The organism is Fulvivirga sp. M361 (assembly GCF_007097395.1).
Classification (GTDB): domain Bacteria; phylum Bacteroidota; class Bacteroidia; order Cytophagales; family Cyclobacteriaceae; genus Fulvivirga.
The window spans coordinates 57,672-115,342 of the sequence record NZ_VKDC01000010.1; the positions used below are offsets into that span (position 1 = coordinate 57,672).

General features: G+C 42.6%; 39 protein-coding genes and 2 pseudogenes (2 of these 41 cut by a window edge). 17 read left to right on the plus strand and 24 right to left on the minus strand.

What is annotated here, in order from left to right; translation table 11 throughout:
• The 3 genes from FNH22_RS13640 to arfB form a co-directional block, all read left to right on the plus strand.
• On the plus strand, nucleotides 1-1,786 hold the 3' portion of the coding sequence (locus tag FNH22_RS13640) for an OmpA family protein (protein ID WP_143398957.1). The gene continues 272 nt to the left of window position 1, outside the view; the window shows 1,786 of its 2,058 coding nt (coding positions 273-2,058); its start codon lies beyond the left edge, outside the window; its stop codon occupies nucleotides 1,784-1,786.
• Between the two features lie 198 nt (nucleotides 1,787-1,984).
• A complete protein-coding gene (locus tag FNH22_RS13645; RefSeq protein ID WP_143398958.1) occupies nucleotides 1,985-2,713 on the plus strand; it encodes a HisA/HisF-related TIM barrel protein in 729 nt (242 codons plus the stop codon).
• Nucleotides 2,714-2,986: 273 nt separating this feature from the next.
• Nucleotides 2,987-3,403, plus strand: a complete 417-nt coding sequence (gene arfB, locus FNH22_RS13650) for an alternative ribosome rescue aminoacyl-tRNA hydrolase ArfB (protein ID WP_143398959.1) — start codon at nucleotides 2,987-2,989, stop codon at nucleotides 3,401-3,403.
• A gap of 24 nt (nucleotides 3,404-3,427) precedes the next feature.
• Here arfB and recG read toward each other — a convergent pair whose 3' ends face one another.
• Genes recG through mutY form a run of 5 tightly spaced genes read right to left on the minus strand, consistent with a single transcriptional unit; the run spans nucleotide 3,428 to nucleotide 9,075 of the window.
• Nucleotides 3,428-5,521, minus strand: coding sequence for an ATP-dependent DNA helicase RecG (gene recG, locus FNH22_RS13655; RefSeq protein ID WP_143398960.1), 2,094 nt, complete (start codon nucleotides 5,519-5,521; stop codon nucleotides 3,428-3,430).
• 32 nt (nucleotides 5,522-5,553) lie between these two features.
• A complete protein-coding gene (gldD, locus tag FNH22_RS13660; RefSeq protein WP_143398961.1) occupies nucleotides 5,554-6,153 on the minus strand; it encodes a gliding motility lipoprotein GldD in 600 nt (199 codons plus the stop codon).
• Nucleotides 6,134-7,474 (minus strand): gliding motility-associated protein GldE, encoded by a 1,341-nt coding sequence (gldE, locus tag FNH22_RS13665; protein ID WP_143399039.1) that lies wholly within the window; start codon nucleotides 7,472-7,474, stop codon nucleotides 6,134-6,136. Before gldE ends, gldD begins: the two co-directional genes overlap by 20 nt.
• Before the next feature lie 34 nt (nucleotides 7,475-7,508).
• Entirely contained in the window at nucleotides 7,509-7,958 is a 450-nt protein-coding gene (ssb, locus tag FNH22_RS13670) for a single-stranded DNA-binding protein (RefSeq protein WP_143398962.1), read from the minus strand.
• 46 nt (nucleotides 7,959-8,004) lie between these two features.
• Nucleotides 8,005-9,075: an A/G-specific adenine glycosylase gene (mutY, locus tag FNH22_RS13675; RefSeq protein WP_143398963.1), complete on the minus strand. Its 1,071-nt coding sequence runs from the start codon at nucleotides 9,073-9,075 to the stop codon at nucleotides 8,005-8,007.
• A gap of 146 nt (nucleotides 9,076-9,221) precedes the next feature.
• Here mutY and FNH22_RS13680 point away from each other — a divergent pair, with 146 nt between their 5' ends.
• The 3 genes from FNH22_RS13680 to FNH22_RS13690 all read left to right on the plus strand — a co-directional run bounded on the left by FNH22_RS13680 (nucleotide 9,222) and on the right by FNH22_RS13690 (nucleotide 12,171).
• The gene (locus FNH22_RS13680; protein WP_143398964.1) at nucleotides 9,222-9,524 is read left to right on the plus strand and encodes an HU family DNA-binding protein; all 303 of its coding nucleotides are present in this window, start codon (nucleotides 9,222-9,224) and stop codon (nucleotides 9,522-9,524) included.
• A gap of 63 nt (nucleotides 9,525-9,587) precedes the next feature.
• Nucleotides 9,588-10,403 carry a lipopolysaccharide assembly protein LapB gene (locus FNH22_RS13685; RefSeq protein WP_143398965.1) on the plus strand — a complete coding sequence of 272 codons (816 nt, stop codon included), beginning with the start codon at nucleotides 9,588-9,590 and terminating at the stop codon, nucleotides 10,401-10,403.
• Between the two features lie 217 nt (nucleotides 10,404-10,620).
• The gene (locus FNH22_RS13690; protein ID WP_143398966.1) at nucleotides 10,621-12,171 is read left to right on the plus strand and encodes an Rne/Rng family ribonuclease; all 1,551 of its coding nucleotides are present in this window, start codon (nucleotides 10,621-10,623) and stop codon (nucleotides 12,169-12,171) included.
• 27 nt (nucleotides 12,172-12,198) lie between these two features.
• Here FNH22_RS13690 and FNH22_RS13695 read toward each other — a convergent pair whose 3' ends face one another.
• The 4 genes from FNH22_RS13695 to FNH22_RS13710 are packed head-to-tail and all read right to left on the minus strand — an operon-like array spanning nucleotide 12,199 to nucleotide 14,829.
• On the minus strand, nucleotides 12,199-13,362 hold the full coding sequence (locus FNH22_RS13695) for a glycosyltransferase family 4 protein (RefSeq protein ID WP_143398967.1): 1,164 nt from the start codon (nucleotides 13,360-13,362) through the stop codon (nucleotides 12,199-12,201).
• Nucleotides 13,363-13,370: 8 nt separating this feature from the next.
• Nucleotides 13,371-14,015, minus strand: coding sequence for an endonuclease III (gene nth / locus FNH22_RS13700; RefSeq protein WP_143398968.1), 645 nt, complete (start codon nucleotides 14,013-14,015; stop codon nucleotides 13,371-13,373).
• 3 nt (nucleotides 14,016-14,018) lie between these two features.
• Entirely contained in the window at nucleotides 14,019-14,255 is a 237-nt protein-coding gene (locus FNH22_RS13705) for a hypothetical protein (protein ID WP_143398969.1), read from the minus strand.
• On the minus strand, nucleotides 14,230-14,829 hold the full coding sequence (locus FNH22_RS13710; protein ID WP_143398970.1) for an RNA polymerase sigma factor: 600 nt from the start codon (nucleotides 14,827-14,829) through the stop codon (nucleotides 14,230-14,232). The genes FNH22_RS13705 and FNH22_RS13710 overlap by 26 nt, the downstream gene beginning before the upstream one ends.
• Nucleotides 14,830-15,326: 497 nt before the next feature.
• On the opposite strand from FNH22_RS13710, the gene uvrA reads away from it, so the two are divergent.
• From uvrA to FNH22_RS13765, 11 genes are all read left to right on the plus strand, one after another.
• A complete protein-coding gene (gene uvrA, locus FNH22_RS13715; protein ID WP_143398971.1) occupies nucleotides 15,327-18,143 on the plus strand; it encodes an excinuclease ABC subunit UvrA in 2,817 nt (938 codons plus the stop codon).
• 67 nt (nucleotides 18,144-18,210) lie between these two features.
• Entirely contained in the window at nucleotides 18,211-19,560 is a 1,350-nt protein-coding gene (gene gdhA / locus FNH22_RS13720) for an NADP-specific glutamate dehydrogenase (protein WP_143398972.1), read from the plus strand.
• Nucleotides 19,561-19,634: 74 nt separating this feature from the next.
• Nucleotides 19,635-22,475 (plus strand): hypothetical protein, encoded by a 2,841-nt coding sequence (locus tag FNH22_RS13725; RefSeq protein WP_143398973.1) that lies wholly within the window; start codon nucleotides 19,635-19,637, stop codon nucleotides 22,473-22,475.
• A complete protein-coding gene (locus tag FNH22_RS13730; RefSeq protein WP_143398974.1) occupies nucleotides 22,465-23,253 on the plus strand; it encodes a DUF6503 family protein in 789 nt (262 codons plus the stop codon). Before FNH22_RS13725 ends, FNH22_RS13730 begins: the two co-directional genes overlap by 11 nt.
• Nucleotides 23,254-23,401: 148 nt before the next feature.
• Nucleotides 23,402-23,977, plus strand: coding sequence for a TetR/AcrR family transcriptional regulator (locus FNH22_RS13735; protein ID WP_143398975.1), 576 nt, complete (start codon nucleotides 23,402-23,404; stop codon nucleotides 23,975-23,977).
• 150 nt (nucleotides 23,978-24,127) lie between these two features.
• Entirely contained in the window at nucleotides 24,128-25,246 is a 1,119-nt protein-coding gene (locus FNH22_RS13740; protein ID WP_143398976.1) for an acyloxyacyl hydrolase, read from the plus strand.
• 149 nt (nucleotides 25,247-25,395) lie between these two features.
• Nucleotides 25,396-26,763 carry a dipeptidase gene (locus tag FNH22_RS13745; RefSeq protein ID WP_143398977.1) on the plus strand — a complete coding sequence of 456 codons (1,368 nt, stop codon included), beginning with the start codon at nucleotides 25,396-25,398 and terminating at the stop codon, nucleotides 26,761-26,763.
• Nucleotides 26,764-26,851: 88 nt separating this feature from the next.
• Nucleotides 26,852-27,496: a response regulator transcription factor gene (locus tag FNH22_RS13750; RefSeq protein ID WP_143398978.1), complete on the plus strand. Its 645-nt coding sequence runs from the start codon at nucleotides 26,852-26,854 to the stop codon at nucleotides 27,494-27,496.
• Nucleotides 27,497-27,609: 113 nt separating this feature from the next.
• On the plus strand, nucleotides 27,610-30,069 hold the full coding sequence (locus FNH22_RS13755) for a TonB-dependent receptor (RefSeq protein ID WP_143398979.1): 2,460 nt from the start codon (nucleotides 27,610-27,612) through the stop codon (nucleotides 30,067-30,069).
• A gap of 48 nt (nucleotides 30,070-30,117) precedes the next feature.
• Nucleotides 30,118-31,437: a PepSY domain-containing protein gene (locus tag FNH22_RS13760; protein WP_143398980.1), complete on the plus strand. Its 1,320-nt coding sequence runs from the start codon at nucleotides 30,118-30,120 to the stop codon at nucleotides 31,435-31,437.
• Nucleotides 31,434-31,754, plus strand: a complete 321-nt coding sequence (locus FNH22_RS13765; protein WP_143398981.1) for a hypothetical protein — start codon at nucleotides 31,434-31,436, stop codon at nucleotides 31,752-31,754. The genes FNH22_RS13760 and FNH22_RS13765 overlap by 4 nt, the downstream gene beginning before the upstream one ends.
• A gap of 40 nt (nucleotides 31,755-31,794) precedes the next feature.
• Here the strand turns inward: FNH22_RS13765 and FNH22_RS13770 are convergent, their stop codons facing one another.
• The 15 genes and pseudogenes from FNH22_RS13770 to FNH22_RS13830 all read right to left on the minus strand — a co-directional run.
• Nucleotides 31,795-33,864, minus strand: a complete 2,070-nt coding sequence (locus FNH22_RS13770; protein ID WP_143398982.1) for a glycoside hydrolase family 2 TIM barrel-domain containing protein — start codon at nucleotides 33,862-33,864, stop codon at nucleotides 31,795-31,797.
• A gap of 47 nt (nucleotides 33,865-33,911) precedes the next feature.
• Nucleotides 33,912-35,405, minus strand: coding sequence for a sulfatase (locus tag FNH22_RS13775; RefSeq protein WP_143398983.1), 1,494 nt, complete (start codon nucleotides 35,403-35,405; stop codon nucleotides 33,912-33,914).
• On the minus strand, nucleotides 35,402-37,645 hold the full coding sequence (locus FNH22_RS13780; protein ID WP_143398984.1) for a GH92 family glycosyl hydrolase: 2,244 nt from the start codon (nucleotides 37,643-37,645) through the stop codon (nucleotides 35,402-35,404). The genes FNH22_RS13775 and FNH22_RS13780 overlap by 4 nt, the downstream gene beginning before the upstream one ends.
• Nucleotides 37,642-40,830: a glycoside hydrolase family 2 TIM barrel-domain containing protein gene (locus FNH22_RS13785; protein WP_221420271.1), complete on the minus strand. Its 3,189-nt coding sequence runs from the start codon at nucleotides 40,828-40,830 to the stop codon at nucleotides 37,642-37,644. The genes FNH22_RS13780 and FNH22_RS13785 overlap by 4 nt, the downstream gene beginning before the upstream one ends.
• Nucleotides 40,831-40,841: 11 nt before the next feature.
• Nucleotides 40,842-42,056, minus strand: coding sequence for a glycoside hydrolase family 27 protein (locus FNH22_RS13790; protein ID WP_143399041.1), 1,215 nt, complete (start codon nucleotides 42,054-42,056; stop codon nucleotides 40,842-40,844).
• A gap of 47 nt (nucleotides 42,057-42,103) precedes the next feature.
• Nucleotides 42,104-43,228, minus strand: coding sequence for a DNRLRE domain-containing protein (locus tag FNH22_RS32910; protein WP_370513184.1), 1,125 nt, complete (start codon nucleotides 43,226-43,228; stop codon nucleotides 42,104-42,106).
• 6 nt (nucleotides 43,229-43,234) lie between these two features.
• Nucleotides 43,235-43,720: pseudogene (locus FNH22_RS32915) on the minus strand (DNRLRE domain-containing protein); the annotation flags it as partial.
• A gap of 63 nt (nucleotides 43,721-43,783) precedes the next feature.
• A pseudogene (locus FNH22_RS32920) lies at nucleotides 43,784-45,835 on the minus strand (DNRLRE domain-containing protein); the annotation flags it as partial.
• 210 nt (nucleotides 45,836-46,045) lie between these two features.
• Entirely contained in the window at nucleotides 46,046-47,701 is a 1,656-nt protein-coding gene (locus FNH22_RS13800) for a RagB/SusD family nutrient uptake outer membrane protein (protein WP_143398986.1), read from the minus strand.
• Nucleotides 47,702-47,709: 8 nt separating this feature from the next.
• On the minus strand, nucleotides 47,710-51,024 hold the full coding sequence (locus FNH22_RS13805) for a TonB-dependent receptor (protein WP_143398987.1): 3,315 nt from the start codon (nucleotides 51,022-51,024) through the stop codon (nucleotides 47,710-47,712).
• Between the two features lie 156 nt (nucleotides 51,025-51,180).
• Entirely contained in the window at nucleotides 51,181-52,212 is a 1,032-nt protein-coding gene (locus FNH22_RS13810) for a FecR family protein (RefSeq protein ID WP_143398988.1), read from the minus strand.
• A 96-nt stretch (nucleotides 52,213-52,308) separates the two neighbouring features.
• Complete coding sequence (locus FNH22_RS13815; RefSeq protein WP_143398989.1) at nucleotides 52,309-54,396, minus strand: beta-L-arabinofuranosidase domain-containing protein; 2,088 nt, start codon at nucleotides 54,394-54,396, stop codon at nucleotides 52,309-52,311.
• Nucleotides 54,397-54,654: 258 nt separating this feature from the next.
• Nucleotides 54,655-55,278, minus strand: coding sequence for an RNA polymerase sigma factor (locus tag FNH22_RS13820; RefSeq protein ID WP_143398990.1), 624 nt, complete (start codon nucleotides 55,276-55,278; stop codon nucleotides 54,655-54,657).
• Nucleotides 55,279-55,434: 156 nt separating this feature from the next.
• Nucleotides 55,435-56,310 (minus strand): sialate O-acetylesterase, encoded by an 876-nt coding sequence (locus FNH22_RS13825; RefSeq protein ID WP_143398991.1) that lies wholly within the window; start codon nucleotides 56,308-56,310, stop codon nucleotides 55,435-55,437.
• On the minus strand, nucleotides 56,303-57,671 hold the 3' portion of the coding sequence (locus FNH22_RS13830) for an arylsulfatase (RefSeq protein WP_255518053.1). The gene runs 140 nt beyond the window's last position; only the last 1,369 of its 1,509 coding nucleotides appear in the window; the start codon falls outside the window, past its right edge — the gene reads right to left on this strand; its stop codon occupies nucleotides 56,303-56,305. The genes FNH22_RS13825 and FNH22_RS13830 overlap by 8 nt, the downstream gene beginning before the upstream one ends.

Sequence of the window (57,671 nt, forward strand, 5' to 3'; positions counted from 1 at the left end):
TAAAAAAGGGCTCAGAAATAAATATTATAAAGCCTTCTACTACAACGCCTCCAGTCTTATGGCAGAAGAAAAATACGAACAGGCAAGGAAGCTTTTCTTTGACTTTATCAGACTCAGACCAAATGCGGCGGATTTCAGGGCTATGAAGAGAATGGCGAATCAGCAACTAAGGGCATGTGATTTACGAATGAAAGCAGCCGATAAAACAATCTTAAATGAATACGTGATCTCTCCATTGACCATAAACTCAGGATATTCGGATTTTGGCCCGGTATGGATGGACGATAACCGGATGCTTTTTACATCACTCAAGTCAGACACTTTGCTCACTAACGATGGGGCTTTTTACCAACCCAACAGAATATTCCTCACGGACCGTAAGAAAGGCTGGAGTGACCCTGTCGAATTTGAATCGTTTTCACATGAATTGTACCATACGGCAAATGGCACCTTTTCTGCTGATGGAAGTAAATTTGCCTTTACCTATTGCCAGGAAAACAGACGCCAGGAAGTAAGGTGTGCTATATATCTCAGTGAAAAAAGAGGTAAAGTCTGGACGAAGCCCGTCAAATTAAAATATGATATTAACAAAACCGGTTACACCAATACCCAACCGGCTTTTGGAGTCAGGCGATACAGAAGAAAAAATCAGGAAGTATTGTATTTTGTATCAAACCGCCCGGGCGGCAGGGGAGGTAATGACATATGGTATTCGCTAATGGATAAAACGACCCCACCTGTAAACTGTGGTGCTGCCATAAACACCATGGGGAATGAGATCACGCCATTCTATCACTACGAGACCAATGAACTTTATTTTAGCTCCGACTTTCATTTTGGTAAAGGCGGTTATGACATTTTCAAATCGTATGGCTCGCTAAAAAGTTGGAAACGCCCCGTAAACCTTGAAGCCATCAACTCTGGTTATGATGACACCTATTTTAGCTGGAGAAAATATCTTGAGAACGGCACTTTTGTCTCAAATCGCACCGGTAGCAAGTCGGTATCAAACCCCAATTGCTGTGACGATATCTACTACTTTGATTATACACCGGCTTCATTGCTGGAAGGAATTATTGTAAAAGGTGATTCAAGCCAGCATACGTTAGATCAGGTACAATTGGGTTTAGCTGACCTGGAACACCTGGAATTCCCGGACAGTGTTAATTGGTTCACTGAGTCGGATAAAAACGGGCATTTCAAAATAGAATACAGCAGCGGACAAGATGCCTTCCTGGTGGTCAAAAAAGAGGGTTACGAAACCCACTATCTTAAAATAAGCGAGTTGAAGGAGCAATATAAGGACAGCCTCACTATCCCTATGTTTAATGACTTTCATTGGCTTCAAAAACTTAAAAGTGTAGGTAAAAAAGAGGTCCGGGTATTATCGGAAGATATATTGAAGCAGCCGTTAGAAGTAGGCGCTATATTTATTATGGAGCATATATATTTTGATTTTGACGCTGCAGAAATTAAACCTGAAGCTTATGAAGACTTATCCGTTCTCCAGCGCTTTTTAGAAAATAATCCAAAGGTAAGTATAGAAATAGGCGGACATACGGACAATAAAGGTGGCGAAGAACATAACAGGTCATTATCTCAAAAACGTGCAGAAGTGATTGCCGATCATCTGATTTCATCCGGTATCGCAGAAAAAAGATTACTACCAATTGGTTATGGTGAAAGCAAACCCATCGCCGACAACCAATTGCCGGACGGATCTGATAACCCCGATGGACGCAGACTGAACCGGCGAACCGAGATTAAAATCCTGGATTCCAAGTAGCAATTTGTATGAAACCAGGAACTTCCGCCAAGGCCAGGGAGTGATATATATTCCGGGTTCTCAAAAGAAATGAACCTTGTAATTTCACTCTATTTTTCGTATTTTTCCTGTTCCCTCTAAGATAATGTGTCGAGTGTATTTACCACTAAAATCTGTCAGGGACACAAGCGAGAAATCTAATAAGACCCACGTCAACACATGATTCAAATTATACCTTCTATTATTCTTAAAGACGGCAAAGTTATTCGACTGAAGCAAGGCAATCTTTCTGATGAAAAGGTCTATGATGAAAGTCCGGTAGATTTAGCCAAGAGCTTTGAAGATCATGGCGTAGAGGTTATTCATTTGGTAGACCTGGACGGTGCGACAAGGGGTCAGCCCGTTAATTATCATATATTAGAGGCCATAGCTGGCCATACAGGCGTGAAAGTAGATTTTACGGGAGGTATCCATACCGACGGTGATATCAGCAAAGCTTACGAGTATGGGGCCAGCTACATTACTGCTGCCAGTATTGCAGTGAGTCGTAAGGAACTGTTTGCGTCCTGGATCATCTCTTATGGCAGGGAAAAAATCACACTTGGTGCGGATGCACGAAATCACAAGATTGCGGTCCGTGGTTGGCAAAAAGACACCGATGTCGATATTCTTGATCATATCGATTATTTTTATTCACGAGGACTCAAGTATGTTAAAGCCACAGATATATCGAAAGACGGAACGTTAGAAGGTCCTTCCATTGAATTATACCGGCAAATGCTGGACAGGTTTCCCGATATTTGTGTATTGGCCAGCGGCGGAGTACGGAATATTGAAGATATAGAAGCGTTAAATGATGCAGGTGTTTTTGCTGTGATCTTTGGAAAGGCATTTTATGAAGGGCGCATTAAGCTAAAAGAGCTGGAGAAGTTCATTGTAAAAACGTGATTTTCTAAAGTGTGTAGTCACTTCGGTGTACTATATGCCATACCGGTATATCTATTGAAGTAATGAGAAGACACTTTCAATGTTCTTAACCTGGATCTTATTCATTTGCAGGTTATCCACTATGTTATCTCAATACCTCTTATTAACTCAGTTTATTTCTCATCACAAATCAGTTTAGCATTTCGCCAGCAAGGCTATATAGCATAGTAATATCAGATGGATAGTTCGTTATCCCGGACTTTGCTGGCAAACAACACTTTCCTAAGTTTACATATGGCTAAGCAGCGGAGAAAAGTCAGCGTAAGTGATATTAAAGCTGAAGTAAAAGTATCTACTTCCAGGAGTGGTGGCCCGGGAGGACAACATGTGAACAAAGTAGAAACTAAAGTCCAACTGTCTTTTGATGTAGGCCAATCACAGTTGCTCACTGATCTCGAAAAAAAAATTATTAAAGCCAGACATTCATCAAAAATCACGAAAGAAGGGGTGCTGATCATCACTGCAGATAGTAAAAGGTCTCAGCTCAGAAATAAAGAACTAGCCTTCAAGAAACTAGATCGCCTGCTCTCCAAGGCATTTACAAAAAAAGTGGTTAGAAAACCGACTAAGCCGGGTAAAGCCGCCATAGAAAAGCGGTTAAAGGAAAAGAAACTGCACGCAGAAAAGAAAAAAATGAGGCAGAAACTATGAGGAGGTTCCTAAGGAGTTTAGAGGTCAACTAATCCGGCTCCAATTCACCACTGTTTTCTTCTGTGCTTCTACTTGCTTTTTCACATTAAAGTTTTCCGGAAGTGACAGGTCAGGGTCTTTGGCCAGAATGGCTTGTGCCGCTATACGCGCTTCCTGTAAGATATTGCCGTCTTTCCCCAGGTCGGCAATGAGCAGGTCCAACACCCCACTTTGCTGTGTCCCTGTTAAATCTCCCGGACCACGTAGCTTAAGGTCAGTATCGGCTATTTCAAAGCCGTTATTTGTACGTACCATAGTTTCTATTCTCACCTTACCTTCTTTGGAGAGTTTAAAACTGGTCATGAGTATGCAATAGGATTGGTCTGCCCCACGTCCTACACGTCCCCTTAGCTGGTGCAACTGGGCAAGTCCGAAACGCTCAGCATTTTCAATAACCATAACCGTAGCGTTAGGAACATTCACACCTACTTCAATGACCGTGGTAGCTACCATGATCTTTGTTTCTCCTTTTGCAAAACGGTTCATTTCAAAGTCCTTGGCCTCCGATTTCATCTTCCCGTGTACGATGCTGACAGGTAAGCCGGGAAAGGCTCGGCAAATGCTCTCATAGCCGTCTTCAAGATGTTTAAGGTCCAACTTCTCTGATTCCTCGATCAAAGGATACACAACATATACTTGTCTCCCCAGGTCTACCTGCTCTTTTATAAAGCCATTTACCTTGAGTCGATTGGAGTCATACCGATGCACGGTTTGAATAGGTTTACGTCCTGCAGGCAGCTCATCTATAGTAGAAACGTCCAAATCACCGTACAGTGTCATGGCCAATGTCCTGGGTATGGGTGTGGCCGTCATTACCAGGACATGAGGATATACTTCTTTATTTTTTTGCCAGAGCTTTGAACGCTGGGCCACTCCAAAACGGTGTTGTTCATCTATCAAGGCCAATCCCAGTATTTGAAACTGGACTTTCTCTTCAATAAGCGCATGCGTACCTACCAGGATATGTAATTCGCCACTTTTCAAATATTGATGGATGATCTTCCGTTCGCTGGTTTTGGTAGAGCCCGTGAGCAATGCTATTCTCAAACCCATTTTATCCGCATGTTCCTTCAAGCCATGATAGTGTTGTATCGCAAGGATTTCCGTAGGAGCCATTAGTGCCGCCTGGGTTCCTGCATCCACTGCTAATAGCATACAGATGAACCCTACGATGGTCTTACCACTACCTACGTCCCCCTGCAGCAATCGGTTCATTTGCTTGGCTGATCGCATATCCCGATAAATCTCCTTGATCACTCTCTTCTGTGCATTGGTAAGTTCAAAAGGCAAGTGATGATTGTAAAATTTACTCAACAGGTCGGCCTTATCGAACACCATCCCCCGAAATTTGTCCATTCGGGCAATTTTGAGCTTAAGAAGCCGAAGCTGTACATAAAACAGCTCTTCAAATTTCAAGCGAAACCGTGCCTTTTGTAAGGCATCATTGTCTTCCGGAAAATGTATTTGACGGATGGCTTCTTCCTTACCAACCAACCGATAGTCATCAAGCACAGTCGACGGCAGGGTCTCACTAACTTTAGGTTTTGCCATGTCGGACAGCGTCTTCATCAGCTTTCCAATGGCTTTGCTATCCAGGTACTTCCTTTTCAATAGCTCTGTAGTGGAGTACACCGGCTGAAGATAACCTCCCTGAATATTAAAGTTGGTCAACACCTCTATCTCAGGATGTGCCATGTTAATTTTACGTCCAAAGGCAGAAGGCCTGCCAAATACCACATATTCCACCCCGGGTTGTAATTTCTTCATCACCCAGTCCACTCCTTTAAACCATACCAGTTCTATTTCACCTGTGTCATCCTTAAAATATACTACCAGCCGGCGTTTACGCGGCGGGCCTACTGTTTCCATATGCCGGATCTTGCCTTTTAGTTGTATATAAGGCATAGAAGCATCTATATCACGAACAGCATAGAACCGGGTACGGTCTTCATAGCGATAAGGATAGTATTGAATAAGGTCACCATAAGTGAAGATCTTAAGCTCTTTGTTAAAAAGGGCAGCTTTCTGTGGACCTACACCCTTCAGAAATTCGATAGGTGTATCGAAGAAACCGTGCATCAGTGCAAACTAAATATCCGAGTGGAAAAATGCTAAGGCTTACCTCCATTTTTAGTATTCCATTGCAAGGTATTCATCATATGTACAATGTCTATCTTGGCAAAGTCAATGGCTGGTTTTAACGAGTCATTTTGCACGGCTGTATTGAAGTACAATGCACCCCTCAAAAAATGTCGTGTTGAATCAGTCGTAAAAAACTGGAACTGGCTGGGTACTTCACCAGATAGCTCAGCGTATACCACTGTCTTTCCTGAAGGAGTTCGGGTGATGCTTTCATCAATGGAACGTGCTTTTATTTGGTGTTTGGCTGTTAAAAAATAAGCGTCATTCAAATACTCTTTCAATGAGTCTTGATTTGAAATGGTCTTGTATGTGATATGAACATCGGCCTTAAAATCAGGATAATAGATCTCTATCCAGTAAGGGTCTGAAATCCACGAAGAGTCTTTTAACACCCTGGCATATTTAGAGTATTCAAACCGGTAAGGCAGTGTGTCTGCCAGGCTTACATATTCATGTTCCGGAAGGTCAAAACGATTATATCCCTTGGGCTTAGGCACATAATCGCTCTCACAAGCCACAACAGTTAACACCAACAAGACAAGTAATCCACTATTTAACCGCTTTCGCATGATCTTCTTCTTTGATACGGACACGCACCTTTTTTATCCTTTTATTGTCAACAGCCATAACAGTGAACACAAACTTATCAAAGTTAATACGCTCACCGGCGGAAGGCAGCCTGGAGTTAATTTCCAGTAAGAGACCACCTAAAGATTCACTTTCTCCCTTGACAGTGTCAAAAGTCGTGGGACTCTCATCTACCAGCTTACAAAAATCGTTGAGTGTTGTTTTTCCTTCGAATACATACGTTTGATGGTCTATCCTATTATAGATCACATCTTCATCGTCAAACTCATCATTGATCTCCCCTACTATTTCTTCGATGATATCTTCAAGTGTGATGAGGCCGGAGGTGCCTCCATATTCATCTACAACAATCGCCATATGGACCCTTTTCTCTTGAAAATCTTTCAGTAAGCTGTCAATTTTTTTTGTCTCAGGGACAAAAAATCCAGGTCGCAGTAATTTCTGCCATTTGAAGTGTTCATCCTGGTCAGTGTGTGGAAGTAAATCCTTTATGTACAATATTCCATCTATATTATCAATGGTTTCCGTAAATACAGGTACTCTGGAGAACCCCGATTTATTGATCTTATCCATGAGGTCATGAAAGTGTATTTCACTATCGAAGGCTTTGATGTCCATCCTCGACCTCATGACTTGTTTCACTGTGAGTGTACTAAAATTGACAATGCCTTTAAGGATGTCTTTTTCCTCTTCGGTTGTTTCTTCGTTCTCAGTGGTAAGTTCCAGGGCCTGGTGTAGCTCTTCAACAGAAATATCATATCCTTTTTTCTGAAATCGTTTGTCAATGACATTGCTCATTGACATGAGTATCCAGCTTAAGGGCATGAATATTACCTCTAAAACTTTAATAAAATGACATGTAAACCTGGCGAAAGACAGATTATTAGGAGTCGCATAAACTTTAGGAAGTACTTCGCCAAAGAAAACAATGAAAAAAGTAATGATCAGTGTTAAAATTGCGATCAATTCACCTTCACTACTTTTAGTGCCTGTAGCTTCCCACATTACAAAGGTGGAAAGGGTTACAATGCCTACATTGATAAAATTGTTGCCGACTAAGATGGTAGCAAGTAACAATTTCGGATTTTTAATCAGTGATACTATTTTCCTGTCAGCCGACCGGTCAGAGTCTTTACATGTGGCTATGTCTTTTGGGGTAAATGAAAAAAAGGCCACCTCCGAACCACTGATCAGTGCGGAAAGTATCAAAAGTACGAGTAGCACCAGACCACTGACGATGAAAAAGAGCGTATCCCCTCTGAACAAAACTTCTGTTAAAAGTAAACTAGGAGGTTCGTCTATGGTTGTTTCCAAAAATCAGGTATTAATATCACAATCAGAACGGCAAATCATCTGACTCGCTGTCCATGCTAATGTCGGCAGTCGGTGTATTTGCCTGTGCTGGTGTTGCACTAGTACCAGCAGCGCCGGACATAGCACCACCTTCGTTAGTGCCTTTAGGCGATAACATGGTCATGTTGTCACCAACGATTTCAGTAGTATATCGGGTAACTCCGTCTTTTTCCCAAGAACGAGTGCGTAATTTACCTTCAATATAGGCCATATCCCCTTTACGCAGGTATTTTTCTGCCACATCCGCTAATCCTCTCCATAATACCACGTTGTGCCACTCCGTTTGTTCACGTCTTTCACCAGTATTACGGTCTTTATATACTTCAGAAGTAGCAACAGGAAAATTGGCCACCGCAGCGCCGCTTTCCAAATGTCTAACCTCCGGGTCTTTTCCCAATCGCCCTACTATAATTACTTTATTAACTCCTGACATGGCACATTTTTAATTAGCAAAGCTACTAATCTTCTAATAAATTTAATTAAAAAAAGGTATCATTCAAATAACGTGAAATCAAAACTGGCTTTGGAAGGTCTATCACATCATTTAGATCGTAGAACTGATGATCTTTCAGATCGGAAGAATTAATATATCCCTCAGATTCATTCACTCGAAATGTCAGAAACCGTGTATATATACGTTGATGAGATAAAATATGAACGTATTCCTCACTTAGTTCCATCATAGCTTTTTCCCTGACAAGTTCCATCACCAAACCATCTGTGGCTATTAAATCATCTATTTCTACTTTCTGTTTGGTTTCTACCAGGTAGAAATCATAAAGGCCTTGCCAAATGTCTTTCTTCTTCCTTTGCCTTAATAATAGTTTATCGTTATACCTTATACATATATAGTTGAAATAACGTTTCCTCACCTTAAGTTTTTTTGATTTAACAGGTAGCTTATCCTGGATGCCTTTCCGTCTGGCTTCACATTCTAAATGAAAGATACAGGTCATACATCCAGGCTGTTTTGGAGTGCAGTGTATAGCGCCAAATTCCATGATCCCCTGATTGTAAATATCAGGATCATCTTCACTTATCAATTGCTGGGCTTTTAGTGCAAAAGCTTTTTGTCCCGGGCCTGTGGCAATATCATCTTTTATACCAAAAATCCGTGATAGCACCCGATAAACATTTCCATCTACCACAGCCACCTTTTCCCCAAAGGCAAAAGAGGCAATAGCCGCTGCTGTATAGGGTCCGATTCCTGGTAGTTTTAGGATACTTTTGTAGGTATTTGGGAATTTTCCACCGTAATTTGTGCAAATTATCTTTGCGCACTTATGTAAGTTTCTTGCTCTTGAATAGTATCCTAGGCCTTGCCAAGTTCTCAATACATCTTGTTCTTCGGCATTTGCTAAATCAAAAATATTTGGATATTTTGAGATAAATTGTTCATAATATGGGAGGCCTTGTTTGACCCTGGTTTGTTGCAGTATGACCTCTGAGAGCCATATTTTGTAGGCATCGTGGGTGTTACGCCAGGGTAACTCTCTCTTATGCTGATGATACCAGGAAATAACTTTTTTTGGAAAAAATAGATCGTTCAAGACTTTTTATTCGTTATAAATTGTAAGCGATTTATGGTGTTAGATTTTTGAAAGATTAAATTTTTATATCTCAGCAGTCGCTTTAATTTTGCTACCGGAGCAATTATAACTAAACCTAACCATTCAACTAACAAAATTTTTTCATTGTGACTAAAGCAGAAGTAATTTCAGAAATCTCCGAAAAAACAGGAGTTCCAAAGGAAGACGTATCGGTAACGATCGAAGCGTTCTTCAGCATTGTAAAAGAAGAAATGGCCGAAGGCAAAAACATCTACGTACGTGGATTCGGAAGTTTCGTCAACAAAAGACGGAAGAAGAAAATTGCCAGAAATATCTCCAAGAATACGGCCATTGTCATTGACGAACATTTTATCCCAAGTTTCAAGCCTTCCAAAGTCTTTGTAGAAAAGATCAAGGAAAGCAAAAAAGTTAAAGAAATTAACGGATAGAACGGTTATTAGCTTCATTATAAAAGATGAATCCTTGAACTTTACCATCCAAAACATAAAGTAATGTTTAAGACAAGGATTTTTCTTTTTGTGGCAGCGGCCGCGTTAGTTGTTGTTTTGTTTTTGCTCCCCAAGTCAGTCGTTGATAACGACCCCAAAAGTGTAGGAGAAAAAAGCTCTGAGCCAACTACCCCTAGTGCTGAAGACCCCCATACTGCGGAATTCAATTCCGACCAGACTGATCTGATAGATAAGCTTAACGATCAGTTGGCGCATAGTGATGATTTTGAAAAAAGTCTTATCTTTGCAGACTCTTTGGCTAAACTGTATATTTCATTGAATAAATATGACAGTGCAGCCAGGTTCTTTGAATTGATAGCTGAAAAGGTTCCGACAGTGGGGAACTGGCTGATGGCCGGTAACACATATTATGAAGCTTTTGGTTTTGCCATGGATGCAGCCAGACGAAGTAGTCTGGCTGAAAAGGCTAAAGTATATTTTATCAAGATTCTCGAGGCTCAGCCCGAGAATCTTGATATTAAAAATAAATTAGCCATGACCTATGTATCATCACCAAATCCCATGCAGGGCATAATGATGTTGCGTGAAATCCTTCAACAAGACCCTCAAAACGAGCAGGCTCTGTTCAATTTGGGTGTTCTTTCTATGCAGTCAGGCCAATATGATAAAGCAGTGGAACGTTTTTCAAACCTCGCTAAGTTGTATCCTGACAATACCCAGGCACAATTTTTCCTAGGTGTCAGCTATCTGGAAACTGGTAAAAAAGACAAGGCCAAAGAGCAGTTTTTGTTAGTGAAATCTCTGGATGATGATCCGGCAGTGCAAGCTACGGTAGATTCATACTTAGAAAATATTTGATAAAAAATTGTTAAACCAGACCTCTGTTGACAGGGGTATTAAAAATTATTATTATGCCTTGCGGTAAAAAAAGAAAAAGACACAAGATTGCTACTCACAAAAGAAAAAAGAGACTGAGAAAAAACAGACACAAGAAGAAATAATCTTCCTATTGTGCTGGCCGTGAAGCCAGTATTTTGTTCTGTAATTTAAGTTTCATTTTTTAAATCCGTTTGTTTTGAGCAATGAGTTAATTATCAATTCAACTCAAAATGGATGTCGCATAGCATTATTAAAAGACAAGAGCCTAGTAGAATTCCATCAGGAACAAGATGGTAATCAGTTTACAGTAGGGGACATTTATCTGGGTACCGTAAGAAAAGTGGTACAAGGATTAAATGCTGCTTTCATTGATATAGGTTACGAAAAAGATGCGTTTTTACATTACCTGGATTTAGGGCCGAAATTTAGTTCTCTTCAAGCATTCACCAAGCAATCGCTGAATAAGAAGAATGCTTCAAGCAAACTGGAAAATTTTAATATCAGGCCTGATATAGATAAACATGGAAAGGTTACCGACATTCTTTCCAGGAATCAGCAAATACTGGTTCAGGTAGTTAAAGAACCCATTTCTACAAAAGGCCCGCGACTATCCTGTGAGTTGTCAATACCGGGAAGATATCTCGTACTGGTTCCTTTCTCGAACGCAGTAAATGTATCCAAGAAAATTGTAAGTGGAGAAGAAAGAAAGCGCCTTCTGCGTCTTTTATCATCCATTAAGCCAGATAACTTTGGCGTTATCATACGTACAGTAGCGCAAGGAAAAGATGTCAAGGAACTTGATGCTGACTTGCGCAACCTCATAGACATCTGGAAAAATGGGGTAAAAAGTCTGAAACAGGCAAAGCCAAAAGACAAAGTAATTGGCGAGATGAGTAAGGCCTCAGCTATTCTTCGTGATGTGCTGAATGAGTCTTTTGACAATATCTACACAGATGATAAAGAGATTTACGAAGAGGTAAAAAGCTATATAAAAACCATCGCTCCTGATAAGGAGAAAATTGTTAAATCCTTTAACGGCAAAGCCAAAATTTTCGAACATTTTGGCATCGAAAGACAGATGAAGTCTGCTTTTGGCCAGTCTGTAAGTCTCAAAGGTGGTGGCTATCTGATCATAGAGCATACAGAAGCACTCCATGTGATAGATGTAAATAGTGGCAACAAGTCCAATAAAGAAGACGGACAGGAAGCTACAGCATTATCTGTAAACACTGAAGCAGCAAAAGAAATAGCCCGACAATTACGACTACGCGATATGGGAGGAATTATCGTAGTAGACTTCATTGATATGAAGCGGGCAGAGAACAAAAGAGCGGTTTACAAAATCATCAAAGATGAAATGACCGCTGATCGTTCTAAATTCACCGTATTACCTTTATCTAAGTTTGGTCTTATGCAAATCACCCGCCAGCGTGTGAGACCAGAAATGAACATCACGACACGTGAAGTTTGCCCTACCTGCAATGGGACCGGGAAAATCAGTGCCTCGATTTTAGTTTCTGACCAGATAGAAAAGAACATAGATTATCTGCTCAGTAAGCAAAATGAAAAAAGTATCAGTGTAGTACTACATCCCTTCATTTATGCCTATTTCACTAAAGGCTTACTATCCAAAAGATTTAAATGGTATATGAAGTATTACAAGTGGGTGAACCTCATACAGGACACATCAATGGCGATTATGGAATATAAATTCTTCAATAAACTTGGAGAAGAAATAGAGCTATAAATCGTTAATTATCACAAACAAAAACCCTCAGCCAAAAAGGACCTGGCTGAGGGTTTTTGTTTGTTCCTTCACAGAAAAATGTTCGAGTGCCAGGGTCAGTGCATGTTGCTGGCTTGCTTTGAGAAGGTCAGGGTCCTCTATATAACCGGCAACTTTGGTCATAAAATCCTGTGGTCTTTCGGGATCATAGTAAAAGCCACAGTTATGTTTCTCAACCAACGCTCTTACCCAACCTTCAAAATTAATGATGATAAGTTTACCAGCAGCCAGGCCGTCAAACAACTTATTAGGGCAACCGCTGCCCAATACCGGTATTTTTCGGAATGAAATATATATCGCATCGCACAAAGACATGACCTGTTGGACGGCTTTTTTATTTCCCGGCTCCACAAACTTAATATTCCCGAGGCCCTGTGAAAGAACCCTAATCTTTTCTGCCTGCGCACCTGAACCCATAACGAGAAAAACAATATCTTCAGCTACCACGTATTTTGCAGCTTCAACCAGGTACTCCAGATGATTTGCCAGTCCTACAGTACCCAGATAACCAATTGTAAATTTACCTTCAAGGTCATATTCTGTTTCCAGCATGGGGTCTTTGTCTTCAGGATAGAACAAGTCAGGGTCTGACATGTTGGTAACTACTCCAATTTGCTTGGCAGGAACTTTCTCTTTAATAATTTCCCTGATGTCCGGTGACAGAGCTATAATATGTTGTGCGCCGAGATAAGCCGTTTTTTCTAACCGGTATGCTCCCCATTTTAATAATCTGTTCTTCAGTACCCCCAGCTGAATAGGTGCCTCCGGCCAGAGATCACCCACTTCAAAGCAATAAGGTATGCCGAACCTCTTTTTGCCATACAGTGCAATTAAAGCAGTACTCAGCGGAGTCGAAATAACATAACTTAAATGTGTTGTCTGAAACTTTTTCAGTAGCCTGACAGTGTAAAATACAAAGAGCCAAAAAGCATGTACACGACTCCAGAAGCTGAGATGATTGGTGTAGTATACAGGCAGATAATGAACTTCAAAGCCTTTGAGTCGCTTTATCTTATACTTTTGTTCATTACAGGTTGTAATAACTTTTACGTTATGTCCTAGCTTTGTGAGGTGATCGGCAATGTAATACGACCGAATAGCACCACCTTCTTCCGGTGTTTTGAAGTATTGGTGAATGATAAGAATATTCATTCGTATGGTTACCGGTAGTTCTTTTCATAGAAACGGCAAAAGTCCGAGATTTGGCATTGGTCGCACTTGGGACTCCTGGCAAGGCATACATACCTGCCATGAAGTATCAGCCAGTGGTGCGCTCTGGCAACATATTCTTCAGGGATGTAATTAATGAGTTGCTTTTCGACTTCCAAAGGTGTTTTTGAGTTTTGATTGACTAGTCCTAACCGCTTGGAAACACGAAAGACATGTGTATCAACTGCCATAGTAGGCTGATTATAAATAACTGATGCAATGACATTAGCTGTTTTACGGCCCACACCCGGCAGTTTTTGTAACTCTTTCAGATCAGCTGGAACCTTTGAATCAAAATCTTCCACAAGCATTTTAGCCATGCCTAACAGATGTTTTGTTTTATTATTAGGGTAGGATACAGACCTGATATATGGGAACAGCTCGTCAAAGTGACTGGCTGCAAGGTGTTCCGGACTTGGGAAGTCCTTAAATAACTTAGGTGTCACTATATTGATACGCTTATCAGTACATTGTGCACTAAGTATAACCGCTACCAACAATTCATATGGATTGCTATAGCTAAGTTCTGTTTCAGCCTCAGGCTGGTTAGTGGTAAAATATTCTATGAATTTTTCGAATCTTTCTTTTCTGCGCATCCCTTATGGTTTGGACGGCAAATTTAAGGATTTTGAATAATTCAGAATACTATTTATTACACGCTCCGAAGGTTGCTTAAGGGCCCTGCTTAAATCTTTTTTAATTAAAGCAAATTCCTTATACATTTCCTGTAGCCTGGCATCACAAAGCATCGCCTTTTCAATTTCATTACTTTCCTTTTCGGCAGTCTCCTGGTATAAATACCGGATTACGTCATCTTGGGTAAATGTTTTGGTCATACGCAATATTATATTGTTTCATTTTTTTACGAAGATTGATAAGCGCATATCGCATCCTGCCTAAAGCTGTATTGATGCTCACTCCAGTCGATTCTGCTATTTCCTGAAAACTCATCTCCATGTAATGTCTCATCATTAATACTTCTCTCTGCGCCGTAGGTAGTTCTTGTATCAATTCTCTTAGTTTCGAATGCATGTCTCGTTGTACCTGAATTGACTCTACTGAATCTTCTGCGAACTGAAGAGTGTTAAGTACCTTACTTCCATCTTCAAGAACAACCGTAGGGTACCTTTTGTCTTTTCGGAAGTAATCAATTGCCAAATTATGTGCAATACGCATCAACCAGGGCAAAAATTTACCTTCCTCATTGTATCGTCCTTCTTTAATGGTACGTACTACCTTAACAAACGTCTCTTGCAGAAGGTCTTCTGCAACATAGTTATCTTTTACAATAAGATATATTGTAGTGAAAACCTTCGCCTTGTAGCGATTAAGCAACTGCTCAAAAGCTTCTTCGTTACCATTCTTGTAGAGTGACACCAACTGACTATCACTGATCCTATACTTCTCCATCAAGTTTACCTTTTATGTTAACGTAGAAGTTTATCTCATATTACTTAGTGGCGTTAGGTTTAATGTAAAGTTACTTTAATGAAAGCTATCCTAAACTAAGATAATTAATGAATAATATGCAACATTTTATCCCTGTAATTTTAAAATCCCCTGAATACAGTTTGAAATAATATAGTAAACGGACTGTTTTATTTTGGAACAAAGTTTTATACAGAATGTAATTTTTCCGTTGTTTTCCGGAAAACCAGATCGCAATTCAAGTTACAGGGGTGAGCTGGTTTGATCAAAATGCTCAAATGAAAGCTCTTCTTGAATGTGATATGGAATGGAGAAAATCTCTATTCAACTGTATTCAAGACAATTAAAGAGGAAATTGTGTAGAATTGGAATTCAAAAAGATGATTTTGATGATGCTTCGAATAAACCTGAAATGAAGAAGAGTAATATCTTTTCATAAACTGGCTTGTTTTGAATCTATTGTATCTTTACCGCGAATTATGCCAGAGACTAAAACGGAACTAACCATTAACATAGACCAGTTGGATCCTAAACAGTATATTATTGTTAAAGGAGCCCGTGTTAACAACCTCAAAAACTTAAATGTTGCTATTCCCAGAAACAAACTTGTAGTGGTCACAGGCCTTTCCGGATCGGGTAAATCGTCACTTGCTTTTGACACGCTTTTTGCAGAAGGTCAGCGTATGTATGTTGAGAGCCTCAGTTCATACGCCAGGCAATTTCTCGGACGTATGGAAAAACCAGAGGTAGATTATATTAAAGGAGTATCTCCGGCCATCGCTATAGAGCAAAAAGTAAATACGCGAAATCCAAGGTCTACAGTAGGCACTACCACAGAAATATATGATTACTTGAAGCTTCTTTTTGCCAGGATAGGCGTTACCTATTCACCCGTAAGTGGGACCGTGGTAAGCAAAGATTCTATAAGCAATGTAGTGGATTATATTAATGAACAGGAAGAAGGCACCAGAATAATGGTATCCTGCCCTTTAAAGATCTTACAGGGCAGGTCTATTGAAAATGAATTTAATATCTTATTAAGTAAAGGCTACACCCGGATACTTGTAAATGAAGAAGTGTTTTTTATAGAAGACCTTTTAAAAGAAAAACGAACGTTTACAGATAGTGACACGCTTGAAATACTTATTGATAGAGCAGTAGTCAATCCGGAAGATGAAGACACCACCTACAGGATGGGGGATTCCGTACAGACGGCATATTTCGAAGGCATGGGAGATTGCCATGTTTATGTCCAGGGAAAAGCAAAACAATCCTTCTCTGATCGTTTCGAGGTAGACGCTATAAAGTTTGAAGAGCCCTCCGTTAACTTTTTTAGCTTTAATAATCCTTATGGGGCCTGCCGAACATGTGAAGGCTTTGGTAAAGTACTTGGCATCGACCCTGATTTGGTAGTCCCTGATAAAAGCCTTTCCATATTTGAGGGCGCTATAGCCCCCTGGCGAAGTGAAACAATGAAAAAATGGCTTACGCCATTATTAAAAGATGGTATCCGTTTTGACTTTCCCATACACCGGGCCTACGAGGAACTGACCGAAGAGGAAAAAGAGGTGCTATGGACGGGTAACAGCTATTTTAAGGGATTGAACTCCTTTTTCAAGCATCTGGAATCCAGAACCCATAAAATCCAGTATAGAGTATTACTCTCCAGGTATCGCGGTAGAACCGTATGCCCTGATTGCAGAGGCACAAGACTTAGAAAAGATGCTTCTTACGTCAAGATCGGAGAGAAATCCGTCAGTGACCTTGTATTAATGCCTATCTCAGGCGCTCTTATGTTTTTTGAATCACTGGCATTAACAGATTATCAGGAAAAGGTGGCCCTGCGCCTACTTAAGGAAATTAAAAGCAGGTTGCATTATCTTGAGGAGGTCGGACTAGGCTACCTCACCTTAAATCGTATGACTTCCACTCTTTCAGGAGGGGAGTTTCAACGGATCAAACTAGCAACTTCATTAGGCAGCGCATTAGTCGGGTCTATGTACATATTAGATGAGCCAAGTATTGGATTGCACCCCAAGGACACTAAACGGCTGGTAAATGTCCTTAAGACATTACGTGATCTCGGCAATACCGTTATAGTAGTTGAGCACGAGGAGGAGGTTATGATTGCTGCTGATCAGATCATAGACATTGGTCCTGATGCAGGTGTACATGGGGGAGAACTGATGTTTCAGGGTACCATGGAACAACTTAACGGTTCTAAATCACATACTGCAGACTTTCTCCTGGGCACTGAGCAAATAGAATGGAATGGGGCCAGGCGTAAATGGAAAGACAGTATTAAAATATACGGTGCCAGAGAAAATAATCTCAAGGGTGTAGATGCACAGTTTCCGTTAGGCGTTTTAACTGCCATTACCGGAGTTAGCGGGTCTGGAAAATCTACCCTTATTAAAAAAATACTGTATCCGGCTGTAGGCAAAATACTGGGTACGGTATCTGAGGCGACAGGCAAGTTTGATCGATTGGACGGTGATTATGGCAAGATAACCCAGATAGAATTCGTAGACCAGAACCCCATAGGTAAATCTTCCCGTTCAAACCCAGTAACGTATGTAAAGGCATATGATGCCGTTCGACAGCTTTTTGCTGATCAGCCATTGTCTAAACAAAGAGGTTATAAAGCTTCACACTTTTCCTTCAATATTGACGGTGGCCGATGCGAGACATGCCAGGGAGAAGGTGTAGTAAAGATTGAAATGCAATTCATGGCAGATATCTTCTTAACCTGCGAAAGTTGCAAAGGCAAGCGGTTTAAGCAGGAGATCCTGGATATAGAATATGAAGGCAAGAATATTTCAGATGTCCTGGAGTTGACGGTAGAAGAAAGCCTGGATTTTTTTGCTAAAAAATCAACCATTAAGAACAAAATACAACCATTGTTTGATGTAGGGCTCGGTTATATTGGCCTGGGTCAGTCATCTAATTCACTCAGTGGAGGAGAAGCACAGCGCGTAAAGCTGGCCTTTTACCTGGGTAAAAATAGCCGCAAAACAAAAGACCACATTCTTTTCATCTTTGATGAACCTACTACAGGATTGCATTTTCATGATATAGCTAAGCTACTTACTTCTGTTAACGCCCTCATAGAGCAGGGGAACTCTGTAATCATTATTGAACATAATATGGAGGTGATAAAGTGTGCAGATTGGGTAATCGACTTAGGCCCTGAAGGCGGAGATAATGGCGGGGAAATCATTTTCTCCGGCACCCCTGAAGAGATGAAAACACTTAATAATAATCATACAGCCAGATTTCTAACACAGAAGTTGTGAATACCATTCATATACTTTATGTTGATCATATTTTAAATCCAAATTAAAATTCCACAATACCTAATTCATGTCAGAAATTCTTGAAATCGTAAAAAACCAAAGTCCAGGTGAACCCGAATTTCATCAGGCGGTAGAAGAGGTAGTAGAATCCGTTAAGCCCGTGTTGGATAAACACCCAAAGTACCGAAACCATAAGATACTGGAGCGAATGGTTGAGCCGGAAAGACTTATTTCCTTTCGCGTAGCCTGGTTAGATGATAACCAGGAGATACAGGTCAACAGGGGATATCGAGTGCAAATGAACAGCGCTTTGGGACCATATAAAGGAGGAATACGTTTTCATCCGTCTGTTTATGGTGGCGTACTAAAATTTCTCGCTTTTGAACAAACGTTCAAAAATGCACTCACAGGACTGCCTATGGGCGGTGGAAAAGGGGGGTCTGATTTTAACCCCAAAGGACGGTCTGATACTGAAGTAATGCGCTTTTGTCAAAGTTTTATGGCAGAACTTGCCAGACATATCGGAAACCGAACGGATATACCGGCAGGGGATATAGGTGTTGGTGGAAGAGAAATCGGATTTATGTTTGGGGCACAAAAGAAAATAAGCAATCAATTTGCGGGCGTTTTAACGGGTAAAGGTGTAGGCTGGGGTGGAAGTATGATGCGTACCGAAGCTACAGGTTATGGGTTGGTCTATTTTGCTCAGAATATGTTAGCCGTCAAAAAAAACAGCTTAAAAGACAAAGTCTGTATCGTCTCAGGATCAGGTAACGTAGCTCAACATGCTGTGGAAAAAATTATTGATCTCGGAGGCAAACCGATTACCATATCGGATTCTTCGGGATTCATTCATGATGAACAGGGTATAGACGCAGATAAACTGTCCTTTATCAAAGACCTGAAAAACAATAGGAGAGGAAGGATCAAAGAGTATGCGGATAAATATAGTTCTGCCTCTTACACGGAGACTAAAAACGGTGATACTGAAAACGGCCTTTGGCATATAAAAGCTGACTGCGCGTTTCCATGTGCCACACAAAATGAGTTAGGTAAAAAGGATGCTGAAAAACTGGTTGGTAACGGGATCAAACTTATAGGAGAAGGGGCTAATATGCCCTTAACAGCAGAAGCCGCTGAAATTGTAATAAAAAGTGGTATTTTGTATTCTCCGGGTAAAGCCTCAAATGCAGGAGGAGTAGCAACTTCCGGAATTGAAATGATGCAAAATTACATGGGCTCTTATTGGTCTGCTAAGGAGGTGGATGAACGCTTAAAAAAGATTATGTCAGAGATCCATCAGAACTGTCTGGATGCAGCCGAAGCCTATGGATTTAAAGATAATTATGTTGCCGGAGCAAACATTGCCGGATTTATAAAAGTGGCTGATGCCATGATTGCCCAGGGTGTAGTTTAACCCCAAGTAATCAAGGTGTTGAATTCTGGCGGCAGGTGTATTGATCAGTCTTAAAAAAATAGTTTATAGTAGTTTTGAATTGTAAATCATCGCCCATAAAATATTTACTCGTAGTAATTATCACTGCCCTGTCGCTCGCCGCCAGCGCACAGGAAGGTGATTTTTTCCTGCACCACTATTCACCGGACGAAGCCAATTTTGACAATGTCAATTTTAGTTTGGCACAAGATGTTTATGGTGTAATGTACATTGCCAATCGGAGCGGAGTAATCCGATTTGATGGAAAAAACTGGGATTTTCTTCGTACAACGTCCACCATCTTTTCATTAAGTGTAGATCGTGAGAAAAACATCCTTTATACAGCCGGTCATGATGGTTTTGGGAAAATAGAGCGTGACAACCGTTATACATTATCTTATACTGCTCTCTCAGATTCGAGTGCCAGGGGTTCTGATATCTTTTCAAGCGTTTTTAAGGAAAATACACTTTACGGTATTAGCAAGGACACACTTTATATTTTAGATCTCACCACCAAAAAAACACGTACGATACATCCAAAATATGGAGGCAGTCTCACAGGGCTCTTTATTGTCAATGATAAAATATTAGTAAACAATACGGTGAGTGGGCTGCTTGAGCTGGATGGTAATACTTTAAATGACCCTGCCTTGCTTGCGTTACGTGGGGTATATCCCTCGCTACTCTCTCCTTCACCGGATTCCAGCCGTTGGCTGGTGGATGATGAGTTTGGTAAACTCAGTCTACTTCATGGTGACAGGCTGGAACGTATCACTATCTCAGAAGAAGAGCAGGATTACCTTACTGAAAATGAGATTATTTCAGGCATATGGGTCAGTGACACCGTTGCGGCAATTGCCACCCTGAAAGGAGGAGTTGTATTTCTGAACCCTATCAGTGGCAAAATTGATCAGATCATAAATTACGAAAGTGGCCTCCCGGACAATGAAGTCTACGCTATGGCTTTAGACAGAGAAAGAAGCATCTGGATAGCCCATAAGAATGGTTTTACCCTGGTGTCGCCCAGCCTGTTCTTCAGGAATTTCAGCAGTTACCAGGGATTACGCGGAGATCTTCTGTCTGTAATTCATCATCGTGATACGCTGTATGTTGGAACATCATTAGGACTTTATTACCTGGAAACGGTAAGGGAATATGACGAAGAGACATACTTTGAACGAAAAAGAGTCCCTGTTACGAATGATCAACTTTCCGGAAAAACAGCAGCGCCTGATGATCCGGCCAGGCAGCTCCAGCCTGATCAAACCGGCAAAGCTGATGAACTACAAAAGATTTCAAAGAAAGAGGACTCTCGCAGGGGACTTCTGGGATTCCTAAAGGGTAGAAAAAGGGAGAAAGCGATTGTAAAAAACGATGGAATACCTCCTGCAGATGCAACTAGTAACCTTAAAGCACAATCAGCAGAAGCTAAAAAGCCTGCCAAATCCACGATCATGGTGAAACTGGAAAAAAAGACCAAAAAAAAACTGCGCTCCATCCGCTATGTCTACCGCAAGATCGACATGGTAGACTCCAAAGTTTTTCACCTGGTAGTTAATTCCAATAAACTTTTCAGTAGCGGGCTGGACGGTCTCTTTGAAATATCAAATAAAACCGCCAAGGCCATCACTAAAACACCGATAAGATCACTTTACATCTCAAAACATCATACCAGCATCTTTGCAAATACATATAATGATCTCATTAAGGTGTATGATTTACGAGGTTTGCATGAAGAGAAATACATGTTTGGCGACTTTAAAAGTAATGTCCAGCATATTTTTGAAGATGATCAGCATAGAGTTTGGTTCTGTAGTACTGACAGGCTTTTTTGGGTAGAAATAGAACAAGGTGAAATTGTAGAAACGGAAGAGCATGCTATTGATAATCCATATTTTTATAAGACCTACGGAACAGCTACCGACAAAGGTATTATCTATATCAACGAGTCAGGTATCTATGAACTGGAGACCTCAAATAACAAAGTAAAGCAGATAGACAAAGGACAGTCTTTTGAAAGCTACCTGGTAGGTGCAAATAATATTGTTTGGGCTTATAAAGATCAACATTGGTCCATGTTAGGTTCAAGCCAGCATACAGATAAATTTAACCTATTGAACTTACTACATAAGGTAAATTATATTGCGTCTGATCAGGAAGGTGTTTATTGGATCATAACAGGTGACAACAAACTATTCAGGTTTTCCTCACAGGGTGGTGATGCATTTGCCTCATTCAAGTACGACCTGTTATTGAGAAATATTAAAACAGATGCCGAAAATTTCAAATCTTCCGGCTCAATGAGGGTAAATCAGGATAAAAGCTCAGTAATATTTGAATTTATTCAACCGGATTATTCGGGCATAATGGATATTGAATATCAGTATTGCCTTAAAGGGCTAAAAAAGTGTACGTGGTCAGACTGGTCAGAAAAGTATTCCACCATTAACTTTCCATACCTACCTGAAGGCAACTATACACTCCAGGTACGGTCCAGGAATGCATTTGGAACCGTTTCAGATGTCAATGCCATTCCGTTCAAAGTAGTACCACCTTACTGGAAGCAACCCTGGTTTTATGCTCTCGAGTTTTGTGGTTTTATATTACTATTATTTATATCGGTCCGGGTTAAAAACCTTGGCTACAGGTATCGATTAGGTAGTCGTTTACTTGCTTTGCTCACACTCATCATTATTATGGAGTTTATTCAAACCATAGGGGAGAATAAATTCCAAACGCAAAGCTCACCCATTTTTGACTTTGCCATACAGGTCAGCATGGCCATTATAATACTTCCGGTGGAAGGTCTGCTTAGAAAGTATATCTTTAAAGAAAAGAATGTACAACTCATGGATTTCATGAGGATACGAAGCAAATCAGAAAAAAATGAAAAATAGAACAGCTATAGCACTGATCTTATTAATGATCACCGCTTGTTCGCAGCCTGGTGAAAAGGCCAACGATGTAATAACTATCAGCAACCCTCCCGAAGAAGGGTTTAATACGGAAAGCTCGGATAAAGAGGCCATTTTATGGGCGGATGCAGTAATGCAAGCCATGGGAGGCCGCAAAAATTGGGACCAGTTACATTACGTAAGCTGGAATTTTTTTGGTGCACGTGACCTGGTATGGGACAAACAAACCGGCAGGGTGAGAATAGATTTCCCCAGGGACAGTTCTATTTTTCTTGTAAACATTAATACTATGGATGGTAAAGTCTGGCGAAAAGGACAGGAAATAACCAATCCAGATAGCCTGAAAAAATACGTAGAGAGAGCAAAAGGGATATGGATCAACGATGCCTATTGGCTGGTCATGCCTTTTAAACTTAAAGATTCTGGCGTCACATTGAAATACATTGGAGAAAGTACTATGATAAATGGAAAGGCGGCCCAGGTATTGGAGCTAACTTTTAAGGGAGTTGGAAATACACCTCAAAATAAATATGAAGTATTCATAGACCCCACAGATAGCCTCGTTAAACAGTGGGCATATTATAAAGAGGCCGATCAAGACAGTGCCTCAGCCATCTGGCCATGGGATAATTACAAAAACTACAACGGTCTGTTATTATCTGCAGACCGTTCCGATAATAAAGGGCCGAAAAATGTAAAGGTATTTGAGGAATTACCAGATAAAGTATTCGAAGATTTTCAGCTGCCGGTATTAGAGTGATCTCTTACAATAATTAGCGAACGTAGTCCCGGGCATATAGGATAGGGTGGGCTTTGTAAAACTCTTTAAAAACTGTATCATAAATCATCCCGTTCAAAATTTTGAAGAATTGATCTTAGTGACTAACTTGTGACCAAACGGTCACAAAATGCCCAAGGCCACTTTTGAAAGATTACCTGAACGAAAGAAAAAGGATTTTTTAGCCACTTGTCTGGAAGAGTTCTCCTCATCAAGTTACAAGGCGGCGTCTGTTTCGAATATTGTAAGAACACTTGGAATGGCCAAGGGAAGTATTTATCAATATTTTGAAGATAAGGCAGACCTTTATCAGCACCTCATATCATTAAGTACTGATCAGAAATATCAAATTATAGAGTATGTCAATCGTAAAACTCCGGATAGTTTAGCCTCATGGTACCTACAGATCTGTCTGGCGGAGATCAAGTTTGCTGAAGAATTTAACCCTATGTACCGCTTACTCAGGGATGAGGCACATTTAAATGGCCCATCATTGATACAAAAAGACCAGGACTTTATCCTGAGAAATCTAAGAAGATTTACGGCAGAACTGCCGATACAAAATAACAGAGAGGAGATAGCTTTTTTTCTGAATGGTGTAAAGGTACATTTGGTAAATGACCTTGCCGGAAGGCTGGAAGAAGAGGAGACCTTACCCAAACTAAACCGTATTATTGAATTCACCTTAAAAGGAGTGACTGGATAGTCACAGCAATTTAAACTACGCTTTTATTTCTCAATTAGATCAAAATGAGTAGATTGTCAGCTATGTGTTCAGTAAGCCCATGCCCGCTTTTGATCCCAGGTTACATTAAAGAAGTATACATTATATAATCCCGTGCTTTCCAAGAAGATAATGACCGTGGTGAAAGGTATAATGCTGACCATCACCCTGATAATCATATTAGTTCCCCCTGTATTCGGACAACGCCCGGAAAAAGCTGCATGGGGAGTTGGTGTAAATCCTTATTACGGAGGAGTATTTAAGTACAAAGAAAGTATGCCGACTGTTGACTTTACCGGCTTACATGGGTTGGAAGTCTATGTCAATAAGATCACCAATGGCAGGAACCAGTGGGAACGTTTTTTCAACTATCCCGAGCTGGGCATAGCTGCCGAGTACCTGAATTATGGACTGCCTGACGAGCTTGGCAAAGTAGTATCATTTACCAGCTACCTCGATTTGACCGTCAATAACCATAAAAAGAACAAACTACGATTGAATATTGGGAGCGGCTTTGTGTATTCAAGTAAGCGATTTCACGCTGAAAATAACCCGGAAAACACAGCAATCAGCAGTAAAATAAGTTATGTAGGACGTGGTACTATTCATTATGAAATAGCGTTAAACCCTAATTATTTTTTAAATCTCAACGTAGCATTTCGTCATTATTCCAATGGAAGGCTTAACATGCCGAATAATGGCATGAATTTACCTATGATGGGCGTGGGCCTTAAATACATTCCTCAACCCCGCCCAATTAATTTTGTAAAGGACACCAGTAGGTACATTGACAAATCCATCCAAGTTAACGTGATGGGATCCATTGCATGGAGAGAAGTACTGCAAGAGGATATAAAACATAAAGCATATAGCGCTTCCCTTTACCTGAGTAAACGAATAACTAAGTACAACACGATTTTGCTCGGGATAGACGGGTATTATTATGAAAGGGAGTCCATGAGACGCGCACTAAGTGTGTACAAGAGTAAATATTTACCGGATGACTTTGTACTCGACCTGGATGGCCGGCAGTTAGCATTGACCATAGGTGGTGAACTCTTAATCGGCAGGTTGTCTGTTTTGCTTCAGGGTGGGATTTACGTTTACAAACCACAGCTGCACTATAGTTCGTGGTATCAGCGCTATGGCTTCAAATATATGATGACACGCCATATATTCACCCGCGCCACGCTGAAAGCACATAGCAGAACCGCTGATATGATGGAATTTGGCTTTGGCTATACGTTTTAACACTTTTCCGGCAATCACACTTACCGGTCAGTGATTTACTTAAGCCTCAGGCATAATTTAGCTGTTAGATTCCATCCTATCCGTTAACTTTGGGGCGCCTTGAAAACAGGGTAGTACAATTGACCTATTAAATCATCAGAACTTTTCACATGACGACTAAAGAATATATTGACAACCATCAGCAAAGATTTATTGACGAACTGCTTGATCTGTTACGAATACCATCTGTCAGTGCTGACGGTAAGTTCAGCAATGATGTAAAGAAGGCCGCAGATTATATAAAACAGCGACTTGAAAGTGCAGGAGCGGACATAGTAGAAGTATGTGAAACGGCAGGTCACCCCATCGTTTATGGTGAGAAGATCATAGATCCCGCACTTCCTACCGTATTGGTTTACGGGCATTACGATGTACAGCCTGCAGATCCCTATGAATTGTGGGATTCCCCTCCTTTTGAACCTGTAATAAAGGATGAAAAGATCTATGCACGTGGCGCCTGTGATGATAAAGGACAGATGTACATGCATATTAAGGCTTTTGAAGCCATGAATGCCACCAATGCACAAGCATGTAATCTCAAATTCATGATAGAAGGGGAAGAAGAAGTAGGCTCTGACAACCTGGAAACATTCGTTCGGGAGAATAAGGAAAAATTAACCGCAGATGTTATTCTCATATCGGATACGGCCATCATTTCTAATGATACTCCTTCTATAACGGTAGGCCTCCGGGGCCTGAGCTATATGGAAGTAGAAGTAACCGGGCCTAGCCGGGACCTGCATTCCGGTGTTTATGGTGGTGCTGTGGCCAACCCGATCAATGTGTTGTGTGAAATGATCGCGTCATTAAAAGATGCAAATGGTCATATCACCATTCCTGGCTTTTATGACAAAGTAGCTGAATTATCATCAGACGAACGAAAAGCGCTCAATGAGGCTCCTTTTGAACTGGATGAATACAGAAGTGATCTGGACATCAATGAAGTAGCCGGTGAAAATGGGTTTACTACCATTGAGCGTACAGGCATCCGGCCTACACTGGATGTAAACGGCATTTGGGGAGGGTATATTGGAGAAGGCGCTAAAACCGTACTACCTTCTAAAGCTTATGCAAAAATTTCCATGCGGTTAGTACCACACCAGGTTTCTGATGAGATCACTGATCTTTTCACCAAACACTTTGAATCCATAGCGCCGGCTTCAGTAAAAGTAAACGTAAAGCCACACCACGGTGGCGAGCCCGCAGTTACGCCAACGGACTCAACCGCTTACGCTGCTGCGAGCGCAGCATTTGAAAAGGCCTGGGGAAAAACACCTATTCCTACTCGTGATGGCGGAAGTATTCCAATAGTAAGCCTTTTTAAAGAAGTTCTGGGCCTGGATACCGTATTGATGGGCTTTGGGTTAGATTCGGATGCAATACACTCCCCTAATGAGCATTATGGACTTTTTAACTACATGAAAGGGATTGAAACTATCGCGCTGTTCCATGAGAATTTTGCGCAATTGAGCAAATAAGTCATTTGTTCAATTAAAAAGAGTATCACATTTGGAAACCTCTGATAGTGATGTTATGTTTGTTTAGATTTAGTCTAAATAAATATAATTGCAAACTTCTGTTCTGATATCAGATTCACAATTCCTTACACGTGAAGGGCTTTATAACCTGCTTACGAAGGAACATAACCTGACAGTACACATAGTAGAACATCCAACGTCACTTGATCATTACATTACGAAATACAATCCTGATGTTCTCATTATTGACTATTTAGGGATCAAGCTCTCGTCGAAAGGTGCGGAATTAACCCAATACTTAACTACTACTTTTGACACCAGTGTATTAGTGATTTCAGATGATCAGGACGTGCAAAAAATTCGACAAGGTTTGAATTCCGGTGTGAAAGGCTTCCTGACCAAAAGCTGTGAGCCAGAAGAAATACGTCAAGCCGTTCAGACCGTGGCTAAGGGTAAGCGGTTTTTCTGTAACAAAGTGCTTGAGTTGCTAACAAATTTCGAAAACAAAGCAGACATTGACGTTACACCGGCCAATTTATCTGCCCGTGAATTCGAGATCCTCAAACTGATAGCTAAAGGAAATACTACGCTTAGAATAGCCGATAAGCTAAATATTAGTATTCATACGGTTAACTCACATAGAAAAAACATTCTGAAAAAGCTCAAGATAAAATCACCGACTCAGTTGGTGGCTTATGCTCATGAAGCAGGACTGCTAAAACCTGGTAACTGAAACAGGGTTTATCATCACTATTTATAGTGATAATTTTTTACCTAGTAATAGCGATTGACGGGGGTAATCACAAAAGCTAGCTTTGCTATTTAGAATTATTCTAAATAGCAACCATGAAAAAATATTTTATCTCCGCATTTTTAGTCTTGATTTCCATTTCTTCCTGGGCCCAAGTGGGCACTGTCAAGGGACGGGTCATCGACTCAGAAGGCCAGCCAATAGGTTTTGCCAATATCATTTTAAAGAATACTACCCATGGCACCTCGTCTGACGGACAAGGCTATTTTAGCCTGTATAATCTTCCTGAAGGCAGCCAGGCTTTACACGTAACAGCTATAGGTTATGAATCTATCGAACAAGGTGCCGTTATTTCTGCCAATAAGGAAACATCTTTGGAGATCACGCTTGTAGAAAGCATTACTCAACTACAAACCGTAGAAATTCTTGGTCGTACGGAAAAAAGCTATGCAAATACAACTTCTTTTCTCGCTACCAAGACGTCCACCCGCCTCGAAGATATACCTCAATCCATTGGTTATGTCACCAAAGAACTTGCACTGGACCAGGCGGCTTTTCGCGTCAATGATGTGGTGAAGAATATCAGCGGCGTAAACCAGTTTTCCTTTTACAATGACATTTCCATAAGAGGCTTTCGTGTTCGGGGGCAGCAAAACTCAGGAAACCTGGTCAATGGAATGCGTGCTTTCACCAGTTTCTGGAAGCAACAACTTATTCCTCATATTGAAAGGGTGGAAGTCATCAAAGGGCCTGCCTCCGCCCTATTTGGTAATGCCTCTCCTGGTGGAACCATCAACCGGGTAACCAAGAAACCGCTTAAAGAACAAAGACAATCTATCAGTGCTACCGTAGGCAGTTTTAACACTTTCAGAACGTTAGGAGATTTTACCGGGCCAATGTCAAAAGATAAAACACTGCTATACAGATTGAACCTCGGGTATGAAAACTCCGGAAGTTTCCGTGACCTTCAATTTGACAAAAACCTGATCATTGCACCCTCCTTCTCATTCCTGCCTAATGAACGAACCCGCTTAAACTTTGATATTGTATACCAGGGCTCCGAAGGAAGACTGGACAGAGGACATGCTGTATTTGGTGATGGAGACCTGTTTTCCGTCCCGGTGACAAGGGCCCTCAATGCTTCCAACGACTTTTTAAAAGAAGAAAGTATCAATGCCACCATCTCTTTACGGCATCAGTTTTCTGAAAACATTTCACTCAACAGCATTTATATGAGATCGAGTTATGTTGAAGACCTTCTGGAACACCGTACTGCCAATGCATTTGCTACCTTGGGTGATGGCAGCATGGACCCTGAACAAGTGGAAATGAGAGTATTCATTCGTAAGCGGGACTGGAACAATGATAACTTTAACAACTACTTCAATTTTGATTTTGAAACAGGGGTATTAAGCCACAAACTGCTGGTAGGATATGACTACTTTCAACAATTACTGGAACCCGGAGGATCACAATTGCAGGCAAGAGGGTATCTTACCGCAGACAGAAGTAGTATGATCAACTCTTTTAATCCTGATAATGCTACGGCATATGCCCTGGATTCAGACGGTAATCCCGTACCTAATGTGCCTCACTTTGACCTGACGGACCCTACCGCTAATCGACTGAGGGATATGAGTGATTACATCTACCAGACTAATTTATTTCCACAAAGCAGACTGCGCACTCACGGTATCTATCTGCAAAACCAGATTACCCTGGGTGATTTACAGTTGCTTTTAGGGTTAAGGCAAGAGTATTTTTACGACGAACTTAATTACAAAACCGAAAACGAGGAATTTGTAACACAAAGTGCATTGATACCGCGGCTGGGAATGGTCTATTCACTATCCTCCCGCGTCAATGTATATGCTACTTATACCGAAGGCTATCAGCCTCAGACCGCCAGCATTATTAATGACCCCAATGCCGGCGGTCCTTTCGATCCCTTAACCAGTAACCTGATAGAAATAGGGACAAAAACCAACTGGTTTGATGGAAGGCTAAATGCTACTTTGGCATTTTACAGACTCGTGCAGCAGGGAGAACTTTATAGTGCCAACGATCCAAGCAACCCGGACCTTCAAGTGCAAATAGGAGAGGAAGAGGCAAAGGGAATAGAGTTGGATATCATCGGGCGTATCACTGAGAATTGGAGTGTGATAGCCAGTTATTCCTATAACGATGCTGTCATTACGGAAAGTGATGACGAGTCTGAGGTCGGTCGTCAAAAGCCAAATGCACCGGAACATACCGGCAATATCTGGACGAAGTATGTCATTGATCAGGGCATGTTCAAAGGTATTGGCATTGGATTGGGCGCAAATTTTGTCACTGAACGATTCGGCTCGATCGTAAGAACGGATAACCCTCCCTTGTTTCCAGGGTATGAACTGGTAGATGCCGCCATTTACTACCAGGTAGATAAGTTCCAGATCCAGGTAAATGTGAATAACATTTTTGATAAAACCCACTGGGTAGGCGGTTATGATTTTATCAGAGCGTTTCCGGGGGCTCCAAGAAATGTGATGACTACCGTATCGTATACATTTTAATGTTAAAACCATTCTGAGCATGGGCATCAGACACTTCATCCTACGACCATGAAAAAAAACCAACTATGGGCATTACATAGCTGGGTGGGTTTGTATGCCGGAATAGCCATTGCGTTTTTAAGCCTGACCGGAGCCGCTGCACTTTTCAGGATTGAACTGGACGCCCTTTTTAATCCAGATTTAAGACAAGTGGAATCAGGGGGTCAACACGTCACTATGAACCCAATAGTGGAAAAGGTCAAGAGCATGCATCCGGACAAGCTGTTATTTGAAGTTGAGCTACCTGCCAGCTCAGAAAGTACCTGGAACATCCGGTTAATCGCTAAGCAGAAAGACCGCCTGTTTCCTATGCTTTGGGAAGTTTTCATAAACCCGTATACAGGAGAAATACTCGGAGAACGAAATTATTATCAAACCTTTAGCTATTACCTGCGGAATCTGCATGTTCGTTTTTATGAAGGGTTTTACGGGCGTCAGATCGTAGGCCTGGCGGGCATCGCGTTGTTGATATCTACCATTACGGGATTTTTCATTTATGGGCAGTTCATGAAAAAACAGCTTTTCGGCACGATCAGGAAAAAGAACCTACGGATCAAACAGGCAGATCTCCATAAACTTATAGGCGTGGCCGCACTCGTTTTTAATCTTATGATCGCGATTACGGGTGCCTGGCTGGGGCTACAGGTATACCTGCAAAAATGGCTGACGATTGAACGCCCCAACACTTTCCAGGTGAAAGAGGCACCATTCAACAAGACAAAGGATACAGCATACAAGGTTGATTTTGATCGGGTTTATAGCAATGCAAAAAAACACTTCCCTGAGCTGGTCCCCAAGTTGGTCCGTCCATCTACTAATGGTGATGGTACTATCAGTGTACTGGGTAATGTACCACGCCAGGCTTATGAACGCAACAGCAACAAGATCGTGCTGGATAAGAGAACCTACGCACCATTGTACACCTATGACATAAGCCACGCTGGCATGGGGGCAAAGCTCTTTTTCATCCAGGAATCACTCCATTTCGGTGATTTTGGTGGCATTACATTGAAATTTTTGTATTGTTTATTAGGATTAACTTCAGGGTTTTTATCCATCACGGGTTTTATCGTTTACCTTGAAAGGACCAGAAAAAACAGGATGGAACTTCCCGGGTATACAGAACTGAAGCCTCTTCTGTTCAGGTATACAATGGGAATTATCACGTTTTGTGTGTTTGTTGCTATACTTAGTTTATTATGGGGTATAGGAATTCCTACGCTTTTCGTCGTGATCTTATTTTATGGGTTTGTAGTATTAGTCCTCTTAAAACGGATCATAGAGTTTGTGAGAACAAAGTGGTCCGGGTCTAACCGACAGCGGATTTGAAAAAGGAATTTGACAAGTTGATCGAGCATATATTGATCCCTGTGGTGGCAGGTTACATGGTGGTGATCGCCATAGCTTTCATTTATACTGCAAACCAATGGTTTATTGTTTCTTCACAAAATGAGCTAGTCGTTCATTATGCATTTAAAACGGAAAAGGCAGCTACAGATTTCGTCCGTTTTTCATTCGTCAGTGCTTTACTTTCTATGGTATTTCTTGCATTAAGCTTTTTGGCGATACAATGGAAGAAAAAATGGTTTGTAGTTTTAATTATACTATTTGGGAATGCCCTGTTGCTAAGCATTTTATTAAAATGATCTTCGATTACTAAACGTTATATGATCCTATAAAACAGGACTAAGGAATGAAGCGCCAAACACATTGATCCATATATACGCTATCTCCTGTTTTTGTTTTTATTACTACAGTACTTTCCCCCGCTTCAAAAGTTATGTTTTCCCATAGATAAATTCCCATGACAGGCTCTTTTGCACCCCTGGAAACTCCATTGATGTATAACTCTACTTCTCCGACATTCCCGTAAGCTTTTACATTGGTAACTTTCTTTGTCCTCTCAACCAAACGTTTTTCAGCCAGATGAAGCATTGGGGCGTCATTCCAATTGGCTTTGTAAAAGTAAAAAGCATCTTTTTTGGTCTGTCGATCAAACGTGATCAGTCCCTTGTCATTCATGCCCGGATGGTCACCTTCGTTACGCGTGGCAGATGAAAAATCAAACATGTTCCAGATCAATTTACTCCAGAGGAATGGACGGTCTTTGAGCATTCTCCAGTTTTCCTCGTGATAGTAGGCTTGCCACCCCTCAGGATGCCATTTTCCAGCGGGAGCCGGGGCTACAAGTGTATCTTCATGATGATAAATACTGGCTCCGGCACCGTACTCGCTGATACCCAGGCATCGACCCGGAAAATCCCTATGCATAGCATCTGCCCATCGACCCATTTCTGCAGGCTCATCGCCGTACCAGCCGAAATATTTGTTCCAGGCAATGACATCGGTCACACCATTCAAATCACTTCTATCCAGGTTAGTAGCGGCTGTTGTCAGCCTGGTCGGGTCTTCTTTTTTTGCCAATTCCTGCAATAATTTAAGGTAATTCAACGGACTTTCCTTTTTATCTTTCAGCTCATTGAATAATCCCCAGAAAAAAACAGAAGGGTGGTTGTAGTTCTGACGGATCATTTCGAGCAACTGCCGACGGCCGTTAGCATGCAAAGCCGCCACATTGTAATACCCACGATTACGGTAGCCCCCAATTCCCACCAGGGGGATCTCAGACCATAAAATCAGACCTGTGGAATCAGCATAATCATAAATTGCTTCAGCATGCTGGTAATGTGAGAGTCTCACCATGTTAGCGCCCATTTCCAGGATCAGATCCATATCCTGTTGGTGATCTGCCCGTGATAAGGCATTGCCCTTTCCGGCTTTGTCCTGGTGGCGGTTCACGCCATACAGGTCCAGGTATTGTCCATTCAGAAAGAATCCCTTTTCAGGATCTATACGAAAGAACCGAAGCCCAAGTGGCTGAATTACATTATCCAGCAGCCGGTTATTGTCATAAATGCTTACTTCTACCTGGTACAGGTACGGATCCTTTCTGCCCTGCCAGAGATGTGGGTTTTTAATGGTTACAGATTGGTCAACAGCTAATGTACTACCTGATGGTACAGTATGGAGATCTTCCATTGAGGCAATTATAACATTCTGCTTATCCCGAATTTGTGTTACCACTTTCACCTTGGCCTTTGAAGATGTTCCGTTGGACAGTCTGGAAGTAATGTCAACCTCTGCCCGTTGTGCCGTTACTTTTTTCTGGGTGAGATACACACCTGGCGCCCCATAATCCAATGGTGTGATACAAACTTTTTCGGTTACCAATAATGATACAGGTCTGTAAATACCTCCGTATTTTGTAAAATCACCTCCAAGAGGAAGGGCATCTATGCGATAAGCATTGCTGACCCTTACCAAAATACTATTCTCCTGACCCGGAGTCACGAAATCTGTGATCTCAAAACTGAACCCTGCATACCCCCCGATGTGCTCTCCGACACAGGTATCATTTACAAATAGCCATGCTACCTGACCTACTCCCTCGAATTTTAAGAAAAGACGTTTTCCTTGGTAGCTGTTTGGGATATTGAGCTTTCTTTCATAACTCCCCTCTCCCCTCCGGTAAGCCTTTTTTCCAGCATCTGCCTCTGATGCATTCCAGGTATGTGGTAAGGTTACAGGCCGGGTATCCGTCTTACGTTTTGCATAGCCCGGCATAAATGTCCAGCCACTATTGAGTGTAATCTCTTTCCTGGATGGCCCCTGCCCATAGGCATAGGTAACATGACTGAAAAGTAATAGTATCAAAAAGCCTAAGCACTTGTAATATGGATCTTGTGTGGTGTACATTTAACAGTAGGTGAATTTTAACCGGGTTAGGACAATATTTTTACTTTTTAATTCTTATGAAACAGCAATACCGGATCACGGATCTTTCTCATTTGTTCAATGATCTTTTCCTCCATATGACGGACCACTGAATCCCATTCCGCCCGGTGATAGACATTTATCCTCTCATCCGGGTCTTCCGTAAGATGATAGAGTTCATGCCTGTCAGGGTTTAAAAAATCCATCACTAATTTCCATTGGGAGGTCCTGTATGCTCTCATATGAGTTCGTGATTGATGGTGTGTTGAGTACTCGGCATACAGGTCATTATCCCATCCGGTAACTTCCTGCCCCTTAAGTAAAGGTGTAAGGTTCCGGCCGTGCAATAACAGGCTGTCAGGAATATCTAATCCGACCATGGAAAGAAAAGTCGGATACCAATCCAGTATGGTGGCCGTTTGATGGATAACCGTATTGGGTTTTATGATTCCCGGCCATTTTACGAGAGTAGGTACCTTCAATGAATTATCGTACATATTAGGCCTTTGCCCCTCGGGTATGTTTTCACTAGCCAATGGATTTTCAGTCAGTATCCAGTGACCGTTGCCCTTGTGCCAGACCCCGTTATGGCCAATGTTATAGCCGTGATCAGAGGTGAAGATTACGATAGTGTTTTGCTCTAAACCAAGTTTATCAAGCTGATTTAACAAGCTTTTTACACTTCTGTCCACACTGGAAACGGCCCCATAGTATTCGCGGGTCCTGCGGGTAACTTCAACCGTATCCAGGTTCGGATAATCCACATGCGGGAGGTCAATCTTTAACGTTGCATAGCGGGAGAAATCCTCTTTTTTCAATGGCTGCCATGGCGCATGGGGAGCACGGTAATTTACTGACAGGAAAAAAGGCTTCGTTGGGTCTCTTTGAGATAGGTAATCCAATGCTCCCCGTGTTAATACATCCGTGGTAAGCCCTGAAAAGACACTATCTTTTCCATTGATTTGCAGCTTTGGGTTTTCAACTTTTACACCTCCTTCCAGGAAGCCCATAAAATAATCAAACCCCTGATTAGACGGATGAAAAGGAGGGTCTATGCCCAGGTGCCACTTGCCAATTAGTGCGGTCTCATACCCGGATTGTTGCAAGACCTCAGCCCATGTGGTGTATTCAGGCGCTAGACCAAGGTGAGGTTCTCGTCCTTTAAGCGTACCTTCCCAATAATGGTTTATCCATTCTGTGATGCCTACTTCCGAACCGTACCGGCTGGTCATCAGGCTCGCTCTGGCGGGGCTGCATACCGGTGTTGGCACAAAAAAATTGGTGAACCGGGCGCCGTCCATTGCCAGTTGATCCAACGTTGGTGTAACAAGTTGACCACTGCCGGAATGACCTGTTCCCCAATAAGCCTGATCATCCGTAAAAATGAATAAAATGTTGGGCGTCCTTGGTTCTTCTGCAGGAGGAGCACAACGACTTAATAGAACTAGTATTGTCAATACACCGATGCCTGACCAGGCATACTTACAAAGTACGCTTCCTTCTGAGTTCATTTTTTTACTCATTGGCGGTCCGAGTTAGAAGGAGGCACAATACTCTTTCCCCAATCGGAAGGCTTCGAACCCATAGTGAAGGTGATTTTACCTCCTTGAGCAATGTCCTTGTGTTGGAACCATGCTTTTTCCCACACCTCGCCATTAATGGTCATTGAAGTTACGTACATATTCTTTGCAGAAGCATTTTTCACTTCTATCTCCAGTTTTTTATCCGGGCCTATATCCATTACAGCATGAGTGATCAAAGGACTGGTGACCAGGTAAACATCCTGTCCGGCCACCGGGTAAAAGCCCATGGCATGAAAAATATACCAACTGGACATAGCGCCGGAATCATCATTGCCGGGAAGGCCATCACGCATGGTTGTAAAATTGTCTTTCATGATCGCATGGGTTCGTTGGGCTGTTTGTGGGTACTCGCCCACATAACTATACCAGGCGGGGGTCAGAAAGTCAGGCTCGTTCCCAACATCATAAAGCCCTTCGGCAAAAAAGGTATCCAAACGTTTCAAAAACAGATCTTTGCCCCCGGACCTATCCACCAGTGCCCTGACATCATGAGGAACATAAAAGGAATAATTCCACGAACGTCCCTCGTAGAACTTTACCGGCCAGTAGCCATATTCCATAAAATCATATTCCGGTATCCAGTCGCCATTGGCTAACCGAGGGTAAATAAACCCTTTCGTATCCCGGTCTTCGTAATCATCACGCCACAGGTTTTTCCAGTTAGATGATTTCGAATAGTATGTTTCGGCTATTTGCTTTTTACCCAGACCTTCCGCTAAGGTGGCGATGGCATAATCACAATTGGCATACTCCATAGTGCGTGAGCCCGATCGTTCAAAATCATAGGACACATAGCCGATACTATTGTAGTCCCTGAGCCCTCCCCGACCTGCCTGCTGCTCATTTCCACCAGGAGGTACTTCAGCATTTTTGAGCATGGCTTCCAGGGCCAGCTGGTAATCCAGCCCTTCCAGTTCTTTCAAAAAAGCCTCAGCAAAAAGAATGTCACAGTTGCTACCCCCCTGGGTCCGCCCATTGGAATTACCACTTCTCGCATCAGGCATATACCCTTCGTGCTTATAAATATCCAGTAACGACTCCAGCATAGCAATATGCCTATCCTGCATGATCAATAAAAGCAGTGGGTTGGTCGTTCGAAAGGTATCCCAAATGGCATAGTAGTCGTCATAATAAGCTTTATCTGATTTCCAGAGTGGATTTTCTCCTGTCCGGTCCACAGGCATCAACATAGAATGGTAAAGCCCGGTATAAAAAATTGTCTTTAAAGACTTTTTTCCTTCAATAATGATCCTGCTGAGTGCATCATTCCAGGTTACCTCTGCCTTAGTTTTGATCTTGTCAAAGTCCCAGTGGTTGATTTCCTTTTGCAGGTTGGCTTTGGCCTTATTAGTACTGACAAACGAAATACCCACCTTCACCATTACCTGCTTTTGTTTAAGGGCAGAAAATGAAAACCATGCCCCCGTTTTTTCTCCGGTGTCATACTCCAGCCTGTTACCAGCATGCTTTTCAGTTCCTTTCCAGGTTCCGACCGCAGAAGCCGGCTGGTTGAGTTGGGCATAGAAATATACCGTATAAGCTTCACCGTAATTCCAACCTCCTCGCACACGTACATATCCCTCTGCTTGGGTATTGGAAAGTACTTTGATCTCAGAGCCTACCAACTGCTGCGCCTCGCCAAAAGGTCCATGTCCATATTCAGAACCTGTGAATAGAAAGTGCCCTGCTTCTATCAGTATATGTCCTGAATTTCCTTCGAAAGTATAACGATGGAAACCTACACTATGTGTGGCTGTCAACTCCGCTTGTACTTTGGGTTTGTCCAATTGAACAGAGAAGTATCCGGGGGTGTTTTTTTCATTATTCCAGCCGGATGTATAATCTGTCAGATCAATGCTTCCCGATGCAGGCATAACCGAGATGTTCCCATATTTCGCTCCTCCACCTGTACCACTTACATGGGTGTGGCTAAGCCCTTCGATGGGACTGTCAGACCGGTAGCCTGAATTGGAATGCCCAACCATATCAGGTCCCAGCTTAACCATACCAAATGGAAGGCAAGCGCCAACAAACACATGCCCTCCACCTTCCGAGCCTATCAATGGGTCAGCATAATGCACAACGGACTGTGCCCTTGTATGACTCACGATACAGAGCAACGGAACCACAAAAGCACTGAATAGTCTTCTTGAGTAGGTGGGGAAAAACGATTTTTTCATTCGGTGTTTTGTTTAATGGGTCCTAGAGTGAAGGTATAATGAACCGGCCCTGGTGTTACATGATATTGCCCGAGCGCTTCAGGCCCGCAACTGCTATTACCTAGCCCAAGCTGCTTATGATCAACATATAGAACGGTCTTGTTTCCAGGCTTTAATTCATGAGGGTGAAGGGCATTTACCAGTTCTTTTGGCTCATAAGGGATTGCCGTAAAGGAAACCCTGTTTTTCGCTCTGATTTCCATTCCGGATGACTCCCCTTCCAGGTGCAGCCAGCGTACATCTTCTTTATTTCCTGTTTCCTGGGGCCTGAGATAAGGAATGAACTGATCTGTGACGGTACTTTCATATATACCTACATGAGCGCTGTATTTCCGGTCAGGATAGTTTTCATGTGGCCCCCGACCATACCAGGTAAGATCTTTCAGTTGATCCGAAACCGTCATTATCATACCTACTCTTGGCAGGATATCAAGTTCGGTATCAGGAGTGATATGATGTGTCATTTCGATCTCTCCATTGCCAAAAATCTCATATTCGCAGTGATGTAAAATACTGATCTGCCGGCTTTGATATAAAATCTTTGTTCCTACCTGTATCTTTCCTTTGTTACTTTTGAAATCAAAAGCCTGCAAAGATGGTTTGAGACTATCCAACCCCCGCAAGTTCCATTGGTCTACCTGGTCCCAGGTGGCATAGAAGTTACGATCATTATCTGTAGGGGCTCTGTAAACATTAAGCGAAGGGCCTTTGTGTTCTCCTTCTTTTATGACCTCTCCTTTGCCATATGTCAAGGCTTTGATCAACCCTGAACGGGTATCAAATTTTACCGAAATTTTTTCGTTGAAAATGGCCAGTTCCTGATCTGTTTCATGATAATCCAGGGTACTCATCTTATTAGAGCTTGTTGGCTTAAAAGAGCTTTCCTGTAAGGTGAATTGCTCCTTTGCCACTTCATATCCCTTTTCCGCCCAAAGTACATTTTCCCTGAGCTTACAAGAAAGGTCCAGGTGATAATCACGGTCTGGCAAAAGTTCAGGAAGAGGAAGTTTCAAGGTTTTCGTTTTGCCGGGAGCCAGATCAATAGCCGATAACGTTTCAGTTTTCACAGGCTTTCCGTTTTCCAATAAGGTCCAGGAGATCTCAAATGCATTAAGGTCTGTAAAATGATAATGATTTGTTATGGAGATAACCCCCACGGCAGGTGTTAACTGCCATTTTACATACTGATAGACTTTTTTTACTTCATAGGTTTTGGGGTAGGGACTTCTGTCGGGGAACACAATACCATTCAGACAGAAGTTCTTGTCGTTAGGTTGATCTCCGAAATCACCTCCATAAGCATAAAACTCCGTGCCGTCCGGTGCAGTTTTTCGCAGACCCTGGTCTACCCAGTCCCAGATAAATCCACCTTGTAGTGTGGGATACTTTTCTATGGTGTCCCAGTATTCTTTTAAGTTACCAACAGCATTACCCATGGCGTGAGCATATTCACACATAATGTAAGGACGCATGTCACCACTCTCAGCATAATTGACCAGGTCATTAATACTCGGGTACATTGGGTTAACAATGTCTGTGACGGGATTTCGTTCATTCCTTTTATCCAGGTACTGGACCAACCTGGTCGGATCTGCATTTCTGGCATATGAGGCCATTTGTGCGTAATTAGGTCCGTAACCCGCTTCATTGCCCAATGACCAGCTAAACACACTGGGGTGGTTCTTATCACGTTCTACCATATTTGCCATTCGCTCTACGCAGGCATTACGCCACTCCGGCAAATGATGGGCAAATGTAAAGAAATGACCGGCGGACTCCAGGTTAGCCTCATTGACCACATAAAGGCCGTATTGATCGCATAACTCGTAAAATTTGGGGTGATTAGGATAATGACTGGTGCGTACGGCATTGATATTGAACTTTTTCATCAGCAAGACGTCCTGCTTCATAGACTCATAAGAGACCGTACGGCCATGGTCCGGATCAAAATCATGACGATTTACTCCTTTGAACAGTACCGGAACACCATTGACAAGTACCTTTCCGCCTTTGCTTTCAATTTCACGAAAGCCAAACGAAACAGGGATAGCCTCCAGTACCTCTCCATGAGGGTCTTTCAGACTTAAAATAAGTCGATATAAATTCGGTTTTTCTGCTGACCACTTTTGGGGATTGACGACACCTGCTTCCAGATTGAATACCCCTTCAGGACCATCCGGTTTGTACCAGTCAAAGCGTCTGCTCTCAAGGCTACCTGACATAATAGGTGGATCGCCAGTGAAGTTCCCTGAGTGGTCCGATAAATAGGCTTCTACACTATACCCCTGGACGGTAGAACCTTCGTAATTTCTGACTTTGGCCGTAACCTTAAGTATGGCATCTTCATACTTTTGATCCAACGCTGTCTGAATAAAAAAATCACGAATATGGACCTCCGGTGTGGAAAACAAATAGACATCCCGAAAGATCCCACTGAGTCTCCAAAAATCCTGATCTTCCAGGTAACTCCCGTCTGACCATTGGAAAACCTCGACCGATAATTGGTTTGTTCCTTCCTTAAGATAGGAAGTAATGTTAAACTCAGCCGGGGTCATACTGTCTTCGCTATAGCCTACTTTATGCCCATTGACCCAAATGTAAAAGGCGCTTTGTACGCCCTCAAAATGGATAAAAACCTGGCGCTGTGCCCAATTTTCAGATACTTCAAAAGTGGTACGGTATGAGCCTACCGGATTGAAGTCTTCGGGAACCTGCGGGGGTTGCAATGTGTCTTTTTGCAGAAAACGGAAGGGAAATCCGTTGTTAAAATACATTGGAACACCATACCCTTCCAACTGCCAGTTAGAAGGCACGGGTATTTCGTCCCATTCATCCATTGAATAATCCACCTGATAGAAGTCCATTGGTCTTTCCGAAGGTTTTTCGGTGTAATGAAACTTCCATTGACCATTCAATACCTGATGATAGGGAGACTCCCGGGTTTTATTACTGTTCTGTGCCTCATTTATGTTAGCATAAACCGTTAAGGTAGCATGAGGAGGTTCTTTATTTACACTGGTAATTTGTGGGTTTTTCCATTCATTTCTAATCTCCGAGGTGGAAGGTTTTTTATGACAGGAGGCCAGCAGGATGGCACATAGCATAGAAATAATGATATGAGCCTGGGTGTCGGTTATTTTATCCATCCGGTGTGTGTTCATGGGATTTTAGTCATTTTGATCATAAGCACATCATGTCCCGGAATTGTGCTCTTTAACGATTCACGTGTGGTTCCTATCTTTTCATTTTTCCATAGGTCATGCATTTGGTAGGTATCGTCAAACGCATATTTTTTCCACCCTTTGTCCGGATCGAAAACCTTTTCCCACTGATTAAAATCGAAGTCCAGTATTTTGGGATTTTCATCACGATTGAGGAAGCATACGGCGTATTCTTCGCTTGTCAAAGGCTTAAACCATACTTCCAGATCACCGAAATCCAACCATTTAATGGCCTGTAGCCCCAAGGGGTCCTGGTTAACTGCTATTACTTCTTTATGCGTGAGTATGCTTTTTACCTCGTCACTCATATGTATAATATCATTGCCAGCAATGAGGGGTGCTGCCAACATACACCATAAACTGAAGTGAGCACGAGATTCTGCCAGAGACAAACCTGGGTTCCCTACTTCCAGCATATCAGGATCATTCCACCGGTCAGGGCCTGCGTATTTCCTGAGCTCTACCTGCTGATCCAGTATCTTCATAATACCCTGGCTGCTGGTATTTAAATCACAGTTAAAACAGTCCTTGATGTCATGCCCGGTACGCCACATATGCCCTACTTCAGGAGCCCAGAGCCACGGTTCGTTCTCACCCCACTCACAGATACTGAATAACACCGGCCGGCCGGCAGCATATAATGCATCACGCATAAGTGTGTAGGAGGCCTGGGCATCTTGCGTGCCGTGGTGGCACCAGTCGTACTTCAGGAAATCAACTCCCCAGGAAGCGTAGGTACGAGCATCCTGATACTCGTACCCCCGACTTCCGGGCAATCCCTTGCAGGTTTTGGTGCCTGCATCCGAATATAAGCCAAACTTCAACCCCTTTGCGTGGATGTAATCAGCAAGCGCTTTTATCCCCGAAGGAAACTTTTCAGGGTCGGGAATAATGTAACCCTCCTTATCACGCCCTACCTGCCAGCAATCATCAATGATGATATATTCATACCCCGCTTCTTTCATACCACTGCTGACCATAGCATCGGCAACCTCCCTGATCAGTTGTTCATTAAAATCACATTTAAAGTAATTCCAGCTGTTCCAGCCCATCGGAGGAGTTAATGCCAGGTTTTCAAATTTTTGAGCCCTGGCATCGAAAGAAAAGCTGAAGGACAACACCAGAACTATGAGTAATACTGGATTGATCATCTTGTATCCGGGGTTTAGCAGTTGCATATATATTGGCTTAAAAACGTTTATTCAGCTACCAGAACTTTTCTAGAAAAATATCCCTGATCATGAACCAGTCTTACATGGTAAACTCCTTTCTCCAGAAGCTGGTCTTGAGTAATCTGCTGCCAGGATAATGTGTGCCTGCCAGTAGTCACCCGGTTTAACTGATGATTGGCAACTAGCTTTCCTGTAACATCCATTACCAGCACCTGAACAGTAGAAGCCTCGTCCAATGAGTAGGAGAGTGTGGTTTGAAAATCTACCGGGTTGGGATAAATAATAAACCCGCTGGAATGACCCTCTTCTTCGATAACTTCTATGTCCAACCCCACGATTCTGGTACCTGATCCGGATGAACCGGGATCATTTCTAGGGTTGATCAGGAGCTCCGGTATATTGCCAAATCCTGCCTCTTTGGAGTAAAGGTCGAGGTTCGAGGTCCCATCAGACACCAGAGACAGCGATAATGTTTTATCTCCGTTTAACTCCTGGATGACGGCTGATGTAACATCAAAATTCATCCACTCCTCTACCGGAGCACCCAAAGAAGTACTGATCGTATCGCCGGTAATCGGGGCGGTATCCCATGTCAGTGTTTCTTCCTGCCAGGTGTCATCGGCTACAAATAAGGCACTGTAATTGTCTGTACCTTCCCGTTTTACTCTTACACGAAGTATGGCTGAATTCACTGTCCGCCAAACACTTGAAAGATCAAACTTCAGGAATGACCTTCGGGTAAAAGCGGCTCCGGTTTCTTTTACCTTAAGCACATCACTCAACCCGTAATTAGTAGTGGAGCTATTACCACCACGGACGTAGGTATCGTCCAGTGGGTCCAATGATATACCTCCAAAGGAAGTCGATAAATTGAGTGTTTCTGAAGTTTCTTTCCCTTCCGAATCCGTGGCGACAGCTGTAAGAGTGAAAGGTCCCCCGCTCATGCTATTGGTCCGTAAAAAATAAGGGGGCCGTGTATCTGTTTTTACCAGCGAGTCGCCAATGAAAAACTCTACTTTGGAAATACTGGCACTGTCATTTGAAGTGGCTTTTACTAAAGCGAGGGCTGGCCAGTTTACAGGAAATTCAAATTCATCTTTGGGGAAAATAAACTTTAATTCAGGAGACACCACTCCCGCCGAACTTACCACAAGCCTGGGTTCATTTCCAGGAGGCGCTTCCTTAGAGAAGTATTCTACCAGCGCTGTCGACGATGTCCATATCACCAGGGAAAGCGCTCCATCTCCTGACTGCTGCTCAGTAATCACCTGAGAAGTTACATCAAAATCAGTCCATTGACCTTCCGGAGCAACGCTGCTGCTGGTAATTTCCGTAGTGAACGGTGGCTGATTGTTCCAGGTGATCCCATTCTCAGTCCAGCCATCATCAGCGACATAATACACACTATGATTGGCATTTCCTGTACGGGCCACCCTAAGCCGTAAAGTAGCCTGATTTACAGTGCCGAGACTATCGAGGTTAAACTTCAGGAAAATCCTGCGTTTCAGATTGTCATTGGCTGCTGTCTTAACGAGGAGCCCCGGAGCAGCGCCGAAGTTATCATCATCCGTTTGACCTCCTTTAACATAGGTGTCAGCTGTTGCGATGAGGTTTACGCCATTGTTTGGATGTTGGACGGTCACCTCCTTTTGTGTTATTCTAACCCCACCTTTGGAATCTTTCGCAATGGCCAGCAGCGTGGTAGTACCAGCAGGAGCATTCGGCCATTCAATAGAGTAAGGGGGTACCGAAACTTTTCCTAGCCGGATAGGTCCGGCATAGAGCACTACTTCGGAAATACCATCCGCATCTGCAGCTACGGCGGTAACGGTTATCGTATCTCCTTCTACAAAACTACCGGCCGCATCAGGAGCTGTAATACTCACCGTTGGCATTTCATTGAATGAATTATCCACTTTGGCAATGAACATATAGGTCTGACCTGTATCCAGCTGATCGATCACCACGGAAGAAAGCCCATCGACATTAATCGTTCTGAACGGTGCAGGCGTACCGGTAGAGCCGTCTACAGCATTCCAGGAATCGTACTGATAGACTTCCAGTGTTTTAGCAAAACCAGGAACATTGTTTATGGAAAAAGAATTACCGAACAGTGTACTCCATTCTGCGCGGTTATGCCAGACCCACATTTTCTTGTCTATCCCTTCCAGGATATCCACTCCTGTGTTTTCATCGCCTGACACCAGGCTAAAACCTTTGGTAATATTGGCCAGCATCTGGTGTGCGGTCCCTTTAGGATTTCCGATAAACGGGAACGCGGAAATGGCCATGCCCAGGTTAACGTTAGCATTTACCGGAAGGTAGGTACGAAACGTCAGGGCGAAATCAGAAACAAAATCACCATTGTTCCCTTTCACCGTGAGCAGGTCCCAGGTAGCGGTGACAAAATCCTTAGCGTTTTCCTCATCACTCCCCGTACCACGGGCATTATATTCGGTACTCCAAACCTTAAAATCAGCGGTAATATTGTGCCAGCTTTTTAAACTGTCAATTAACGCCTGGTGGGAACGTTGTTTGAACTGTAGGTTATAGGGGTTTCGTCGGTCATAATACCTGTGAATATCTAATGCATTGAGTGTGCCATCATTAAAAAGCGGTGCCAGACCGTCCATGTAGATATTATTCTGAGTGAATAGAGGTACTTCCTGGAACCCTCCGGGTGCGACGTCAAGGTCAGTATCAATGCTATGGACTCCCTGAGCAAACCCCCGTGTAGCGCCAAGGTAATCGGTAACAGGAAAAGCAGGGTTTTGAAAACCATCGATCAGAGGTTCATTAATCGCTGAGTATTGTGTGATCCCCCAGTCTGTGATTCCATTGGAAAGAAGCCAGGGGCTATTAGGCCTGAAACGTGCAGCGAAAGCTGCGCCAATATCAAACCATTTACTCTCTGGTCCCAATGCTCCATTCTCAGGATTATGTTCTATGAGCAGCATTGGAACAAGGCCCTCATCGTAAAGTAATAACATTAATGAATCTATGGACTCCGGGGTTACCGTACTCCCCTGAAGATACAGTTCCGGAATAATACCGATCCGGGTGTATTGGATGCCAACAGCCTGTAACGCTTCAGCAGCGTTAAATGCATTGACATTTGCCAGACCATCATTGAAATCACAGCTTCCCATCAAAGAAGAAAAATCCGGGCCGTTACTCACGGATGGCTGTCCGGTCACTTCCAGAACAGGAGCTTTACCGGCCTTTTCTTTCGAATAGAAATTCAGATTGGAAGTACCATTAGAAACCAGCGATATGGAAATCGTTTTATCTCCGGAGAATTCCTGCGTAACTGCTGAGGTAAGGTCAAGTGACACGATAGTACCTACAGCACCACCAGAACTGGTGGCTATTACACTACCGGTTGTTGGTTCTGTATCCCAGGTCAGTGTCGTTTCGGACCAACTATCGTCCGACACTAATAAAGCGGAATAGGTGTCCGTACCTTCTCTCGCCACTTCTAACTTCAATAGGGCTGAAGTTACTGTTCCTGACAAGGCAGAAAGGTCAAATTTTAGAAATGACCTACGGGTAAAACCTGCTCCCGCAGCATCTTTTACAAACAGTATGGTATCCATTCCAAAGTTATTGGCGGAGTTCCCTCCGCCCCTTATAAAGGTATCGTCAGTGGGCAGCAATGAAGTTTGACTGAAGGAAGGTGAAATTATGAGCACAAGAAAGAGTAGCAACCAGTGGCTTTTACTACTTCCTTTTTCAAGATACTTATTAATTGTTTTCATGATAAATAGTTTTTTATTCAGATGTCCGTCTCAAGATTATGGCGCAATGGACGCTGGTCCAGGTATGATGGGACCCACTGATTTAACCTTAACCCTAAAGGTCTATATGCAGGATTTTTAAATCAATCGTTAAAAGACAGAGATCAAGTAAGCTTTTACAAAGACCACCTGAATATCCCTATGTAGAATATCCAGGTGGATATGACATAACTAATAGCCGTCATTTTGACGCATTTCCCTGGTCAGGTTTGCATCGATCACGGACTGAGGGATCGGGAACAAGCGGTCTCTCTCTGTGATCACCGCCCCGGTGACCGGGTTATGAGCTCTTACCCTTTCCAGCAGTTTATTGTTTCTCACCAGGCTATACCGCCTCTGCTCTTCGCAAAGCAACTCCCTTGATCGCTCATCCAAAATGAAGTCAATAGTGAGATCCCCCGGGCCAATTTCAGTGGCATTGGACCGGCGTCTGACCACATTAATGGACTCTGCCGCTGCTGTGGTCTTATTTTGGGCAAGCTGAGCTTCAGCCAAAAGCAGATAGGTTTCTGCCAGCCTGAGATAAGGTTGATCACCAAATTGTTCATTACCTCCCAGGTTATTCGGGTCCGCCCACTCCCATTTTCTGCAATGAGGGTAAAACCTTCTATTTGTGTTATTAATATCAACCTCCGGAGTAATAACGGTTAATACAGTATCACCAAATGACGCTCCGTCCTGTGGTACGTCTCCATTGGTTTCGGTGTAAATGTACCCCCTCGTTATGGCATGCCATCCTCCGCGGTCATCTCCGGGCTCGTACGCATTGAGCGCCCAGTTGGTAGGAGCCATTCTCCCGATCCCACGGCCTCCACGATCCACTGACAATTCTATCCCGGGTATAAGCCGATAAAAGCCGATAAAGTAACGACGCATGATATTTCTGCCCTGGTCCGGATTATCTACGGCGTTCTCTTGTAAAACAGCCCATAATATTTCCGTATTGCCCTGACTTCTTAACACGTTGCCATCATAAAACTGATCCATAAACGGTACCCCAGGCTGGTTTTCATTAACACCATATCGCTCTGTGATCAATGCATAGGGACCGTCAATAACCGCCTGGGCTTTGGTCTCTGCATCGCCGGGCCTTCCCATTAAAAGGTATAGCTCCGCCAGATAGTGTTGAGCAACAGCTTTAGAGACTTTCCCTGGATTAGCAGGTTCGACAGGCAGATGTTCTTCAGCAAATAACAGATCTCCTTCTATCACTTCGTAAATATCAGCTACAGATACCCGTTCCCAGTCCGTTCTAATGGTTGAACCGTTGGATTCTTCAAGAGTCAGTGGGACGTCCCCCCAGAGATAGGTAAGGTGCCTGTAGGCCCAGGCCCGTATTGTTCTGGCTTCTGCTAATACCTCATTTTTATCTTCTTCCGTCCAGTTAACAGACGGGTCTTCAGCGCGGGTAACAATAGTATTTGCCGCATTGATCGTTCTGTAGAACCAGTTAAATATGCGACGAGTATAACCATTCTCAGAATTGTTTCGCTCACCTAAGTCACGGGTCATTCTTATGCCATTGTTGCCTGGGTTAAGTCCAAATACGTTATCCGTACCATTGACCATCAAGCCAAAACGCAGGTCTCCTGCATTGGTCTCATCGGCTCCGGAGCTTCCCATTCGTTCCTTACGTACTTCATGATAAAGGCCATTCAAAGCAGCCTCAAAACCTGCACGATCTGTAAAGAGGTTTTCAGCTACCAGTACATTGGGCGGTTCTTCTTCAAGAAAATCTTCTGTACAAGACAGCAACAAAAGCATCAGGATAATGGGCGATCCTTTCACTATTTTATTTAGATATATTTTAGCTAATAATAATTTCATAGCGCTTCTTATTTAAGAGTTGCATTTATCCCAAAAATGAATGTTCGGTTCAGGGGAATAGAAAACTGCCGGTCAAACCCACTGGTAGTTGTTCCTCTCCACTCCGGGTCAGTCCCGGTCCAGTCTGTTATGGTAAACAGATTTCTGACCGTACTGTAGACACGCACATTTTTCAAGCCCAGGTTTTCCAACCAGCTCTCAGGGAAATTATAAGAGAGCGTCACATCACGCATACGTATAAAGCTTGCATCCTCTACAAATGCTATATTCCTTGTATTACTGTCTTCATTATTCCTCGGATAGGAATTGATAGGGTTTTCCGGTGTCCACCAGTCTCTTTTTACACCACTGGTCCTTACTCCATCAAGAAAAACTTCTGTTCCCAGTAAAGAATTGGGACGTTCTACTCCTTGCTCGGTGTAGAGGAAAAAATTCAGACTAAAGTTTTTATAGCTGATTGTGCTACCAAGACCTGCTATAAAGTCAGGTTGCAGGTTACCAAAGATCTCCCGATCATCATCCGCTGTGATCAACGTATCTCCATTGACATCTTTAATCCTGACATCTCCGGGAACAGCACCATACAATGCAGCGCTGGTTGAATCGCGTTCCTGCCAGATACCATCAAACCCAAGGCCATAATTGACATTGATCGGTTGTCCTATAAACCACCTGTTGGCTATGTCGTCTTGTCCATCACCATATAAGTCTACTATTTCATTGCGATTGAAAGAAAAGTTCAAATCTGCTGACCATTGGAAATCGTCGTGATCAATTATAGTTCCTGACAGTAAGATCTCAAGGCCCTTATTTTTTGTTTCCCCAATGTTTTGCAGAATGTTAGTGATGCCCTGAACAGATGATATAGTCCTTCTCAGTAAGAGGTCTTCTGTGTCGGAAATGTAGTAGTCTATGCTACCTTGTAAACGTCCTCCAAAAAAGCCGTAGTCAACACCAATATTAGAAGAGGTAGTTGTCTCCCAGCCAAGGCCATCATCGCCTAACGATGACGGGATAAAGCCCGCCGCCAGGCTACCGCCATCATCTCCTCCCAGGTAACTTTGAGGGCTGAGTCGTGCCAGAGTTTGAAACGGTCTAATAGCCTGGTTTCCAATCTTCCCGTGGGAAAGACGTAGTTTCAAACTACTTACCTGCGAAGAGTTGCTTAAAAAACTCTCCTCTGCTATGTTCCAACCTAAAGCTACGGATGGAAAAAAGGCATACTTTTCACTCGCACCAAAACCGGAAAATCCATCTCTCCTTGCTGTGACGGTTATCAAATACTTACTATCGTAGCCATAATTAATACGCCCCATTTGTGAAACCAGGGTACTTTTCCGATAAAGGTTAGAAGGAGTGATCAGCGAGGCCAGTTCAGCCTGATAAAATGTCAACCGATCATTGGGAAACCCTTCCGCGTCTAGTTGGAATCGTTGTTCATCTGTGCTCTGGCTGCTATAAAGGCCGGTAAAGTCCAGGTTGTGTTTTCCAAATGACTTTTTATAGGTAATTATATTTTCAACCAGGTAATTTCTATTGCGGTCCTGCCGGTTGGTTGAAGTTCCTACTCCTCCGCTTGCTTCGAAGCCCACTTTGGTATTTGAACCTCTGTACGTGTTTCTATCACGGTTGCTATACTCAAAACCTGTATTGAGCTTATAAGACAGCCCCGGAATAAAGGGGAATGACAGGTCCAGGTAAATATTGGAAAATACAGTGTATTCCTCATCTTCATTGGTAAAGACTGAATTGGCGAGCGGATTACTGAAAAATTCATCTTCCGGCCATGGATACACTGTGAGCGAGCCATCCTCTTCAAAAGGAGTGGTCAATGGGTTCATAAAAAATGCCTCATTAAAATTTACAGCAACTCCTCCGCGGTCAATATAGCCCAGCCGGCTATTGGTGCCAAGGGCCAGCCAGTCTGTAATACTTTGTTCGAGATTCAGACGCAGGTTGTAACGTTTAAACTCGTCTCCCTTAGCTATTCCTTCTACATCCAGGTATGTTCCGGATACGTAGAACTTTGTTTTCTCTGTCCCTGACGATATAGAAACAGAATGCTCCTGCTGTATAGATGTTCTCGTGGAAAGGTCAATCCAATCCGTGAACCTGCCTGCCTCGAAATTTTCAATTTCGCTCTCTGTCAATACTGATGCAGGATTATCTTCCGCGTCCAACCTGTCCAGTTTGAAGTCATAAAACTCCTGCCCGGTCAACACATCGGGTACATTTGTGGCACTTTGTACACCCACATAGCCTGAATAGGTAATGGTAGGCCCGCTGCCATACGCCCCCTTCTTAGTGGTGATCAGAATAACTCCATTCGCTCCCCGGGTCCCATAAATAGCCGATGAGGAAACATCTTTCAATACTTCTATGGATTCAATATCATTTTGGTTGATCTGGGAAATATTTCCACTAAAAGGCACTCCGTCAAGAACGATCAGCGGTTCATTATTCGCGGCTATAGAATTCTGTCCCCGTATTCGAATATTTACATCTCCCTGTTCTGCGCCTGCCGAATTATTTGAAATGTAAACCCCGGATACTGATCCCTGCAATGCCTGCGTGAAGTTGGTATTGGGCACATTTTCCAGCCTGTAATCTTCCACAGAAGCTACTGACCCGGTAACATCACTCTTACGTTGTGTACCATAACCCACTACGATCACTTCATTCAAGGAAGTAATGTCCAGGGTCAATTGATGGTCAATAACACTTTTGCCAGCAATCGGCACTTCCTCTGTGAGGTATCCCACATATGAAAATATTAATGTGGTGGCATCATCCGGTACTTCAAGCGTGTAGCTGCCATTCAGGTCAGAAACAGTACCGATAGAGGTGCCTTTCACGATTACACTGGCTCCGGGTAGTCCTTCACCGTTCTCATCAACAATAGTTCCGTTAATGGTTTGTGTCACTATCATTTCCGGCTCCGTATCTTTTTGGATTGACTTTACCTTACGTATATCAATATTATTATTGACCTGTCTAAACCGCAGAGGCGTATTTTTGGAAACGATCTGTAAAACTTCCGCTACGGACATGGTTTGATTTGGGATCTCCATTCGTACATTCCTTTCCATGTCTTTAACATCGTAGAGAAATACAAAATCCGTCTTGCTTTCTATGGAATTTAAGACGGTGAGAACATCCGGTTTCTCGAGGTTTAACGAGATATATACCTCTCTGGCACTCTTATATTTTTGTGCTTTACCATCCTTTGCAATCAATAAATTGATGCATAATGTGACGATAGTAAAGCCGTATAAAGTGTACTTCGAAACCATATAGAATGATTCAAGTAGTTTTCTTTTCATACTTTTGATGGTGTGTTTGGTGATTATTCATTAAACCGGCCACCAGGCTATCCCATTCCCCAATGAAGACTGGCCTGTGGCACACGTTAAGAACAGTCTATGCTGAATAGGCTGTTCTTTTTCACTTCTATGAAGTATCTGTATATTGCATATCGCTTAAAATTTGATGGTCACTTTTTTTCCTTCCAGTGTATATTGAAATTCTTTCGTAAATGAAAGCCGGTCTAGCACCCGTTGCAGGCTCTGTTTCTTGAACTCACCCGTAATGTCCCACTTTTCGATGGGTCTGTTCTCCAGGCTAATTTTCACGCCATACCATTTTTCCAATTGATGCATTACCTCTTCCATTGATGCATTTTTGAAAATCAGGATATTATCTTTCCAGGAGACTACTTCTTTGAGATCAAATGATTTAATGATACTTTTTTGTCTGTTAGCCGAGAAGATAAGCTGTTCACCCGGCACCAGAACATTGAGTGATTTAAGGGATTGATTCTCTACACTTACTTTCCCGCTCACCAATGATATTTTGATCTCATCGGTACTTTCACCATAAGACCTCACATTAAAGGACGTCCCCAGCGCTGTAGTCACTAACCCGTTAGACTGTACTTTGAAGGGGCGCAATGTATCTCGTTTTACGTTGAAGAAGGCCTCTCCTTCTATCGTTACTACGCGTTCCTCATAAATGAACTTAGAAGGGTAGGTGATTTTGCTGCCCACATTAAGCCACACGTGGGTGCCATCCGGTAGCCTTATTTCCGAACGTTGACCCATTGGATTACTTTTTACAATAGTTGAGACTTCAACAGGCGGAGTGATCTCTTCAGAAGAAGTTCCATAACGATCCGCTAAAAAACCTGCCATAATTACCACTACCAAAGCACCAGCGACTTTCCATCCTATAAAAGACTTCCTTGTGTTTCTCATCCTTTGAATAGGCACAGATGCTTTCGTTTCTGACAGGATGAAATCCAGTGATCGTTCTTTGACCTCCTCTTTCGGTTTATAAGGTGAAAAATTCATGGACAAAATGAGCTGCCGGGCTTCCATTAACAAATCCCTTTTTTCCGGATACAGCCTTAACCATTTCGTCCAGAACAATTCTAATTCAGGATCAGCGTTTTTAACCCAGCGCACAAATTCATCATCGGTTAAAAAATCTTCAATGTTGTTTTTGATATTCATGTTGCGGGTATTAGCATTTAATAAGTAAAGGGAGAAAAAGAACAAATGACACCGTTGTTCCACACTTTTTTCGTGTTCAGTAGTTTTGTATAAAAGTTACTGAGGTACTACAGGAAATATAGTGATCCGTAATTTGGAGCTACCGTAGGGCACCAGGATCACTTTTTCAAGAGGTTGATGTCGACTATTGATGAGGGCACTATCCGGTGGTAATGGAGGGGTGAAAGAAAACTTCCCATTTTTACGAAAGTCGCTTTTCTCTCTCCAAACCGTTCTGCCATTTTCCTGGTGAGGAACATTCATGGCGTAAAACACCGTATCTTGCCGAAGTAATTTCCATCCGGGTACTTTTCTGGCCGGAACATGCAGTTGTATGGGAGTGGTGTCTGTGTTCCAAGGATCATTATTCCACTCTTGATATTCTACTTCTATTTGTTCTTCCAACCTGTCTTCATCTACAGCCAACGCATAATTCCATTCACTTTGAGCCTCCAGGTGAAAGGTCGGAAAGTCACCCATGGATGAAGTATTGCTTTTACGTGATGGGACCGGCTTCCGGTTTTCTTCTATTTTTAAAGAATACACCAACGGTCCTCTTTCTATCGCCACTCCTTTTTCAGGCCAGTGACTTAATTTTATTTTCTGTGGCAATATCACCGTGACCTGATCACCATCAGAGAATTTTCGATCGATCGAAACATACTTTCCTTGAGGACGAAGTTCCTTTAAGGGTTTCCCGTTAATCCGAACCTCCGCTTCATTGCACCATTCAGGTATTCGAAATGAAAAAGGAAAGTTTACAGGCCTACCCGTTTGAAAAGAAAACGTAACGCTGTCCGAGAAAGGATAGCGTGTTTTTTCTTCAATGCTTACGTTCACCCCCTTAATGTCCCCACTCCATAACGAGGGGCCAAACATTGCCGCAACCACACCGTTATTACCGTCTGTCATCCATAACCTGGAAACATAGTTGGGCATAATACGGTTGACATTTCCGGGACAACATTCCGTGAACTCATTAGGACCAAACATCATAGCTGAATTACCCTTGAAGAACTTGTTGTGATTAGAAGTAGAGTCTAATACTACCTGGTTAGGTCCTGATAAATATTGAAGCGCCTTAAAATCTGAGGTAACAGCGCCCGGTGCAGCATTAAAAATGGCTTTTTCTATTTTGTCCGCATACTTCGATTCTCCAGTGGCCATCAGCAAATAACCAATACTCCAGGTGTAATCAGCAATGTCACATGTTTCATGTGTTTGTAATGCATCAGGGGGAGTTCTCAGATGTTCGGAAGATACATTAACACCATCCACCATCATATAATATTTGTCAAGCTTATCAAAAGCAGCTATGGAGGGCGTCAGGTACTTTTGATCTCCATTATTCATATATAAAATAGCGCCTAGTTTGGCCACTTCGTTGTATGTGACGCCGTGTTCATAAACGGGTTCCATGGTTAAAAAGCTGGAGGCTGTAACAGGCCTTTGGAGGGGTCGACCGTAATTCAGGCTATCGTAAATGCCCAGTGCGAGCCGATATAATGCAGAATCACCGCTTTGTTCGAAGGCCCATAATATGTTTTCAATATTAAGCTGGTCACGTATTTCCAGATAGTTTCCCAACGGTTGAGAAAGGTGAAATTGCCTGATCTTTTGAAGTAATTCCTCGTTGCCTGTAACCAGATATTCTGTCATCAAGGCGCGAAAATAGACAGCGTGCACCCAGCGGTATTTCTTTTTATATTTTTTTAAGTATTCAGGACCTATGAAGTGATCTTCTCCAACGTTTTCCAGCACGGGATATATCCGGTTTTTCGCTTTTTGCAGAAGAAAGCTATCCCGAAGTAAATACCCAGTAGACAGCATGCCGTCGATCCAGTATCCTGTCTGCTCATAGGGCCACCAACTACTACTATCCGTCACCTGTTTGCCCCATCCCGCAGTGTCGAAAGGGTACCCGGCATGCTCAAGATGTCCTGTCAATCCATTTTTTTGGTTTTCAAGGTATTTTTTCAGCCAACCTCCCGGCTGGATTTGGTGGATGGGCACAGACCGGAATTCCCCATAAAAAGGAGTGGATACCTCCAGGTCATTCATTTTGCTTCCCAACTCACAACCTGTGGACAAGAAAGATGTAAGTACAATGAGTATATATGTTGGTTTGAAATCAGCCTTTTTCATGAATATTTTTCAGGTTATGTTTCTGATAAGAATGTTATCTCACATTGTCATTTTTCAACTGCTACGCTGAAATAAGTCTATGACCCACAGACTAAACCTATTTTGCAGGAGCTATTAACGGCCTGCTTTTGTCCGGGCCAGATAAAGGATACGTCACTTTCTTCTCACATTTATCTTTAGAAGGGCATTTTTGCATAAATGACACTTCCCATTTGAAGGAAATTTGAAAAAATTTGATGAAGAGAAACTTAAGCGTATTTAACGATAGCTTTTTCGGAGCGTCTGGAGTGCTATATAGGCTTTATTTCTAACACTTTTTATGCTGACAAATTCCATGATCTCTTTGATCTCAGCATAACTCAACTGCTCATAGAAATAATAGTAAATAACCTCTTTTTGACGCAAAGGCAGTTTTTTTAAGGCTTCATTTAACTTATGGATCTGCTCTTGATCAAGTTGTTGATTGATCAGGAAGTGTTCATGAGAAAATACAAAATGAAACTGATAGCCCTCATCGATAGGCTCATGATGAAACCTTGACCTCTTATATTTTACAAGCTGTATGACCTTACGCTTTATGGCTTTATAGAGATAAAGCTTTATGGAAGTAGTATCTGATAATCTACCCCGTGTTTTCCTGATTTCTATGAATAAGTCCTGGATACAGTCCTCCACCAATGCCATATCACGTGTAAACTGCAGCCCGTAATTAAAGAGCTGTTCAAAGTACAGTTCATAGATATGAATAAACGCAGACTCATTACCGGTTTTGAATTGCTTCCATATATCCAAATCAGCTACACCCTCGAATGAATTGGCGTTAACCCTTTTCGCACGATGGTCAGCATCTTTATCCAGGTATCGTTTGGCCTTTAGAGGCATAAAAATGTAGTCTGTCCCATAATGAATATACTAAAAAACAAGACTGCTTAAAAGCACTCTACTAATCTTATCACTTAAAAATTACATTTAACGCATTGATATATAGTTACTTATACTTTTACCCATTGATCACAACCTGCTTTAAAAGAACATCACCTATTCCGTTACAAATAAATATTCCGCGTTCTTAATAAACTGTTCTGCATAACGCCTTCCCAACACTCGTAGCGAAGGTGAATCAAAATGATAATGATCGTGGGTAGTCAGGTCCCGGGTCCGAACAACTTCAACATATCTGTCTTCATTTGCCCGGTTCCAAAGTATCTCGTTTATACTATCCCGCTGTTGTTGGTTCTCCGGGCTTAATTTATTCAATCCGAGTTCTCCCGCAATGACCGGTAAAGTATCATTTCCGACATATGAACGGAAAAAACGGACCAACTTTATAAGACTGTTTTCATAAGTATCTGTTCGTGCAAACCTTGCATCATTTTCCCCCTGATGCCACAGAATACCTTTTATTTCTCCGTATGCCTGTGCAAACTTCACTTTGCTTTCGAAACTCGTCCGTAAATAGATGCTTCTATGAAGTGAATCCCCCAGCCATTGTCCGATAGAACTGCCACCTACTGCACAGGGTATAAGCGCGATGTGTACAGAATCACCGACATGCTTCAAAAGTTCTCTGCCAAAGGCCAGTCCACAGTCTAATCCGGTCATGCGTGATTCATGAAGATGTAATGGTTCTTTGGCATACACCCATTGATTTTCGGGGGTAACGGTGAGAATTCTTGGATGTGAAACAGTATCCGAAGGTTCCACGAGACCACGTCCGGACATATTCGATTGTCCGGCCATGACAAATACCCACAGGTTTTTCTTTTGAGGTAAAACATCGACCTCGTCCAGTAGCCTGGGAAAGTACTTCATACGTCCCGACCTTACTGCATCAGTGGAAACTTGTGCCGTTAACCCGGAGCACAGGCAGAGAATTACGCACAAGGTCAAACCGACTTTAGAATAGTTACTCATTCAAAATACGATCTAGTGTTTGTTGCATCTCTTTCAATTTCTCAGGGTGTGTAGTTGCCAGGTTCGTTTTTTCTTCGATGTCTGTCGTCAGGTCATAAAGTTGTGGATAAAGCAAAATACCTGAAGCAATGCCCTTCGTATCCTCTACCCAGCCATAGTCTTTATCGGAAGGCATGATGTATTTCCAATTGCCTTTACGCAGGCTAAAAGTATAAGACTCTTCCAGCAACTCATCTCTACCTTTCTCAGATTTACCGAGCAATACATCCAACATATTTTTACTGTCTGTTAATCCATGCAGTGAGCCCTTTCCTACCAGGGCAGCAAACGAAGCAAACAGATCGGTTTGACTCCACAGTGCATTACTTACCTGAGGTTTGATCTGTTCATGCCAGTAAGCTATAGTAGGGACTCGCGTGCCTGCTTCATAGGCACTGTATTTGCCGCCCCGAAAAGGACCAGCAGGTTGATGGTCCCCCTTGGCTTCCAACGCTCCATCTTCGTAGCCGTCGTTAAGTACCGGTCCGTTATCACTGGTGAAGAGGACCAGAGTTTCATTTTCTATTTTAAGGTTTTTTAAAGCTTGCAGTATTTGGCCACTTACCCAGTCCATCTGAGCAATGGCATCTCCCCTGGGGCCCATTTCACTGGCCCCTTCGAACCTGGCATGAGGCGCCCTGGGTACATGAATGTCATGAAAAGAAAAATAGAGGAAAAAGGGCTGTTCTTTCGCATCAGAAATGAACGATACCGCTTTTTCCAATAACACATCGGACATGTCCTCATCCACCCATTCTGCCGTCACTCCGCCACCCATGAATCCTATTCTACTAATACCATTGATAATAGAACCACTGTGTTGTGGGTCGGCCTGCTGCTTAAGCAGATCAGGATGCGTAATGCCTGTTGGCCTGGTAAAAGGATTTGTTTTACTGGGGTCATCCGTAAATTTAATTTTTAACGGGTCTTTAGGGTCCAGATGGAGCACTTTGTAGTTCTCCAGGTATACCGCAGGAACTCTGTCACCCGTGGAAGGTAGCAAAAAGCTATAGTCAAATCCTATTTCTAACGGCCCGGGCCTTACTTCCTGATTCCAATCTACATTACCATCCCCGAGCCCCAGGTGCCATTTTCCTACTACACCTGTTTTGTAACCGGCTTCTCTCAGCATGGCCGGTAAGGTAGGCGTACCGGGCTCAATAAGTAATGGAGCATCTCCGGGCAGCACTTTCGCCTGTCTTCTGAAAGCATAATTACCGGTTAAAAGGGAGTACCGGGAAGGTGTACAGGTGGCTGCCGAACAATGTGCATCGGTAAACTTAATCCCGTTTTCGGCCATAAAATCTATGTTCGGCGTTTTT

Coding starts and splice junctions, on each gene's coding strand:
- FNH22_RS13645 (WP_143398958.1), top strand. CDS start 1,985: ATGATTCAAATTATACCTTCTATTATTCTTAAAGACGGCAAAGTTATT.
- arfB (WP_143398959.1), top strand. CDS start 2,987: ATGGCTAAGCAGCGGAGAAAAGTCAGCGTAAGTGATATTAAAGCTGAA.
- recG (WP_143398960.1), bottom strand. CDS start 5,521: ATGCACGGTTTCTTCGATACACCTATCGAATTTCTGAAGGGTGTAGGT.
- gldD (WP_143398961.1), bottom strand. CDS start 6,153: ATGCGAAAGCGGTTAAATAGTGGATTACTTGTCTTGTTGGTGTTAACT.
- ssb (WP_143398962.1), bottom strand. CDS start 7,958: ATGTCAGGAGTTAATAAAGTAATTATAGTAGGGCGATTGGGAAAAGAC.
- FNH22_RS13685 (WP_143398965.1), top strand. CDS start 9,588: ATGTTTAAGACAAGGATTTTTCTTTTTGTGGCAGCGGCCGCGTTAGTT.
- FNH22_RS13695 (WP_143398967.1), bottom strand. CDS start 13,362: ATGAATATTCTTATCATTCACCAATACTTCAAAACACCGGAAGAAGGT.
- nth (WP_143398968.1), bottom strand. CDS start 14,015: ATGCGCAGAAAAGAAAGATTCGAAAAATTCATAGAATATTTTACCACT.
- FNH22_RS13705 (WP_143398969.1), bottom strand. CDS start 14,255: ATGACCAAAACATTTACCCAAGATGACGTAATCCGGTATTTATACCAG.
- FNH22_RS13710 (WP_143398970.1), bottom strand. CDS start 14,829: ATGGAGAAGTATAGGATCAGTGATAGTCAGTTGGTGTCACTCTACAAG.
- uvrA (WP_143398971.1), top strand. CDS start 15,327: ATGCCAGAGACTAAAACGGAACTAACCATTAACATAGACCAGTTGGAT.
- gdhA (WP_143398972.1), top strand. CDS start 18,211: ATGTCAGAAATTCTTGAAATCGTAAAAAACCAAAGTCCAGGTGAACCC.
- FNH22_RS13730 (WP_143398974.1), top strand. CDS start 22,465: ATGAAAAATAGAACAGCTATAGCACTGATCTTATTAATGATCACCGCT.
- FNH22_RS13735 (WP_143398975.1), top strand. CDS start 23,402: ATGCCCAAGGCCACTTTTGAAAGATTACCTGAACGAAAGAAAAAGGAT.
- FNH22_RS13740 (WP_143398976.1), top strand. CDS start 24,128: ATGACCGTGGTGAAAGGTATAATGCTGACCATCACCCTGATAATCATA.
- FNH22_RS13745 (WP_143398977.1), top strand. CDS start 25,396: ATGACGACTAAAGAATATATTGACAACCATCAGCAAAGATTTATTGAC.
- FNH22_RS13755 (WP_143398979.1), top strand. CDS start 27,610: ATGAAAAAATATTTTATCTCCGCATTTTTAGTCTTGATTTCCATTTCT.
- FNH22_RS13760 (WP_143398980.1), top strand. CDS start 30,118: ATGAAAAAAAACCAACTATGGGCATTACATAGCTGGGTGGGTTTGTAT.
- FNH22_RS13770 (WP_143398982.1), bottom strand. CDS start 33,864: ATGTACACCACACAAGATCCATATTACAAGTGCTTAGGCTTTTTGATA.
- FNH22_RS13775 (WP_143398983.1), bottom strand. CDS start 35,405: ATGAGTAAAAAAATGAACTCAGAAGGAAGCGTACTTTGTAAGTATGCC.
- FNH22_RS13780 (WP_143398984.1), bottom strand. CDS start 37,645: ATGAAAAAATCGTTTTTCCCCACCTACTCAAGAAGACTATTCAGTGCT.
- FNH22_RS13785 (WP_221420271.1), bottom strand. CDS start 40,830: ATGGATAAAATAACCGACACCCAGGCTCATATCATTATTTCTATGCTA.
- FNH22_RS13790 (WP_143399041.1), bottom strand. CDS start 42,056: ATGATCAATCCAGTATTACTCATAGTTCTGGTGTTGTCCTTCAGCTTT.
- FNH22_RS13800 (WP_143398986.1), bottom strand. CDS start 47,701: ATGAAATTATTATTAGCTAAAATATATCTAAATAAAATAGTGAAAGGA.
- FNH22_RS13805 (WP_143398987.1), bottom strand. CDS start 51,024: ATGAAAAGAAAACTACTTGAATCATTCTATATGGTTTCGAAGTACACT.
- FNH22_RS13810 (WP_143398988.1), bottom strand. CDS start 52,212: ATGAATATCAAAAACAACATTGAAGATTTTTTAACCGATGATGAATTT.
- FNH22_RS13815 (WP_143398989.1), bottom strand. CDS start 54,396: ATGAAAAAGGCTGATTTCAAACCAACATATATACTCATTGTACTTACA.
- FNH22_RS13820 (WP_143398990.1), bottom strand. CDS start 55,278: ATGCCTCTAAAGGCCAAACGATACCTGGATAAAGATGCTGACCATCGT.
- FNH22_RS13825 (WP_143398991.1), bottom strand. CDS start 56,310: ATGAGTAACTATTCTAAAGTCGGTTTGACCTTGTGCGTAATTCTCTGC.